The organism is Bacillus cereus, assembly GCF_002564555.1.
In the GTDB taxonomy this organism is placed as follows: Bacteria; Bacillota; Bacilli; order Bacillales; family Bacillaceae_G; genus Bacillus_A; species Bacillus_A cereus_K.
On sequence record NZ_NUVD01000004.1, the window covers coordinates 115,343 to 157,343 of the forward strand.

Genomic DNA, 42,001 nt, shown 5'->3' on the forward strand with positions numbered 1-42,001 from the left:
CTTTTTTCGAAAGTTACTTGACTAAAGTTAGTAACTATTTTATTATTACTTACATAAGATAAGTTAATAACTTTTAGGGGGTTTTAAAATGATGGATATCGGTCTTCTTATTATTCGTCTTATTATAGGAATTACATTCATGGGTCATGGTGCTCAAAAATTATTCGGTTGGTTCGGTGGTTACGGTTTAAAAGGAACAGGTGGCTGGATGGAGTCAATCGGTTTACGCCCTGGTGTATTTATGGCATTTATGGCTGGCGCAACTGAACTATTAGGTGGTTTCTTATTCGCATCCGGTATTTTCACTGCAATCGGTTCATTATTTATCGTCGGAACAATGTTAATGGCAATCTTCACTGTTCATGGGAAAAATGGTTACTGGGTAACACAAGACGGATTTGAATACAATTTAATACTAATCGCTGTTGCTATTGGTGTCGCTTTAATCGGACCTGGCGCATACGTTTTACTATAATATTTATCTTCATTTCGAGATATTCACAAAAGAAGAGATTACTTCAGTACAATTGAGGTAATCTCTTTTTTACATCGTTAAAAAAATATTATTTTCAGCAGGAGTTTCTCACTAGTATCTTGTAAACAAACAATAAGTATTCATATTTAGAAAGGAGATTACAAACATGTTATCCATTAACCCAAACGAACAAACTGAAAAAGATAATTATAAATTACTTACAGGGAGTATCATCCCTCGCCCCGTTGCATTCGTTACTTCTGTAACAAAAGACGGCGTATTAAATGGAGCACCATATAGTTATTTCAATATTGTTGCTGCTAATCCACCACTTATATCCGTTTCCGTACAACGAAAAGAAGGAAAACAAAAGGACACTTCTCGAAACGCAATTGAAAAGGGAGAATTTGTCGTACATATTTCTGATGAATCGTATATAGAGTCAATTAACGAAACAGCCGCTAATCTCCCGCCAAATGAGAGTGAAATTGAATTAGTAAAACTAACACAAATTGAAAGTGACGTCATCTCTGTTCCAGGTGTAAAAGAAGCAAACATTCGAATGGAATGCGTTTTAGAACGCGCAATTCCTCTTGGTGGAACAGAAGACTCACCCGCTTGCGATCTACTAATTGGACGCGTCGTTCGTTTCCACGTCGCAGAACATCTATACGAAAACGGCCGCATTCACGCAGAAGGACTAAAACCAGTAAGCCGCCTAGCAGGACACAACTACGCAAAACTAGGAGAACAATTTGAATTGGTGAGGCCAATTTAAAAGCGGAAGCGGCTCGTTCAGAATCGCAGGACATTGGAGCTCTCGACCTTGAAGCGCTTTTTGCTTCGAGTGAGAGAGCGAAATGACCGGAGATTCTAGCCGCTGGAGCTGGATCATACCTAAAAGCGGAAGCGACCCGTTCACTTCCATCACCTAAACATAAAATCCCCCGCTAAAAGCGGGGGATTTTTTCACTGTAATTCTTCCTTCTTTTCCTCTAAAGTAGGCGTTTTCTCTTTTTTTGGCTTCCCAAGCTTAATGACTAAGAAGTATAGAGAAAGCAATGTAATGAGAAAAACAATTAAAAATGGATACGGAGAGTAGAAGGTACGCGCTGCCTCAGTTTTCCCCGCAACAAACTTCAATGACTCAATATCTAAAAACTCGGCAAACATTTGTACACCGAGCATACTAAACCAAAAAACAAAAAAACTAATAATAATACCAAAAACTTGCTTCAATCTCGTCATTCATCTCATCCTTTCTATATCTGTAATTTTTAGTGCAATAAATATAGTACAAACAAAATATGCACAGAAAGGAACCATCTCACCATTCACAAATTAACTTAATCCAACCTAACATCGAAATTTGCAAAATAATACCCCAAATTATAAATCTTCTTAGCCATCGAGGAAAGAAGGTTAAAAACTTAACATACCATTCCAATAGCGTGTTCATAATTCCCTCCTACATAAAATTATATAGGAAAAAGGATATATAATCCAAATCCGACCAGAATGATACCACCTACTATCTCACCATATGTACCGAGCATACCTTTCGCATGTCTACCAATTAATAAACCAAACCACGCTAATAACATACTAATAATGCCGAACAATAATATCGTAATAATCGTCTGTGCTCCATAAATACCAAGACTAAGACCTACTGAAAAACTATCTATACTGACACCAAATGCAAATACAAATAAACTAATTCCTACAGGAGCCATTCTAGTCTCTTCGTTTTCTAAAATAGACGAATATACGATATAAAAGCCTAGCCCAATTAATAAAATAGCTCCTGCAAAATGTGCAACATCCCCAAATTTCTCTGATAGAAAACGTCCTAATACCATTCCGATAAAGGGCATAATAATATGAAATATCCCGATTGTCATACCAATATACAGGATTTGCCTCACCTTTAAAGCCATCATCCCCATACCTAGGCTCACCGAAAATGCATCCATACCTAAGGCAAATGCCATAATTATTAAAGGTACTAATTGTTCAAATGTCATTCATGTCCCTCCCCGGACGTGCTACTTCAAAATATGCTTATCCGAGGAGAAATATTCGGTTTGCTAACAGTACCTTATCATTCAGTAATAATATGATGTCCCGCTGCTTTTGTTAAACGATTCATAATTGCATTCCCTATTCCTTCATTTGGGAACGACTCACTAAAAATAACATCCACTTCACTTGCATCAAACGTTCTAAGTACATCATATAATTTAGTTGCAACGCTAGCCAAATCACTTCGAACACCACAAGATAGTACAACATCTGCGCTATACATATGCTGATACTCTTCTGTCGTTAATACACCTACTTTGAATCCTTCTTCCTTTTTCTTATCCACAAGATGCTGAATAAACTCACGTGAACCTTCAACAATACTCAGTGGAGCTTTGGGTGCATAATGTGTATATTTCATCCCAGGTGATTTCGGCTTTTCCTTCTCATCCTTTAAAGCCGGATCTAAAGAAACATTACCTATCACCGCTTCCAATTGTTCTTTCGTAATCCCACCTGGACGTAAAATTGTCGGAACCTTGCTCGTACAATCAATTACAGTCGATTCAACGCCTACTCCCGTTGCACCGCCATCAACAATACCTGCAATCTTCCCATTCAAATCTTCATATACGTGGGAAGCTAACGTTGGACTTGGACGCCCTGAACGATTCGCACTCGGTGCTGCAACTGGTACATTTGCCTCCTCAATAAGAGCAAGTGCTACTGGGTGATCGGGCATTCTTACCCCAACCGTTTTCAGCCCTGCTGTTACCTTCTCTGAAATACCTTCTTTTCTTGGCAAAATAATTGTTAATGGTCCTGGCCAAAAGTGCTCCATTAACTTCTCTGCCACCGGTGGAATTTCCTTTACTATCCCATCTAACTGCGTTTTTGTACCTATGTGGACAATAAGTGGATTATCACTTGGTCTCCCTTTCGCTTCAAAAATTTTCGCGATTGCTTCATCATTCATCGCGTTCGCACCTAGCCCATATACCGTTTCCGTAGGGAAGGCAATCGCTTCATTTTCCTTTAATAATCTTGCTGCTTCTTGTAACTGTGGATAATATTTTTTTCTTTCCACAACATTATCCACAACCCACATATTTGTATGCATTTTTTTCCACGTCCTTTTCTGCCTTTAAATACTTGTCTATTTTTAGTTTACTATGAGATTTATCCAAAAGACAAACAAGGTTTATCCACAAAATGTGGATAAACCCAATTAATCTGTGGATAACTTTGTGAATAGCTGACAATTTAGTATTATTGCATTTGGCTCTTTTATATTTTTACAAAAATGTTCTAACTGTTGAATCCCCTCTGGAACCTCATCTTTTTCTATAGTAGCAAACCCAAAAAACTGAAAGATCGTCATAGATTGTGGATGATTTGTTAGTAAGTATAATTGCTGAACACTTTTTTCTTTCATATACTGCAAAAACATTTCAAAAAAATATAAGAAAGTCTGTTTATCCACACCAGGTGTGAATAAACAAGAACGAATAAGCACATCTTTCTCATCTTGTTCATAACCAATTACGGCTCGTATTTCTTCCGCCTCTTCCAAAATCATAAATTGGGAGTACAACTCATTTATTTTATCATCTTTTTTATTAGCTTGTCCGAAAAATGCATGCAATCTTTCCACATCTGCTTTTGTAGCAAAATAAACCTTCTTCATAATAAATCCCTCCTCTTTTTTATATATGAGGAGAGATTTATTAATAGTACTATTTAGAGAATAAAGAGGTAAAAGCTTCGACGATAAACAATTTAACTTCAGGTTTTTCTTCTTCCTCTTCTACTTTTACATACTCATTTTGTTTTTCTTTCTTTTTCTCCACAGGCTTCTCCACTTTTTCCACAGTTTTTGTTTCTTCTTTACTTACAGGCTGTTCTTCGACTTTTGTTTCATTTTTTATCACTTTCTTTTCAGAATCCGTTACTTTTTTTACTACTTCCTTCTTTGCATCTTTCGTCTCCTTCACCTTATCCTCTTTTTTCTCTGGCGCATCTACTATCTCCTCTTCCGGTTGCTTCACTGTCTCCTCTTCAGGTGATTCAGCTTTCACAACATGTTCTTCTTTTCTTACAGCTGTACCACTCGAAAAATCTAAGAAACACATCGGTGGAAATAATACACACCACCAGTTCGCCCCTTCACCTTCACCAATTGTAATTAGTACTGCTTCATATTCTCCGGCTGGATAAATAAAATTCCCATATACCTTTGTAGGAAACTTTACATTCTTACTAAATTTCACTTGAAACGTCTCTTTACTTCCTTCTTTTTTCAATGTATTTGCAACTGTTTTTTCGATTTCTGGAATATGGCTTTGAATTACTTTTCGTGCCTCTTCAAATGAAGTTAAATCCGCTACCCATCCATCAATTTGCGCTTTTACTTCATCGCGTACTTTACGCTTTAACGCCTGATCTTTATCTGAATCACTATTAGCTAAAATTCGTAATCGAACGGCCTCTTTCGGAATAACAGAAGGCCCTTTCGCATCCGCTTTCATATATCCAAAATGCACAAGTAACTGTGCACCAATTAATAATAGAAGAAGATAAGCAATAACTTGTTTTTTCATTTCCTCCACCGTCCCCTCTAGAAACAGTGTGGACAGAGTTACTGCTTTCTAAACTATTAAATTCAAAATCTATATGAATTTTCCACAAAAAAAATAGAGTAAGGCTTAACCTTACTCCATCTCTGCAAATACCATACGATCTTTTCCATTAATATCAAGAACAATCTCAACGTTAGCATGCGGAAAAGTTTGTTGCAGCAGTGCCTTTACATCTTCACCTTGTCCTACTCCAATTTCAAACGCCACAATCGCTTTTTTCTGCAATACGCTCGGTAATTCTTCCATAAAACGACGATAGAAATCAAGTCCATCTTCGCCACCGACAAGAGCTCTTTTTGGTTCATGCTCTTTCACAACAGTAGAAAGACCACGCCAGTCCTCTTCTGGTATATATGGTGGATTAGAAACAACAATATCTAACTTTTGACCAGATTTATAAAATGGCGATAATAAATCACCATGATAGAATGTTACTTCTGCACCTAAAGCTTTTGCATTTTCTTTCGCAACGTCAATCGATTCCTGTGCAATATCTACTGTATACACATGAAGATCCTTATTTTCTAAAGCAAGCGTAATAGAAATTGCTCCACTACCTGTACCAATATCCGCTACATGCAGTTTCTCATTACCGAAATGGCGCTCAATTCTCTCTAATACACCCACTATAAGTTCTTCTGTTTCCGGTCTCGGTATTAATACTTCTTCATTCACAAAGAACGATCGTCCATAAAACATTTCATAGCCAATCATATATTGAATCGGAATACCTTCTACGTGCTTATTGATAACCTCTACAAAACTACTCTCCTGTTCCGCAGTGATTTCTTCACGCATATTCATGAGCAATCCTGTTCTATTCGTCTTTAATACATGACAAAGGACGATTTCTCCCGCATTTTCATCTCGTCCATTTTCCTGTAAAAAAGAAGAAGCCCATTTCAGGGCTTCATAGACACGCATTACTCAGCTGCCTCCATCTTTTGAGCCTGATCTTCCATCACTAAGGCATTGATGAAGTCATCTAACTTACCTTGTAAGATTTGATCTAGCTTTTGAATCGTTAAACCGATTCGATGGTCTGTAACACGGTTTTGCGGGAAATTATACGTACGAATACGCTCTGAACGATCACCTGTACCAACAGCTTGCTTACGGTTTTGATCATATTCAGCTTGCGCTTCTTGTCTAAATTTATCATAAACACGTGCACGTAATACTTTCATTGCTTTTTCTTTGTTCTTAATTTGTGACTTCTCGTCCTGACAAGATACAACTACACCAGTCGGTAAATGCGTTAAACGTACCGCTGACATTGTTGTATTAACACTTTGTCCACCAGGACCACTAGAAGCAAATGTATCAACACGAACATCTTTTTCATGAATAGTAATTTCTACTTCTTCTGCCTCTGGTAATACAGCTACAGTTGCTGTAGATGTATGAATACGTCCACCAGATTCCGTTTCAGGAACACGTTGTACACGGTGAGCACCATTCTCGAATTTCAGCTTCGCGAACGCACCTTTACCGTTAATCATAAAGATAATCTCTTTATATCCACCTAGTTCTGTATAGCTAGCCTCAATAATTTCAGTTTTCCAACCTTGTACCTCAGCATAACGGCTATACATACGGTATAAATCACCAGCGAATAAAGCTGCTTCATCACCGCCAGCAGCTCCACGAACCTCGACGATAACGTTCTTATCATCATTAGGATCTTTTGGAACAAGTAAAACTTTCAGACGCTCTGATAAAGTCTTCTCTTGACCTTCTAATTCAGAAACTTCCTCTTTTACCATGTCACGCATATCAGCATCTAACTTGTCTTCTAACATTGCTTTCGCATCTTTTAATTGCTCACGAGTATCTTTGTACTCACGGTACACCTCTACCGTTTCTTGTATATCAGATTGTTCCTTTGAATACTCACGAAGCTTATTTGTATCGCTAATAACCTCTGGGTCACTTAACAATTCATTTAACTTCTCATAACGATCTTCTACAGCTTGCAAACGATCTAACACATCATTCACCTCTACATCCTAGTATCTAATACAAATAGTATATGGTACTTACTCAAAAAAACGCAAATTATATTTAAAAGCGCAAGCGGCTCGCTCAGAATCGCAGGACACTTCAAACTCTCGACCTTGAAGCGCTTTTTGCTTCGAGCGAGAGAGTGAAATGGCCGGAGATTCTAGCCGCTGGAGCTAGATAATAAATTTAAAAGTGTAGGTGGCTCGTCCAGCTCTGACCAGCTAAGGTTCTTTCGCCCTAAAGGTGCTTTTTACCTTTCAAGCGGAAGGTTCTTAGATGCGAAGAGCTAGCCACCGGAACTAGATAATATTTAAAAGCGGAGCCGGCTCGCACCGCTCATTCTCTCTATTTTGAAAAAAACCCGCCCTACATAGCGAGTTTTACTTATCTTTGTTTGTAGGTACTGCATGACAATGACGACAACGTGGTTCATACGACTCTGAAGCCCCAACTAAAATGATCGGATCATCAAATGCCGCTGGTTCTCCATCAATTAGACGTTGCGTACGACTTGCTGGAGATCCACATTCAGAGCAAACTGCCTGCAATTTAGTTACATGTTCAGCAATCGCCATCAGCTGAGGAACTTGTCCAAATGGTAGACCACGGAAATCTTGGTCTAAACCAGCTACAATGACACGATAGCCACGATTTGCCAATATTTGCACCACTTCCACAATGTCCCCATCAAAAAATTGCACCTCATCGATTGCAATAACATCCATTTCTTCTGTTACATGGTTAAATATATCTTTTGAAGCTGAAACAGAAACCGCTTTAACCTTTGATCCATTATGTGATACAACATCTTCTTCACTATAACGATTATCAATACATGGTTTAAATACAATTGCATATTGTTTCGCAAATTGTGTACGTCGTATACGGCGGATGAGCTCTTCTGATTTTCCAGAAAACATACTCCCGCAAATCACTTCAATCCAACCATTTTGATTCATTAAGTACATTGAGCTCTCCTTTCATCTACTTTCCTAATCCAAAGTAGGGTAAAGGTTTAATATTTTCGCAAAAAAAACAGACAAGCGAATACATACACTTGCCTGTTTTATGTTCTTTATTACTTAATACCGTATTTCTTATTGAAGCGGTCAACACGTCCGTCTGCAGTAGCAAACTTCTGACGTCCAGTGTAGAATGGGTGAGAATCAGAACTGATCTCAATTTTTAGTAATGGATAAGTGTTACCATCTTCCCACTCAACAGTCTCGCTAGAGCCTTTAGTAGACCCGCTTAAGAATTTGAAGCCTGTGTTCGTGTCCATAAATACAACTTTATTGTAATTTGGATGGATTCCTGCTTTCATTCTTTTCATCTCCTTCCGCCCTGAATCATTTTCGAAACAGAGTTTTTCATCTTCAGCTGCTTGCACAACTATATTGATGAAACACATATGATGAAATTATAACAAGGCTAACTCCATTTTGCAACTACCTGTTTTTGTCTTTTTAAAAATTAAAAGCGAAAGCGGCTCGTTCAGAATCCAGGACACTTCAAGCTCTCGACCTTGAAGCGCTTTTCGCTTCGAGCGAGAGAGTGAAACGGCCGGAGATTCTAGCCGCTGGAACTGGATACCAACCTTAAAGTGGAGGCGGCTCGCTCAGCTCTGACTAGCTAAGGTCCTTCCATTTACTTCTCTCTTTAACATTACCTAAAAAACATAAAAAAACTCGCTTACTACCAAATAAGCGAGTCCCAATCTTTTCCCTTTACTTAGTTGTTACATATCTTTTCGAGTCTGCAACAATGTTTTGTAAAAATTCTTCATTTGTCTTCGTTTGACGAAGCTTGCGTAAGAAACTTTCAACAAAGTCTGGTGTATCGCGCATTGTTTTACGAATACCCCACAGCTTGTCTAAATGTTCTTTCGGAATTAATAGATCTTCTTTACGTGTACCAGAACGACGAATATCAATCGCCGGGAAGATACGACGCTCAGCTAACGAACGATCTAAGTGAAGTTCCATATTTCCAGTTCCTTTAAACTCCTCGTAAATAACATCGTCCATACGAGAACCTGTATCAACAAGCGCTGTTGCTAAAATCGTTAAACTACCACCTTCTTCAATATTACGCGCAGCTCCGAAGAAGCGCTTTGGTCTATGGAAGGCAGCCGGGTCGATACCACCCGATAATGTTCTACCACTTGGTGGAATAACAAGGTTGTAAGCTCGCGCTAAACGGGTAATACTATCCATTAAAATGATAACATCTTTTTTGTGCTCTACAAGACGCATTGCACGTTCTAACACAAGTTCAGCTACTTTAATATGATTTTCTGGCACTTCATCAAAAGTAGAACTTACAACATCTCCTTTAACAGAACGTTCAATGTCTGTTACTTCCTCTGGACGCTCATCAATTAAAAGGACAATTAATTCCGCTTCCGGATGATTTGTTGTAACACTGTGCGCGATTTCTTTTAATAGACTCGTTTTACCAGCCTTTGGAGGCGCAACAATTAAACCACGTTGTCCAAATCCAACTGGTGCGATTAAATCCATGATACGTGTCGGTAACTTTTTCGGTTCCGTTTCCAATTTCATTTGGCGATCTGGGTATAATGGTGTTAACGCAGGGAAATGTACACGCTCTTTTGCTGACTCTGGATCATCTCCGTTTACAGCTTCAACTTGTAATAATCCAAAATAGCGTTCATTTTCTTTCGGAGGTCGTACTTTACCAGAAACCTTATCTCCATTACGTAAATCGAAACGACGAATTTGCGAAGCTGAGATATAAATATCTTCTGAGCTTGGAGAATAGTTGATAGGACGTAGGAATCCAAATCCTTCTGATTGAATAATTTCTAATACGCCTTCCATGAAAAAGAAACCTTCTTTTTCTGCTCGAGCTTTTAAAATGGCGAAGATTAACTCTTTTTTCGTTAATTTGCTATAATACGAAATCTTAAATTCTTTCGCAAGCTCGTATAACTCTTTTAATTTCATGTTTTCTAATGCTGCAATTGACAAATTCATTCAGACACCACACTTTAATATTATTCTCTTTTTACATGGGTAAAGGGAAAAAATACGGAAGGCAAATAATTAATAATGAAAGGCAATAAGTTCAAGTAGGGTAATATTCACTATTGTAACCCTTTTATCTAGTTTTAATCAATACGTTGAAACACAAATACAAGAAGCGAAGACAAGAAAATTTGTCTTCGCTTTTTATATTTCTTTCTTTTTTCTACTCACCTGATTTTAAGGAAGAATAGATAAGACATTTCACTCTCTCGTTTGAAGCGCCCTGCGATTCTGAACGAGCTGCTTACGCTTTTTATTTAATCCAGCTTCAGCAGCTAGAATGGTCGGTGGCTTCACTTCTTCCTACGAGGCAAAAAGCGCCTCTACGTCAGAAGCTCCATCCCCCTCCCATTCTGAACGAGCTGCTTACGCTTTTTACTTAATAACCAAGTTTGGTTTTTTATTTAAGCTATGGCGTCCGTCTACAAAGCGTAATGTACCTGATTTCGCACGCATAACAAGGGAGTGTGTTGTTCCTACACTACCTTTAAATTGAACACCGCGTAATAATTCTCCATCTGTTACGCCTGTTGCTGCAAAGATTGCATCGTCGCCTTTTACTAAGTCTTCCATACGAAGTATGCGATTTATATCTTCAATGCCCATTCTTTTACAACGTTCTAATTCAGCTTCATCTTGTGGCAATAGTTTCCCCTGAATTTCTCCACCTAGACATTTTAATGCAACAGCTGCCAATACACCTTCAGGAGCTCCACCAGAACCGAATAAAATATCTACACCTGTACGATCAAATGCTGTATTGATTGCTCCAGCTACGTCTCCATCGTTAATCAATTTAATACGAGCACCCGCTTTACGAATTTCTTCGATAATCGCTTGATGACGTGGACGATTTAAAACTGTCGCTACAACATCTTCAATATCTTTATTCTTCGCTTTCGCAACTGCACGTAAGTTATCGATAATAGGTGCGTCAATATCAACTGTCCCAACTGCCTCTGGGCCAACCGCAATTTTATCCATGTACATGTCAGGAGCATGTAACAAATTACCGTGATCTGCAATTGCGATAACAGCAAGTGCATTCCACCCGCCAGCTGCTACGATGTTTGTCCCTTCTAAAGGATCAACCGCAACGTCTACGCGCGGACCATATCCTGTACCTAATTTCTCTCCGATATACAGCATTGGCGCTTCGTCCATTTCACCTTCACCAATTACAACTGTACCTTTCATCGGAACTGTATCAAATACATCACGCATAGCTGATGTTGCTGCACCGTCTGCTTCATCTTTTTTTCCGCGTCCCATCCAACGCGCTGATGATAATGCTGCAGCCTCTGTTACACGTACTAACTCCATAGATAAACTTCTTTCCACAATAATCCCTCTCCTTTAAGTCTGTAATATTTCTGCCGTATTTTTGTGAACGGTGTTTTTCTATATAGTGTACTTCCGCTAATGATGATTCTTCGCTCCCCATTAACGGAAGTATCACCACTTTAAGCGTTCTTCAATTCTTCAATCTCTTGCTTTGTCATTTGTTCTCGCCAAATGTTTGCACCAAGCCCTTTAAGCTTGTCTACTATATTTTCGTACCCTCGATCAATATGCTCAAGTCCCGTTACTTCTGTAATACCATCTGCCATTAAACCAGCAATAACAAGGGCTGCCCCAGCTCGTAAGTCACTCGCTTTTACCTTCGCACCTTGCAATAAAACAGGTCCAGTCACAATTGCCGAACGGCCTTCTACTTTAATTTGTGCATTCATACGACGTAATTCATCAATATGTTTGAAACGTGCCCCATAAATTGTATCTGTTACAACTCCCGTTCCGTGCGCCTTTGTTAAAAGCGTCGTAAACGGTTGCTGTAAATCTGTTGGGAAACCTGGATATACAAGCGTTTTTATGTCAACTACTTTCAACCTTCTATTACCATTCACTGTAATCTGGTCATCGTTCGTTTCAACTTGGACACCAGCTTCTCTTAGCTTCGCGGTAACTGATTCTAAATGCTGAGGAATAACATTATCAACTGTTACTTCTCCTCCTGATGCTGCACCTAAAATCATATACGTACCGGCTTCAATACGATCTGGAATGATAGTATGGTGACAACCGTGTAAAGAATCCACACCATCGATTCGGATTACATCTGTACCAGCACCTTTAATGCGCGCACCCATACTTGTTAACAGTGTAGCTACATCAATAATCTCTGGTTCTTTCGCAGCATTTTCAATAACAGTTCTACCTTTCGCTCGTACAGCCGCTAGCATAATATTAATCGTCGCCCCTACACTAACAACATCTAAATAAATACGTGCCCCGCGTAGTTCATCTGCTCTTAAATAAATAGCACCCTGTTCATTCGTAACATGTGCACCTAACGCTTCAAAACCTTTAATATGCTGATCAATCGGTCTCGGTCCTAAATGACATCCACCTGGAAGCCCAATAACAGCTTTTTTAAAACGGCCAAGCATCGCACCCATTAAATAATAAGAAGCGCGCAATTTTTTCACTTTCCCATTTGGTAAAGGCATTGCAACCATGTTGGAAGGATCGACTACCATCTCTTCCTCCTGTCCATAAGTTACTCTTCCTCCAATTTCCTCTAGTAAGTCTCCTAACATTTTCACATCCGAAATATTAGGGACACCACCAATAGTTACTGGAGTATCTGCTAAAATTGTCGCTGGAATTAGTGCAACAGCGCTGTTCTTTGCACCACTCACGCGAATTGTTCCATTTAAAGCTCTTCCGCCTTCAATTAGCAATTTTTCCATATTGAGCTCCCTTCTGTGAATGTATTTATCTTCTACTTCCCTATAAGAAGAATTAGAAGATTCCCCTTAAGAATCTCAATCACTCTTTCCACCCTAAAGCTCAATAAGTAGAAAACCATCACCTACAGTTCTCCTGTAGTATAAAGTGAAATTTTAATCAGTGAGGTTTTGTTCATCTCCACTGATTATTAGCCCGCACCAATCCGGCGTTTACGGACAGTGGATTTCCCACCAAAATTCTTTTCCCCAGCCGAATTTTGAGGTGGGAGTCTTACTGCCCGCAAATAGCGAGATAAATAGACGGTGGTGAACTATCCATCGAATCAAATTCAGATACTTATCATATCTCTTAATAGGAGCATGCACATTATTTTCTATATTTAAAGATGAAGAAATTTACTTTATGAAATCTTTAGACTTGTTCACGCTTTCATTATACAACGAAAGGAAACCGTCTAAAAGACTAGACGGTTTCCAAAACGGAATTTTATTATTACGCTTTACCGTTAGAACCGAATTCGCGAATTTTACCAGCAACAGTTGCTTTGATAGCGTCGCGGCCAGGTCCAATAAATTTACGAGGATCGTAAACTTCTTGGTCTTTGTTTAATACTTCACGAACAGCTTTTGTAAACTCGATTTGGTTCTCAGTGTTTACGTTAATTTTTGAAGTACCTAAAGAGATAGCTTTTACGATATCAGCAGTTGGGATACCAGTACCACCATGTAATACTAAAGGTACACCAGTGAAGTCACGAACTTGTTCCATTTCAGCGAATCCTAAGTTAGGCTCACCTTTGTAAGGACCGTGTACAGAACCTAAAGCTGGAGCTAGGCAGTCGATGCCAGTTGCTTCAACAAGGTGCTTACACTCTGCTGGATCAGCGTAAATTACGCCTTCAGCGATTACGTCGTCTTCTTGTCCGCCAACTGTTCCAAGCTCAGCTTCAACAGATACGTTACGAGCGTGTGCATATTCTACTACTTTTTTAGTAGTTTCAACGTTTTCTTCGAATGGGTGGTGAGAAGCGTCGATCATTACAGATGTGAAACCTGCATCAATTGCTTCTTTACATTTTTCGAAGCTTGAACCATGGTCAAGATGAATCGCTACAGGAACAGTGATGTTCATTTCTTCGATTAAAGCTTTAACCATAGCTACAACTGTTTTGAAACCAGTCATATGACGAGCTGCACCCTCAGATACACCTAGGATTACAGGAGATTTTTCTTCTTCCGCAGCAGCTAAGATAGCTTGAGTCCACTCTAAGTTGTTCATGTTGAATTGACCAACTGCGTATTTTCCTTCTAGTGCTTTGTTTAGCATTTCTTTCATAGAAACTAAAGGCATGGTGAATCCTCCTAAAAAACGTTTTTTGTATCCGATAAGTTCTTATCGCTGGTAGTATGACCAGAATAAGGTAAAATATGTATATCTACATACCGGACTTTTTTCTACACTCAATAGGATAACAACTTGTACTCAAAAACTCAACCGTATTCACCTGCCCAATAGTCCATGTAAACGCTTTTTTCCATATTTTTTATAAAAAATTCATTTTTTATGCTTCTACAGTGAGCTGATTTCTCACTGCTTGACGAATTTCATCAATATCAAACGGTTTAGCAAAGTGCATTAAAGCGCCTAAATCTTTTGCCTCTTGAATCATATCTAATTCTCCATAAGCAGTCATTAAAATCACTTTAATACTCTCATCAATTTCTTTTACATGCTTTAAAATCTCTATACCATCCATACCTGGAATTTTCATATCTAACACTACTAAATCTGGATTATCTTTTTTCACGATATCTAAAGCTTGAAATCCATTCGCTGCTTGGAACGTCTGATAACCTTCTTTTTGGAACACTTCATGTAATAGCACACGAATGCCATATTGATCATCAACGATTAAAATTTTCCCTTCCATAACTCCCAACCTTTCTGTGTAAATACAAGATTTAAAGCTTCTTATATCTTATCGATTTATTTTCGCTATTCTTTGCCAAATCCCTTCCTATTCTTTCTTATTTTACCGTTTCCTATTTTGTTATGCTACCCTACGATTTCACCTTTCTAAAAAAATAAACTATAATGAAAGCCGGCAAACATGTACGAAGGGAGTCAAATTATGTTAAAAATTTTTTCAACTCAATTAAGTGGTTATTTCTCTAAAATTTCCCAAAAAGAAGAAATGAACTTAGAAGACAGCGCTCGTTTACTTGCTCAGGCATTAGTAGGCGACGGCTTCATTTACTTACATGGTACAAATGAAATGGACGGTATTGTTTCAGAAGCATTATTTGGTGCTGAACCAATGAAACAAGCAAAACGTTTAATAGAAAACGGAGAAGAGGCAGCAGTAACCTTTGCGGACCGTGTACTTCTCATTAGTCGTTTTTCAACAGATGAAGAAATTATAAAAATCGCAAAAAAACTTCAAGAAGAAGGTCAATCTATCGTTGGAATCTCTGCTATTCAACAAGGCGCTGAATCACTGGAACAATATACAGATGTACATATTGATACAAAGCTATTAAAAGGTCTTATCCCAGACGATGAAGGTAACCGCTACGGATTCCCAAGTTTAATGGTAGCTTTATTTGCATATCACGGAATCAAGTTTACAATCGACGAAATGTTAAACGAATATTAAAAAAAGCGCCCTATTTCAGGCGCTTTTTTTCATTACTTGCTCTCTTTATTCGTAATAGAAGCACTTACGAAATCATGGAACAATGGTTGTGGACGGTTTGGACGAGATACAAGTTCTGGGTGGAACTGTGCTGCCACGAACCAAGGATGGTCTTTTAATTCAATGATTTCAACTAGGCGACCGTCTGGGCTTGTACCAGAGAATACAAATCCTGCTTTTTCCATATCCGGACGGAATTGATTGTTGAACTCATAACGATGACGATGACGCTCATATACAACCGGCTCACTGTAAGCTCTGTAAGCATTTGTTTCTTCAGCAAGCTTACATGGGTATAGACCAAGACGAAGTGTACCACCTAAGTCTTCTACATCTTTTTGTTCTGGTAATAAGTCGATGATTGCATAAGGTGTGTCAGGATTAATTTCAGAAGAGTTAGCCCCTTCTAATCCTAATACGTTACGTGCGAATTCAATTGATGCAAGTTGCATACCTAAGCAAATTCCTAAGAATGGAACTTTGTTTTCACGAGCATATTGAATTGCAACGATTTTACCTTCTACACCACGATCGCCGAAGCCACCTGGTACAAGAATACCATCTGTGTCACCAACTAATTCTTTTACGTTCTCTGCTGTTACGTGCTCAGCATTTACCCATTTCACTTCTACATCTGTGTCGAATGAGTAACCAGCATGGCGAAGTGCTTCTACAACAGAAATGTATGCATCTTGAAGCTCTACGTATTTACCAACAAGAGCGATTTTTGTTTTCTTAGAAAGGTTGCGTACTTTATCAACTAACGCAGTCCACTCTGTCATATCTGCAGCTGGATTGTCTAATTTTAAGTGATCGCAAACGATTTGGTCCATGTTTTGTTCTTGAAGAGATAATGGAACCGCATATAAAGTATCTGCATCGCGAGCTTCGATAACTGCTTTTGTATCGATGTCACAGAATAATGCAAGCTTGTCTTTCATATCTTGAGAAACAGGCAGTTCTGTACGAACAACGATAATGTTTGGCTGAATACCTAAGCTACGAAGTTCTTTAACACTATGTTGTGTTGGTTTTGTTTTCATTTCACCCGCTGCTTTTAAGTACGGGATTAACGTACAGTGAATGTACATTACATTGTCACGACCGATGTCGCTCTTAATTTGACGGATTGCTTCTAAGAATGGTAGAGACTCGATATCACCAACAGTTCCACCGATTTCTGTAATAACAACATCCGCATTTGTTTCGCGACCAGAACGGTATACGCGCTCTTTAATTTCGTTAGTAATGTGAGGAATAACTTGAACTGTTCCTCCTAAATATTCACCACGACGCTCTTTTTGAAGAACTGAAGAGTAAATTTTACCTGTTGTTACGTTGCTGTATTTGTTTAAGTTGATGTCGATGAAACGCTCATAGTGACCAAGGTCTAAGTCAGTTTCTGCGCCATCATCTGTTACGAATACCTCACCGTGTTGATATGGGCTCATAGTCCCTGGGTCTACGTTAATGTACGGATCAAACTTTTGAATCGTTACGTTTAAACCACGATTTTTTAATAATCTTCCAAGAGATGCTGCTGTAATACCTTTTCCTAAAGACGATACTACACCGCCTGTTACAAAAATATACTTAGTCATGAAAAAGCTCCCTTCTACTTTGCTGTTATATAATCACCGTTGCAAAGCGCAACGTATGTAGATAACACTGTATCCATCTTATTGTTAGACTCTTTTTATTTTCTAAACAAAAAACAAAAAAGAAAATTGCTCCCCTCATCACATAAAGTAACAAGTAGGGAGCAATTTTCTTTTATATTTACACTTTAAAAGTATTATCGTCCTTTTTTAAAGAGCCCAAAAATGATTCTACATGGACGATAATAAAAAGTCAAGAACTACAGTTCTTCCTCTTCTTCTTCTTCAGTTTCATCATACTCAAGTTCTTCTTCAGCGAAGTCGTCTTCTTCTTCCTCTAAATCATCAAGATCGTCGTCATCGCCGTCTTCTTCTTCAAGAACCTTGTCCAGATCTTCTACATCGTCTTCTTCATCTGCACTCTCTTCTACATCGCCGAAGTCATCATCTTCTTCAATGTAGTCGTCAAAACCGTCTTCTTCAACTTTACGTTTTTTCTTCGGTTTTGGTTGCGGCAAGATTTCTTCATCAATTTGCTCATATGGGTACCAGCTGCGTAGCCCCCAACGATTTTCTCCTAAATTAATGAAACGGCCATCGATGTTTAAATCTGTATAAAATTGTGCGAGTTTCGCATTAACTTGCTCTTGAGATAGTCCCAGCACTTGAGCAATTTCTTTAACCAACTCGTTGAATGTCGTTGCTTGTTTTTTATCCCCTAAAACGCTATGTACAACTTCAATCATTGAACATTCTTTTAGCTCTTCTGGTGAATATTGCTTAAAATTCACTTATGCGGCACTTCCTTTCTTCAAATATAACCTTATATATAACGGTCTGCTTAAAAAAATCCATACTATTCATTATAAACAAAAGTCGCACAAATATGCTACAAAAAAAACGGGAAACTTTATATGCTAATAAAATTATACTTTGTCCATTCCTTATTTCGGGAGCATGTGGGCCCCTTGCAACACATACCTAATTTGCATTTCTGTATATTCTTCGAGCGTATACAGTTTTTGCAGGGCCCAGCGTCTAAATCCCCACATTTGTCCTTGTATAAAAATATTGTGTGCCAGAAGTTGTATTTCCTTTTTACTTAATGTAAATGTCCCATTTTCGGTACACTGCTCCAAAATATTTTCAAACATCCCAACCATTTGAAACTCTTTTTCTAATACGTATGGAAGCGATTCTTTCGGTAAAAAACGTACCTCTTGATACATGATTAATACTTCTTCCTGCAATTCGTCCATGACTTTAAAGTAATTCGTTATCGCTATTTTTAAACTTTCTATACTTCCCTTCTCCGTACACACTACTTCCTCTAACCGTTCCTTTACATGTTCATAAATACTATCACAAACTAAATACAAAACATCATCTTTCGTGCGAATATACTCATACAGTGTTCCGATACTAAATCCAGCTGCTTTTGCAATCTCTCTCGTTGTTGTACGCGGAAATCCTTTTTGCTTAAACAATTGAACCGCACCTTTAATCATTTGTTCCCGTCTTAACGCAACTAATTTTTCATCTTTCACGGATGCCTGTACATTATGTTTAACCATTCCCTTCACCTCTCTCTATTATTTTTTGGAAGGAAAAAGCGTAGGAAAATACCTACGCTTTTGCTCCTATTTCGTTACCATACGAGAAATTACAAGCCTTTGAATTTCTTGTGTTCCTTCATAAATCTGTGTAATCTTTGCATCTCGCATATAACGCTCTACTGGATAATCTTTCGTATAACCGTAACCACCAAATACTTGCACCGCTTCAGTCGTCACCTTCATCGCTGTATCACCTGCAAATACTTTTGACATCGCTGATTCTTTTCCGTATGGAAGCCCTTCTGATTCAAGCCAAGCCGCTTGATACGTTAAGAGACGCGCCGCCTCTACATCTGTTGCCATATCCGCAAGTTTAAAGCCAATCCCTTGCTGCGCCGCAATCGGCTTTCCAAATTGATGGCGCTCTCTTGCATATTCTACAGAAGCATCTAAAGCCCCTTGTGCAATACCAACTGCTTGTGCCGCAATACCGTTACGACCGCCATCTAATGTTTGCATTGCAATCTTAAACCCTTGCCCTTCTTCCCCTAGTAGATTTTCTACAGGAATACGGCAATCTTCAAACATAATTTCAGTCGTTGGCGAAGAGCGAATCCCTAGTTTACTTTCCTTCTTCCCAACCGAAAATCCCGGTGTATCACTTTCTACAATAAATGCGCTCGTACCGCGCTGCTTCGATTCAGGGTCTGTTAACGCAAAAACAACATAAATGTCAGCAATACCGCCATTTGTAATGAAAATTTTCGATCCATTTAATATGTAATGGTCTCCATCTCTTTTGGCGATTGTCTTCATTCCACCAGCATCTGATCCAGAACTCGGTTCCGTTAAACCGTATGCACCAATTTTCTTCCCTTCAGCCATCGGTCGCAAAAACTTTTGCTTTTGCTCCTCCGTTCCGAATTTAAAAATAGGCCACCCAGCAAGTGAAGTATGCGCGGACAACGTTACACCCGTAGAAGCACAAACGCGAGATAACTCTTCAATAGCAATTACGTACGCTAAGTAATCGCTTCCAATTCCACCATACTCTTCAGGCCACGGGATACCTGTCAAACCAAGCTCTGCCATGTGATCAAATAAAGCACGATCGAATCTCTCTTCCTCATCACGCTCAGCTGCTGTGGGTGCTACTTCGTTCTTAGCAAAATCTCGAACCATTTTTCTTATCATTTCATGTTCTTCTGATAGTTTAAAATGCATCTCCGTCTCCCCCTCATCTTTTTATAAAGAACGGCTAATAACAAGTTTTTGTATCTCACTTGTTCCTTCATAAATTTGCGTAATCTTTGCATCACGGAAAAATCTTTCTACTGGATAATCTTTTGTATAACCGTAACCACCAAATACCTGCACTGCCTCAATCGCAACTTCAACAGCTGTCTTAGAAGCAAATAACTTCGCAATAGACGCTTCTTTACCACATGGTAACCCTTGCGCTCTAAGCGATGCCGCTCTATATACAAGCAAGCGTGCTGCCTCCACACTTGTTGCCATATCTGCAAGTTTGAACCCGATCCCTTGTTGCGCCGCAATCGGCTTTCCGAATTGTTCTCGTTCTTTTGCATAATCAATCGCACATGCAAGCGCCGCCTCAGCGATTCCTAACGCCTGCGCACCAATTCCAATTCGTCCAACATCTAAATTCGCCATCGCTACCTTAAATCCTTGTCCCTCTTCACCGAGTAAATTCTCAGCTGGCACTTTCATATCTTCGAACGTAAGTTGAACTGTACGAGAGCCGAGAAGTCCCATCTTATGTTCATCTTTTCCGATAATTAAGCCCGGCGTATCTTTCTCTACTATAAATGCAGAAATACCACTCTTTCCTGCCTCTGGATTTGTAGAAGCGAATACAATGTACGTGCTTGCTTCCCCGCCATTTGTAATAAATACTTTCGATCCATTAATAATATAGTGATCATCTTTCTTAATAGCTCTTGATTTCAAACTCCCTGCATCTGACCCTGCATTTGGTTCTGTTAAAGCAAATGCGCCTAAATATTCACCTGTCGCAAGTTTAGAAACATATTTCTGCTTCTGTTCTTCTGTTCCAAAATATAAAATCGGATTCATTCCAACTGACGTATGTACAGCTAAAATTACACCAACTGTTGCACTCACCTTTGAGATTTCCTCAATTGCTAAAATGTAAGAAATAAAATCCATTTCCGCGCCGCCGTACTTTGCAGGCGCTGGGATACCCATTAGTCCGAGCTCACCCATTTTTTGCAAAATCTCTTTCGGGAACACCCCTTGTTCCATACTAGGAACAAAGGGAGCTATTTCTTTCTGCGCAAAATCCCGAACCATTTTCCTCATCATCTGCTGCTCTTCATTAAAACGAAAATTCATGTACTCCGCCTCCATTTGCTATATATCCTTTTAACAATTTGGTAAGATCACTATTTTGTAACAAAGGGGAATTTATTCATAAACGTAGAAACCACGGCCTGTTTTACGTCCTAACCATCCTGCATTTACGTATTTACGTAGTAATGGGCATGGGCGATATTTACTATCTCCTAAGCCTTCATGCAACACTTCCATGATGTATAAACATGTATCTAAACCGATAAAATCAGCTAACGTAAGCGGCCCCATTGGATGATTCATACCAAGTTTCATTACTTCATCAATCGCTTCTTTCGTCGCTACACCTTCATATAACGTATAAATCGCTTCGTTAATCATTGGTAATAAAATACGGTTCGATACAAACCCTGGGAAATCATTTACTTCAACTGGCACTTTTCCGATTTTTTTCGTAATATCTTCAATCGTTTCATAAACCGCATCATCTGTAGCTAAACCACGAATAATTTCAACAAGCTTCATAACTGGAACTGGATTCATAAAGTGCATACCGATTACTTTTTCTGGGCGTTTCGTTACCGCTGCAATTTCAGTAATTGGAAGAGATGACGTATTTGTCGCTAAAATAGCATGATCCGGCGCGATTTCATCTAGATTCGCAAAGATTTTCTTTTTAATATCCATTTTCTCAACAGCCGCTTCAATAACAAGATCCGCTTCTTTCACACAATCTAAATCAAGCGTTACTGTAAGACGATTTAACGTTGCCTCTTTCTCTTCTTCCTTCATGCGTCCTTTTTCTACTTGACGCGCTAAGTTTTTCGTAATGATAGCCAGCCCTCTATCTAATTGCTCTTGTTTTAAATCTTGAATCTTCACATCATATCCTGCCATTGCACATACTTGCGCAATTCCAGATCCCATTTGTCCCGCACCAATTACAACAATCTTTTGTACACCCATTTTTTCTTCCCCCTTAATTGTTAGTAAACTATAAACCTTCTAATCTTAATTAGTGAACTTCAATCATCACTGCGTCACCTTGACCGCCACCGCTACAAATCGAAGCAATTCCAATTCCACCGCCGCGTTGCTTAAGTGCATGAATAAGTGTAACGATAATACGCGCTCCGCTTGCTCCAATCGGATGTCCCATCGCCACTGCGCCGCCATTTACATTCAATTTCTCTGGGTCAATCCCTGCAATCTCTGTACTTGCAATTGCTACCGCTGCAAATGCTTCATTAATCTCAAATAAGTCAATGTCTTCAATTGTCTTGCCTGTTTTTTTCAACAATGCGTTAATTGCATAACCCGGTGTTCTTGGGAAATCCTTTGATTCAACCGCAATCGCCGTATGCGCTAAAATTGTCGCTAATGGCTTTCTTCCTTCTTGCTTCGCTCTGTCCTCGCTCATTAATACAAGCGCAGCACCGCCATCATTTAGTCCAGGAGCATTACCAGCTGTCACCGCTGACGTCTTATCAAATACAGGCTTTAATTTTGCTAACTTTTCAACCGTTGTATCCTCGCGTGGCGCCTCATCCCTTGCAACGACGATAGGATCACCTTTTCTTTGCTGAATTGTTACTGGTACAATCTCCTCTTCAAAGCGACCTTCTTTATGCGCTGAAACCGCACGCTGATGGCTACGATATGCCCATTCATCTTGCGCTTCGCGAGAGATTCCGTCTTCCTTCGCAACTTCCCCGCCATAAACACCCATGTGTATACCTGAAAATGCGCATGTTAAACCGTCTGCCACGTTTAAATCGATTACTTCGTTGTTACCCATTCTGTATCCCCATCTTGCGCCTCGTAAAATGTAAGGACTGTTACTCATCGATTCCATTCCACCCGCTACAATCAATGATTGATCACCAGTACGAATAATTTGATCCGCTAACGTAACCGAACGAAGCCCTGATGCACAAACTTTATTCACTGTTTCCGTCTGCACTTCCCAAGGAATGCCGGCCGCTCTTGCTGCTTGGCGCGATGGGATTTGTCCCTGCCCACCTTGGATAACCGTTCCAAATATAACTTCTTCAACATCACTCGCCGCAACATTTGCTCTTTCAAGCGCCGCTTTAATTGCGATTCCTCCAAGTTCTGTTGCTTTCACGTCTTTTAAAGATCCTCCAAATTTCCCAACCGGTGTTCTTGCAGCACTTAAAATAACTGTTTTACTCATGTCTATTTCCCCCATTTCTTTTATTAGCACTGAGCGCTCGCTCGGTGTTCTTACATTGAGAAGAGGTGCACTGACTGCACCTCTTTCTAAAGTTGTATGCATTCCTACAAACTACATTGCTTCTTTCTTCTGTCCAATAACAGAGCGTTCTAAAATCTCTGTTACATCAAGAGTTTGAACTTTCTCTTCTACTTCTTTCGCTTTCGTCCCATCACTAATCATCGTTAAGCAATATGGACAACCTGTACCGATAATGGATGGCTGTACAGCTAATGCTTGCTCTGTACGAGCAACATTAATACGAGAACCTGCAGTCTCTTCCATCCACATTAAACCGCCACCTGCGCCACAGCACATTCCGGTTTCACGGTTACGTGCCATTTCTACAAGGTTCACGCCAGGAATTGCTTTCAAAATATCGCGTGGTGCTTCGTATACTTCGTTGTATCTTCCTAAGTAACAGGAATCATGGTACGTAACTGTTTCCTCAATAGCGTGAACAGGTTTTAAGCGCCCTTCTTTCACCCACTGAGCTAACAATTCTGTATGATGATAGACTTCTGCTTGCAAGCCAAAGTCTGGATACTCATTTTTAAATGTGTTATAAGCGTGAGGATCAATCGTAACGATTTTCTTCACTCCTGCTTTTTCAAATTCTTCGATATTCTTTGTCGCCATCTCTTGGAATACGAATTCATTTCCAAGGCGGCGCGGTGTATCTCCAGAGTTCTTTTCTTTATTACCAAGAATTGCGAATGAGATGCCTGCTTCGTTCATTAACTTCGCAAACGATATTGCAATCTTCTGACTACGATTATCGTACGATCCCATCGAACCAACCCAGAATAAATATTCGAACTCCTCGCCAGCTTTTAATTTTTCCTTTACAGTCGGAACCGTTACTTCATCATCACCTTGGCGCCACGTTTCACGCTCTTTACGGTTCAGACCCCACGGATTCCCTTGACGCTCGATGTTTGTCATCGCACGCTGCGCTTCTGCATCCATCTTTCCTTCTGTTAAAACGAGATAGCGGCGTAAATCAATAATTTTATCAACATGCTCGTTCATAACTGGACACTGGTCTTCACAGTTACGGCACGTTGTACAAGCCCAAATCTCTTCTTCTGTAATAACATCTCCGATTAAACTCGGATCGTAAGCTAGCGCTGTAGCCGCTGATTCTTGCTGTCCTTTTCCAGCTGCCATCATTGCTAATTGATTTCCTTGTGTATTATTGAAAGCAACTACTGGAACCCACGGTGCTTTTGATGTTACCGCTGCTCCTTTATCAGTTAAATGATCACGAAGTTTTAAAATAAGATCCATCGGTGATAACATTTTTCCTGTTCCTGTTGCTGGACACATATTTGTACAGCGACCACACTCTACGCAAGCGTATAAATCAATAAGTTGATTTTGTCTAAAGTCTTCAATTTTACCAACACCAAATGTTTCTTGCGTTTCATCTTCAAAATCAATCTTTTCAAGCTTCCCTGGGTTTGAAAGACGACCGAAGAATACATTTGCTGGTCCCGCAATTAAATGCGCATGTTTTGATTGTGGAACATACACTAAAAATGTTAACAAAATTAGTAAATGCACCCACCAAGAGAAATAGAATATAGAAATGGCTACGGTTTCATTTATTCCTGAGAAAACGTAAGCGATTGCAGAAGCGATCGGTTCGCTCCATGAAAGCTCCTCGCCATGCCATATAATTCCCATTCCATTACCAAGTAGCACAGAAATCATTAAGCCCCCGATAAAGATAAGAACAAGACCTGATTTGAAATTACGTTTTAAACGAACAAGTTTTTCAACATAGCGTCTATGAAAAGCCCAAAATACTGCAATTAAAATAACAAGTGTGACAATTTCCTGGAAGAATGTAAATGCAGGGTATAGTGGTCCAAGTGGAAGATGTGATCCTGGTGCGAGCCCTTTCCAAACGAAGTCAATTGCTCCAAATTGGACAAGAATAAATCCGTAAAAGAACATAACGTGAATAATACCGCTCTTTTTATCTTTCAGCAGCTTTTTCTGACCGAAAACATTGACCTTAAGAAGATCCCAACGTTCTTTGAAGCGACGGTCAAATTCGATCTTTTTTCCTAATTGTATGTAGGCCATTCTCGTTCGTATAAGATATACAAACAAATATCCCGCATAAGCAATAACAGCAATGGCAGCCAGCCAATTAATGATCAGTAAGCTATTCATTTTTATGCTACCCCTCTCTTTGTAAGCCCTCTTTCTTTTTTAGAATCTTCAAAAACATATAATTTTCTGAATTTTATCCCCTACCTTCATTATATAATGAGTGAGCATTCAGTCAACAGTTTTTTGTTATACAACAACATATTTTTTAATAAAGCTGTTTATTTCGGTGAAACTATAAAGTGAAATTTTAATCCGGTAGGCTGTTCATCCACACTGATTATGAGCCCACGTCAGTCGGGCTTTTACAAACCCCGACTCCCACCCAACTTCTTTGCTCCAGCCGCATTTCGAGATGGGAGGATTACTGTCCGGAAAATAGCGGGATAACATTTATATCAGCAATCTTACTACCCGGATCATTTGTAACAAACTGAAGGTGAAAAGAATGCGAAGGAGGAGATTCACTCATGTTCTTCTTATCTCTCTTGTTAATATGCATTACTATTTGGATCACAATTGATTTTTCGTATGGAAGACTCCTTCATTTAAAACGTGTGCGCTCTCGCACTTTCCCTTTACGTCAAAGTGATTTTCACCTTTATACATACGGAAAAGATTTATATGATGCTTTATTTACTGATATAAAACAAGCGAAGCACCATGTGCACGTTTTATTCTTCATTGTCAAAAACGATAAGATCAGTCATGAATTTTTAAAGTTACTTATTGATAAGGCACAGGAGGGCATTGAAGTTCGACTTTTACTGGATCGATTTGGTAGTCACCATTTATCAAACGAAGCCATTCGCTCCCTACAAAAGCATGGTGTCTCTTTTTCATTTTGTCATAAAGTTAAGTTCCCTTTCCTGTTCTTTTCTGCAAACCAAAGGAACCATAGAAAAATTACAGTGATTGATGGAGAGATTGGTTATATTGGTGGATTTAATATTGGAGAAGAGTACTTAGGGCACAATCAAAAATTAGGATTATGGCGCGATTATCATTTACGTCTTACAGGAGAAGGTGTGCAAGATTTACAAAAACAATTTTTACATGATTGGTTTGATGAAACAAACAAAAACTTATTAGATACTTCTCTTTATTTTCCTAAACAACAAACCGGTGCTATATTACATCAATTTATTCCAACCGATGGTGCCTATCTACAAAATACATTTTTACATTTAATTGAAAATGCAAAGAAAGAACTCTTTATCGGTACCCCTTATTTCATTCCGAGTAAGAAAATTATGAATGCCTTATTGAAAGCACGAGAAAGAGGGGTTCAAATAACGATTCTCGTTCCAGAAAAGGCTGATCACACCCTTGTTCGAGAAGCGAAATTCCCATATTGCCGAAAGTTAATACGAGCGGGTTGTAACATATACGCATTTCAGCAAGGGTTTTTTCACGCCAAAATTATCATTGCAGACAACCATACTTGTGATATAGGAACTGCTAATTTTGATAAGAGAAGTTTATATATTAACCATGAAATCAACTGCCTTTTATATGATAAACATTTCATACAAACAGTAAAAAACAAACTTCATGAAGATCTAGAATGCTCGTCATTACTTTCCTTTGAAGATGTCCATCCACTTTCTCTTGTCGATAGAGGAAAGGAATGGCTAGGAACGATACTCGCTTTCTTTTTATAAGAAAAGGAATGATTTAAAGAGGTGAATCATATATGATTATGCGATTTGGATATGTCTCACATGCAATGGCGCTATGGGACTGTTCTCCTGCCAAAACGTTGACATTTACGAACTTTAAAAAACTTAATAAACAAGAGCGCGAAGATAAACTGTACCATGTTACACGCCAAAATCTAGAGCACACTATACGTATCCTTCATTACAATATTGCACATGAAATTCCATTATATCGTTTATCTTCTTCCCTTGTTCCACTTGCAACACATCCTGAAGTTGAATTTGATTATATTGAAGCATTTGCACCAATGTGGCGTAAAATAGGCGTATTAATTCAAGAGCACAATTTACGAATAAGTTTCCATCCCAATCAATTTACATTATTCACAAGCGACAAGCCGCATATTACAACTAACGCTATTACAGACCTGAACTATCATTACAACGTATTAGATGCGATAGGAATTGCTGATTCTTCTTATATCAACATTCATGTAGGTGGAGCATATGGAAATAAAGAAACCGCAATTGAGCGTTTCCATGAAAACATAAAGAAACTTCCTGCACATATAAAAAAACAAATGACTCTTGAAAACGATGATAAAACATATACAACTTCTGAAACTTTATCTATTTGCCAAAAAGAAAATATCCCTTTCGTATTTGATTATCACCATCATATGGCTAATCTTTGCAAGGAACCGCTGGAAGAGCTACTACCTGCGATTTTTGAAACTTGGTCACACACAAACGTCCCACCGAAAGTTCACATTTCCTCTCCTAAATCCGAAAAAGAATTTAGGGCTCACGCTGAATATATTGATTTAGAGTTTATCAAGCCGTTCTTACACATTGCAAAAGAAACCAATCATAATTTCGATATTATGATTGAAAGCAAACAGAAGGATATGGCACTTTTTCAATTAATACATGAAATCTCTTCTATACGAGGCATAAAAAGAAAAAATGGTGCAACGTTACAGTGGTAAATTGTAACATTGCACTATTTTTTTCAAAAAAAGTAATTTTTATAGTGAAAAACATTCTATTTTATATGCTATTATTTAAATTAGCATTTTCACCCTGCGATTCAACTTTATTGAAACGGAGTCATAATATGATTAATAAAAAAAAATATGCACAATTTGTCATAATGTATATAATAATATTTTTTCTTTGGATATCCCTTATTCCCAAGGACTTGAATATAAAAGAAATTGGAATTCTCTTCTTATTTTGTTTTGCTACACTCTTTTCTTGCTATTGCTTATATAAAGCAATTAAGAAGATGAAACGCGGTGACAAACTATTTTGGGTTTTAGTACTATGCACTTGCCTATGTGGATTGGCTATGGAGATAACTTTATTTCTTCATGCACTTTCTATATATGATCAAGTTATATTCTCATACAAGGCATTACCTTTTTTCATCATACAATATATTCTGCTCTTTTCTGGCTTTGCTATAAAATTTATAAAACATTACTCTATTAGAGGTCTTGCTCAATTTTCATTTGATAGCATCTTTATTGTTATTATGAATATTTATTTTGCCTTGACCTTTATTTTTGATCTTTCAAGTTTTCGTATGTTAACAACAGATACGTGGATTTTAATTGGATACTTTATTGCGCAATCTTTAGTAATTTACGCTGTTATTAGTCTATATCGAAGAGAACAATATTCTTCTAGTAGAGTCTCATTAATTATTGGCTTTACTATCATACTTGTGTACGGATATATACATCTGTTTCAAATAAACTCGGGAATAGAAACTTCTTCTGAAGTCTCTTATTTAATACATACTGCTTCCATTTTATTAATTGGTTTATCGTCTATCCTATACATTTTAGATAAACCAATTCAACATGAAACGAAAATGAAATATTATCGATTCGATTATGTACGCTTTATATTACCTTATTTTAGTATAATCATTACTTTTTCCTTTATTGTCATTCAGCCTTGGGATGATAAATTCATGTTAATCGGTCTAGTATTATCACTCATCTTATTATTCCTACGACAGCTTTACATGTGGAAAGATAATCAAGCATTAATTGATACATACGAGCAGTTGACTACACAACTAGAAGGTGCGGTTGAAGAAGGTGCATCTGCGTTATCAAAAAGTGAACAACGTTATAAATCATTATTTGAAGATCATCCTGATGCGGTTTTCTCTTTAAATATGAATGGTATTTTTCAACATTCTAATCAGGCATGTGAAAGTTTATTTACTGCTTACTATTGTGAAGTAGCTAGTTATTCTCTTCTACATTTCATTGATTCAAAAGACCATGAACTACTAAAGAAGGCTTTACAAATTACAAAAGAAGGTAGACCACAAACCTTAGAAGTTCGTACAAAAGAAAAAGAAGGCTACTATTATTACCTTCACATTACGCTTATCCCTATATTTACAAATAAAGAAGTTGTTGGGATGTTCGGGATAGCACGTGACATTACAACTTTATATGAAAAACAAAAACAAGTAGAACATTTAGCTTTTCACGATGCACTTACTGGCTTACCAAATCGCCGCAAGTTTGAAAAAGATTTACAAGCTATTTTAAATACAGCTCAAACTAGTGCAAATGATATCGCTGTCATGTTTCTTGATTTAGATCGATTCAAAAAAATTAATGATCGCCTCGGTCATGATGTTGGAGATTTGTTGTTAATTGAAGTGGCAAAAAGATTACGCGGATGTTTGCGTTCTAAAGATATCGTTGCTCGTCAAGGTGGCGATGAATTTACACTTCTATTACCGGATATGTACTCTGAAAAAAGTGCGTCTTTCATCGCTGAACAAATCTTAACTATTTTAAACAAGCCGTTCTTCATTAAAGACGAAGAACTATCTATTACACCAAGTATCGGTATTGCAATGTATCCTGATTATGGAACTGATGTAACTGAATTAATGAAAAATGCCGATATGGCTATGTATTGTGCGAAAGCAAATGGAAAAAACAGATTTGTTTTCTTCTCAAAAGAAATGAGTATTGCTCAACATGAGAGCAACTTCCTAGAAGGCGAACTTTCAAAAGCATTGCAACAAAATGAATTTTTCCTTGAATATCAACCGCAAGTACATACAAAAACAAAACAAATTATCGGTTTTGAAGCATTAATTCGTTGGAAACATCCAAAACTTGGCATCGTATCTCCTGCTCAATTTATCCCTCTAGCAGAGGAAACAGGTTTTATTATTGAACTTGGTAATTGGATTTTACGTACAGCCTGCTTGGAAGCAAAAAAATGGCATAACCAAGGATTTTCTCACTTAAAAGTTGGTGTGAATTTATCTGTTGTTCAATTTAACCATGCGAATTTAATCCCAACTATTTCAAAAGTGTTAGAAGAAACACAGTTAAAGCCAGAAGCATTAGATATCGAAATTACGGAGAGTATCGCAATTAATCAAAATCAATCTGTAATTGCAAAACTAGAACAGCTTCAAAATCTCGGTCTTCAAATTTCAATTGACGATTTTGGAACAGGCTATAGTTCCTTAGCCTATTTAACAAAATATCCAATCAACACATTAAAAATTGCCCGAGAATTCATTTGTGGTATTACAAATAGTCCTTTAGAAGAAGCTATTATTTCTTCCATTATTACACTATCAAAAGAACTAAATTTAGAAGTTATTGCTGAAGGTGTAGAAACAGAGGAACAATGGGAATTTTTACATGAACAAAATTGTGATCACATTCAAGGATTCTTTATTAGCAAACCTGTTTCTAGTAAAGACGTTTGGATGTTACTTCACAAAAAAAACTCTGTCAATACGAATTTTAAATAAAACATTTTAAAAATGTCTCCTTTTCTAGAAACATAAAAAAAGGAGGCATTTTTTATGTTTTATAATCAATAAAACCGTAAATTTTATAAAGCTATGTATGACCGAAACCATCATAAGAAACCTCTCCTTTTCCTTTTTTATCAATTTTGAAAAGATTTTTTTCAACAACGGGACAAAAACATATATTGTTTAATACACGTTTTTGCAGAAATATAATAATTCACAAAAGTGCAAGAAATATCTAGTAAAAAGAATGATATAGTAAATATAGAAAAAAAAGGAGAATTTATATATGAAAATAGTAAAAATAGCAACTACTGGAATCATTGCATTAGGTTCACTAACTTTTCCTTCTAGTTCATTAGCAGAGATAGGAAATGAGGCTACAAAGAAAGTAGAAATGAGTCAAAGGGTAAAAAGTGAAACTCTTAAATCAGAGATCGTAACACAAAAAGACTTATTACAACTACAGGATTATTTAAAACAACAAGAAAAGTTATATACAGACGAGGATAAATTAAAAGAACAGCAAAATAAAGTAGTAGAGAATACAGTTGAATCTAAGGAACTGTCAGATAAACTTGCAGATTTACATAGTAAGCAAGAAAAACTGGAAAAAGAAACTCAAACATTTAAAGAGAGCATTGAGTATCCAAAAGAGTCTGATAAAGTAGTAGATTCAGAGAAACAAGATGCAAATAAGGTAGAAACAGATAAAGAAAAAGAGTATGTGCAAAAACGGGAAGAAAACAAAAAAGAAATGAAGGTTGTAGAGGAAAAACTACAGGAATTAAAGGTAAAGCAAGAAGCGGATTTAAAAGCACAGCAAGATGCTGAATTAAAAGCACAGCAAGATGCCGAATTAAAGGCAAAACAAGAACAAGAGAAGAAAGACGCGGATTTAAAAGCGAAACAAGATGCGGAATTAAAGGAAAAGCAAGAAACAGAGTTAAAAGCGAAACAGGAAATGGAACAAAAAGAAGTCAAAGTAGTAGAGGAAGTTAAACCAACTCAAGTAGAAGAACCACAACCTGCAATGGTACAAGAAAAACAAATCCTAATTGATAGAACTTTCTATACTTACAATGAACCTTCTTTATCATCAGGCATTTCGTCAGAACTCTCAGCACAAACTGTAACAGTATTAGAGGAACGACCTGATGGTTGGGTAAAAATTAAAACATCCTTAGGGGATAAGTGGACTTTATTAAAAGAGAAGAAACTTCCAATGACTCAGTATTTCTTCACATATAATGAACCTTCTTTATCATCAGGGATTGCAAGTGAATACTTACCACAAACACTAACAGTAATTGAAGAAAGAAACGATGGTTGGGTAAGAGTTGGAACACACTTAGGACCTAAATGGGTTTTCACTCAAGAAAAGAAACTTCCAATGAGCAAAAACTTCTTTACGTATAATGGACCTTCTTTATCATCAGGGATTGCGAGTTATTACCTACCACAAACTTTAACAGTATATGAAGAACGAGCAGATGGTTGGGTAAAAGTAGGAACACACCTAGGTCATAAGTGGGTTTTACCAAACGAGAAGAAAATCTATATGAATAAGAACTTCTACATATATAACGATGCTTCTTTATCATCAGGGATTGCAGGAGAGTGTGGCGCACAACCTATAGGAGTGATTGAAGAAAGACCAGACGGATGGGTGAAAATCGGTACGTGGCTAGGTCATAAATGGGTTCATCTAAATGAGAAACAAGTACCTATTTCTAAAGACTTCAAAACTTATGATAGACCATCAACAAACGGAAATTACTTAATGACATATGGTGCGCAAACTGTAACAGTATATGAAGAACAAGGCTCATGGATTCGTATTGGAACATATGCAGGACTACAGTGGGTTAACACAAAAGAAGAGGAAGAAGCAAAGTGGATTCATATCCCTACGGTATTTTTTGCATATGATAACCCTAATTTCTCTTCCAACGTTGCAATGAAATTCGCACCACAAAGTGTACGAGTAATTAGTGAACGAGTAGATGGTTGGGTACAAATAAGAACAGGGGCAGGCGATAAATGGATTAACAAAAATACACTTACAAACAATTCTGTTATGTTAGACGTACCTGCTTACTACCAATACCCTTCATTATACAATGGGTGTGAAGTTGTTTCTTTACAAATGTTAGTTGAGTATCATACAGGACGCTCATTCAATATGGTAAACTTTGCTATGCAAATGCCAATGGATAATACACCAATGGTAAAACAAGGTGGAAAGTATAAAACTTGGGGTGACCCTGATGTTGGATTCGTAGGTGATGTTACAGGTAAGAAACCAGGATTCTCTATCAATCCAGCACCTTTAAAACGTCTTTTAGACCAATATGCACAAGGGACGAATTTAACGGGAAGTAGTTTCTCTATCTTAGAAAACTATGTTCGAAATGGTAAACCAGTAGTAGCATGGGTAACAGAAGGATTAACATATCCAAATTCACCTGTTACATGGAAAACACCTAGCGGTAAAACAATTTATGCTAAATTTAATACACATGCAGTTACGATTACAGGCGTAGATGCGAATAATGTTTACTATAATGACCCTGTAACTGGTCAAAAGAATGCAAAAGCATCTAAATCTCATTTTGAAAACATCTATAATCAAATGGGTAAGAAAGCTCTTAGCATCAACTAATAAAGAAAAAGGCGACTTTTCGTTCAAATTTGAACAGAAATTCGCCTTTTTTAGTTGCACATATGTCCTGCGAGATGAAAAACGTAAGTTTTTCAGTGTCCTCTAAGTAAGACGGTTGCTTTTTTAATATTCAAAAGGCATATCTGAAGCTAATTGTACCTCTTGATCATTATGAGAAATTACTTGGTTTTTCTCTAAAACTGTATCTGTTAATGAAATACCCCATGCCATCGCTAACGTTAATAGACTACCAATAAGTAGTTTTTTCATATTCCATCACCCACATTTTTTCTTTTAATATATCATGAAAATTTATCCATATCGTATGCAATTATGCATATTTAGTTTTCAGGTTGTTTTATTTCTTCATTTTTTTTATAAACTTTTCTTTATAAGAATGCATTTCTAATATATCGAAAAAGAAGCAAGCTTTTTCATAAGCCTCTTCAATCTCTCCCCCATCATACCCTAGCTTTTCTAGACATTCACCTTTTTGATAGTACAGCTGTCCAATCAATGCCATACTATGAATTCGACACGATATTTCAATCGCTTTATTTATTTGATAAAGGGCTTCTTCATATTGATTATCTAAGTATAATGTTTTTGCATGATTATGCCTTACCTTCACATCAAACTCTTTATTTTCAGGCAATGCCTCTAATTGATTTAATATATCTTCAAATAACTCAATGGCCTTCTTAAAATGACTATTTTCAGCATAAATATTTGCAATTGCATTTTCTATATAAAGATTTTGGTATACGTCTATTCCCGCTATCTGTTGATTTAACAACTTTTTTAATTCTAAAATACAATATTTGTAATCAATTTTCTTCAATATGTAAGTTGCTACATGATATTGCCATTGAAGAAACTGCTGAAACTCAGGATGATATTCTTCCTTTTTCAGCTCATTCCATACTTTATTATAAATTTCTTTATATTTCTTTTGCTTACAAAGCATAATAATTTGATCTTTTAACTGCTTTTTCCTCTCAAGATCGGAATAAATGAGTACCTCATAAAAATGAATAATGGGAACTTGTAATTTTGCTGCGATACCTTGCAATATATCCATACTTGGGTATACCGCGCCCGATTCAATTCTGCTCACTTCCGATTGATGACATATATTATCGGATAACTGTTTCTGTGTTAACCCTCTCATCACCCTAATTTTCTTAATTTCACTTCCTAATTTTTCTGCGTGCATACTTACTCACCATCCCATTATAACAATCTAGTTTGTTAAGTTGTCATACCACTACAATAATGTGAATTCGACAATTTTTGATATGAAATAATGCATAATATATATAAAATTCGGCAAATTCCCCATACAGTTCACCTCACATACAATAATAGATGAGAAGTGTTATAGATGAATTATAGAAAACTTGCCCGTACTTTCGTTACATTCGGTCTGCTTTGTCCTTTATCAACAAAAGCTATTCATGCTCATAATTAGTCAAAAGTGAAGTAAAAGTTGAAATTGCTCAGCATGGTTTAACAATCGAAAAATTAACACAACCTCAAAATAATACGAAAGAAAATATTGCGAAAAAGTATTTAAAAGGTGAGGTAAACGGAGCTAAAACGTAACAAGAACAAGTAACAACTGAAAAAACGTAGACTTCCAACCTACCAATAAAGAAACAAAAGAACATCAAACCGAAGTTCGTCTTGTACAAATTTATAAAAACTATAAAGTATATGATCAAGATCTCATTGTAAAAGTAGATAAAAATGGAGTAATCACTACTAAAAATGATAAATTTACCCAAAATACAGACCAACAACCTAGTCTTACTATAACAAATTTTTTGTCGAAAAATGAAGTGAAATCTGTATTACACGCTACTCATCAAATTCCAAGTGATGCAGCTAAGACGAAATTCTCTGGCGAAACCGTTGTTTATCTCGCTATTTGTAGACAGTAAAACCCCACTGATTAAATAAAAAAAGAAGTTTACCACTCATAGGTAAACTTCTTTTCATATCCAGCCCTTTTCTTCTGCAATTGTAATTGCCTCAATTCTATTTTTCGCATCGAGCTTCGTTAATACTTCAGAAATATAATTACGTACTGTGCCGGGTGAAAGATAAAGTGTCTTCGCAATTTCATTTGCCGTCTTTCCTTCTTTCGCAAGTAACAATACTTCTTTTTCACGATCTGATAACGGATTTTGTTCCTGCCATAAGCCGAACATTAAATCTTGAGAGACTTCTCGTTTTCCTTTCATTACATTACGAATTGCTGCCGCTAAATCTTCGCTCGGGCTATCCTTTAATAAATAACCTTGCACACCAGCTTTCATCGCTCTTTCAAAATAACCTGGTCGTGCAAACGTTGTTAATATCATTACTTTACATGATGATTTTTCTTTCTTTAAAGTTTCGGCAACATCTAAACCACTTTGAATCGGCATTTCAATATCCATAATACTTATATCAGGCTTTAGCGATTTTATTAATTTTAGCGCCTCTTCCCCATTCGCTGCTTGCCCAATTACTTCAATATCATCTTCTAGATCAAGCAGGGCCCCTAATGCACCTCGAAGCATCCGTTGATCTTCTGCAATAATAATTCGAATCATACCCTCACCTCATCTTTTCCTGTTCTAATGACAACTGGTACTTTTACTGTTAACAGCGTCCCTGGATTTATCGTATCTAGTTCAACAAATCCATCAATAAGAACAATTCGCTCTTTCATACCGCGGATACCATTTCCATCATGGTTTTGATCTGTTAAACCGATACCGTTATCTTCTACTCTCAGAATCAGCTCACCTTGCGATTCTAATACAGAAACTGTGCACCGCGTTGCCTGACTATGTTTTACAACATTCGTCACTGCCTCACGTAAACACATTCCTACAATATTTTGTTCAATTGGTGATAACGAACTCGAACTTGCTTCCTGCTTCACCTCTAACTCAATATTAGCAGCTTGTAAAATCGCCTTTATTTGCTCCAACTCTTCTTCTACTGTAATCATACGCATATCAGAAATTAACTCTCTTAACTGCTTTAAAGCTGTACGAGATGTTTGTGTAATTTCCTTCGCTTCCATACTTGCACGTTCTGGATTTTTCACAATTAACTTCTCCACGAGCTGGCTTTTTAAAGTAATGAGTGATAACGTATGTCCTAATGTGTCGTGAAGATCCCTTGCAATTCGCTGCCGTTCTTCGCGTTTTACTAAGTCTTTAATTTGCTCGTTCGCTTCATTTAATTGATTCTTTAACATCTTTTTTTGATTAAAATTACGCATTCCAAATGGTGTAAGAAGCATTAAAATAAACATTGGAATGATGTTCACTAAACTTGGAATTGTTAGTTGGTTAATATTTATAAATATAAAAGCTCCTAGCATTACAACTAATAAACATAACAACACACGAAACGCTTTCTTATTTGGCGCAAATCCCATTGCACTGGCCGTAAAATATCCAAACAATATCATGAAAGGATTATAAAATAAGGCAAATAAAAAAGTGAGTATCATTTGAATACACGCCCACAAAATGAAGGTCTTCTGAACAAAATAAAGTTGACGGTATGTGACAGTGAAAACTATCAACATACCGATTCCTATTACCAGCTTCCATCCTGATACTTGTGTTAAATTATAAATTGGAAATAGCAAATACACGAGCCACATATACGGGAAGAACCCCATCTGTTTCGGGAAAATCTCAATCCTTTTCTTCTCTATCATTTATACCGCTTCCTGTCTTTTTCTTATATATATTGATACTACAACAAATATAAGGAAATAACCTCCTAGTACCGCGATATTTTCCCAACCAATTGACTTCCCAGCTACAATATCCCACGCACCGCTTCCGAAATGATATGTTGGTGTCCATTCACCGATAGATCTTAATATTTTAGGGAATATTTCAATTGGCATCCATAAACCGCCAAGAATCGCTAAGCACATATTTAAAATATTCGCTAAACCAGCAGCTGCATCTGCCTTCTTAATTGAACCTATTACTGTTCCGAGCGCTAAAAATGGTGTCACACCTAATAATAACCATAACCCAGCACCAATCCATTGTCCTACTGTTAACTCGACGTTGTTAATTAATATTCCTGCCATAAAAATAACTAAGATTGAAAAAGCATTTACTACTGTTTGAGCGATAATTTTAGCTGTTAAATAAGCTCCCTCTGGAAGTGGTGTGATTTTTAACAGGTGGGTCCACCCTTGCCCTTTTTCCTGAGAAAGTCTCACGCCGAAACTAAAAAGTGCAGTCCCTACAATACTAAAAGTCGCCATTGAAATTAAATAATGTGCTTTCCAAGCATCTCCGTTCTCTGGCACTTGAACTACATTTGTAAAGATGTAATAAAACATAACTGGCATTAATAATGAGAAAAAGATAAATAATTTATTACGAAACGTACGTAAAATTTCTATTTTGCACTGCATCCATAAAGCTTTCATGCGATTCCCTCCTTCTGATTTGCAACAAACTGCTCAAACGCTTCATCAAGACTTCCACGTTCAACTGAAATGTCCATAACAGGTAAATCTTTCTTAAAAATTGCTCGCAATGTAGCATCTGTATCATCCGTCGTTAAAATAATACGCGGTTCATGAGACTGAACTCCCGTCACATTTGGCAATCCTTTTAATAAAGCTGTCGGTATTTTCTCCGTTGCAACAAACGAAACTGTTTTTCGCGAAATCGTCGCTTTCATTTCATCTGGCGTACCATCTGCAATGATTTTTCCATTCGCAAATAATAAAATACGATCAGCTAAAGCATCCGCTTCTTCTAAATAGTGCGTCGTTAAAATAATCGTTTTCCCTTCACTTGCTAGCTTTCTAATCGTTTCCCAAAACATTTTTCGAGACGTAATATCCATCCCTACAGTTGGCTCATCTAAAAATAACAAATCTGGATTTCCTGCAAGTGCGAGCGCAAAATTTAATCTTCTTTTTTGCCCACCTGATAATTTTTCACATCTTTGCTTCCGCTCTGATTCTAAATTTGATAACTGTAGTAATGTTTCTTTCGCTACCCGGTTCGTATAGTAACTACGGAATAATTCAATTGCCTCTTCCACTGTAATGCTATCAATGACACTTACTTCTTGTAGCATCGCACCGAAGTTATTACGAACATCTCTATGCTTGGGGCTTTTTCCAAATACAGATACCGTTCCTTCTGTTGGATCTTTTAATCCAAGCATCATGGACATCATTGTTGTTTTTCCTGCACCATTCGGCCCAAGTAATGCTACTATTTCTCCTTTATTCACGTGAAATGAAACGTTATTTACTGCGTTTTTATGTTTAAATGTTTTAGAAACACCATTTACTTCAATAATCTTTTCCATCTCTCCACCCCCGCTGTTTCTTATATTTACATTGTATTCCTTGGAAAAGTTAGGAAACAGTATGATGCGTCATAACATCGATATGACAATTGTCATGTATTCTTTGTGAGAGGAATCAACCCGCATACCGCAAGCGAGTAGCAGGACGAAAATAAACATGATACAATCGGGTAAGAGATATATTCGAGGAAGGACAGTGGTTTTCATGATTATTCGTAATGAACAAGATTTAGAAGGCTTACGAAAAATCGGCCGCATCGTTGCGCTTGCACGTGAAGAAATGAAAAAACAAGCGAAGCCAGGTATGACAACGAAAGAGCTTGATTTAATCGGTAAAAAAGTATTAGATGAGCATGGTGCTATTTCTGCACCTGAAAAAGAATATGATTTTCCAGGTGTAACTTGCATTAGTGTAAACGAAGAAGTTGCTCACGGTATTCCCGGAGATCGTGTATTAAAAGAAGGCGACTTAGTAAATGTCGACGTATCTGCTGCACTTGATGGTTATTATGCAGATACAGGTATTTCATTTGTACTTGGAGACGACGAAGCAAAAGAAAAGCTTTGCCAAGCAGCGGTTGATGCATTTTGGGCAGCGATGAAAAAAGTAAAAGCTGGTTCAAAACAAAATCAAATTGGTCGTGCTGTTTCAAACTTTGCACATAAAAGTGGATACAACGTTATTCAAAACTTAACTGGCCACGGTATCGGTCTTAGCTTACATGAAGCACCAAACCACATTTTAAGCTATTATGACCCAATGGATAGTGCGCTTCTAAAGGATGGCCTTGTTATCGCTGTAGAGCCATTCATTTCTATGAAAGCTGATCACATTATCGAGCGCGGTGACGATGGTTGGACATTCGTTACACCTGACAAAAGCCTTGTTGCACAATGTGAACATACAGTTGTCGTAACACGCGGTGAACCGATAATCTTAACAGAAGTATAAAAAAAAGAACCGCTTCGTAGTACGAAGCGGTTCTTTTTGATTTTAGTAAAAGAAAACAACATAAAATAATAGAATTTAGAAAAATAGCCCGCATCAAGAGCGACAGCTTCCGCTTTGAATCCGAATTTATCAATTTGAGCTTGGAGGCGTGCTAAATACGGCTCGGAGTCTGCCATATTTCCAGCCGTTACATAGGTATCTGTAATAATATTGTACTTCGCATCAGTCGTACGATGATCTAAGAAATGAAAGTCATTCGGCTTTCCATCTCTCATTAAAAATCCACTCCCTGAATCCGTTGTGCTTATCCAAATTTTTTTAGTAGGGGTATCACTTTCCTTTTCCTCTTTTTTATCAGTGTTGACACATAAAAAGAGGTTCAGACACAAAAACAAGCTGTGGAGAAGACTTTCTCCACAGCCTGAAAAAGAACGATACATACAGTATCGTTCTTTTAACGGGGTGAGGCTGTCCAAAAGTACGGAAAACCTTTGAACAGCCTCGTATTTTCATATGGATGCCTTACATATATCACTGATAATAATTATGAAATGCGGAAACATAATTACCATCACATGATTCAAACATGGGAAAAGAAACCCTGCAGTGGATCCTTTCCCTTACATAATCTAAAGTTTGGGTACACTAGATTCATGCAATGTAGGAGCTTTCAGAGCAGAAAGCGAACCTTCGTTTAAAATGATAGCATACATATCTCCGCTAAAAATATGCAAATATGCATATAGCATTTTTCATTTCTCAACATACATTTATTGGAAATTAATACATATAAAGGTGAAATTAAGTCATTATCCGTCTTCTTTTGTCGGTCAGAGAGAATAGAAGAGCGGGAGAGTAAAAAATGAGAAAATCATTGAAACAAAAAATAGTAAGCTCCTTGCTTGCTGTATCACTCGCCGTTAGCTTAGCTCCAATCGGACAGGTAAAAGCTGATTCCACGTCAGAAATTACACAGACTCCACCTATTACAAAACAAGTTGATGCAAACCGCGCCATCGAGCATATCCGTTTCTTATCCGAAACAATCGGTCCTCGTCCTGGTGAGACAAAATCAGAAGAATGGGCTTCTCGCAATGTTGGTATGAAGCTTAAATCAATGGGATATGAAGTAGAGTATCAACCCTTTCAAGTGCCGGATCAATACGTTAGGTTTATCGAATCTCTATTAGGGACAAAGCAATTGGCAAGCCGGTGCTGCTCCAAATGCACTAATTTCTACAGAGGCTGTTACAGCTCCGCTTATCTTTGTTCAAGGTGGTACAAAATTGGACGATATTCCAAATGAGGTAAACGGAAAAATTATTTTTATTCAAAAGAGGTGCAACAGTAGCAGATTATAATAAACAAGTTGAAAATGCTGTTAGTAACGGGGCAAAAGGGGTTCTTTTATACAGCTTAATTGAAGGTCGTGGAAACTACGGACAAACCTTCAATCCACCGTAAAAACAGGACAAAAAGCCGCTGATTGAGTCCACCTTGAAATTGTTCTCTTTTTTCTATAAAAAAAACCCTTCAGGCTGCATTCTTCCCTTCACTTTATCGTGAAGTGTTTTTGAATACTTACCTAAAGGGAGCAATATCAATAGTAATTTTTTTATTTGTCAGCTACTCAGATTACAGTGCAATCAATAATCTAAAGCTTTTTTATTATTTAATTCGCTGACGAGCGAGTAGGATTCCACCTAAAAGGAACAATACCATACCTCCAAGAATTGAACTCATTTCTGCTGATGTTCCTCCTGTGTTAGGAAGTAATGTTGGCTTATCATTTTCTGTAGTAGGTGGAACTTTTGAATCGCTATTTTTGTCTGTATTTGTGTTTGGACCTGTGCTTGGATCTTTTGGATCTGTGCTTGGATCTTTTGGATCTGTGCTTGGATCTTTTGGATCTACATTTGGCTCGTCCTTGATTTTTGTATTTGTGATGTCATAACCTTTTATTTCGGATTTATATCCCGTTACTGGTTGTTCTTTCACTTCATACTTGTACGCTACTCCATTTTCATCGTATGCTTGGAGCTTTTCAAACGTATACTTCCA

At 37.5% G+C, this 42,001-nt stretch carries 37 protein-coding genes and 3 pseudogenes; 10 read left to right on the forward strand and 30 right to left on the reverse strand.

Annotated elements, in window-relative coordinates; all coding sequences use genetic code 11:
- Positions 1 to 88: 88 nt before the first annotated feature.
- Both COI75_RS01335 and COI75_RS01340 read left to right on the forward strand, forming a co-directional pair.
- Complete coding sequence (locus tag COI75_RS01335; protein ID WP_000968693.1) at positions 89 to 475, forward strand: DoxX family protein; 387 nt, start codon at positions 89 to 91, stop codon at positions 473 to 475.
- A 166-nt stretch (positions 476 to 641) separates the two neighbouring features.
- Positions 642 to 1,253: a flavin reductase family protein gene (locus COI75_RS01340; protein WP_000949052.1), complete on the forward strand. Its 612-nt coding sequence runs from the start codon at positions 642 to 644 to the stop codon at positions 1,251 to 1,253.
- Between the two features lie 191 nt (positions 1,254 to 1,444).
- On the opposite strand, the gene COI75_RS01345 is transcribed toward COI75_RS01340, so the two are convergent.
- The 14 genes from COI75_RS01345 to spo0F all read right to left on the reverse strand — a co-directional run bounded on the left by COI75_RS01345 (position 1,445) and on the right by spo0F (position 14,877).
- A complete protein-coding gene (locus COI75_RS01345) occupies positions 1,445 to 1,723 on the reverse strand; it encodes a DUF3935 domain-containing protein (RefSeq protein ID WP_000197484.1) in 279 nt (92 codons plus the stop codon).
- Positions 1,724 to 1,953: 230 nt separating this feature from the next.
- Positions 1,954 to 2,502 carry a manganese efflux pump MntP gene (locus COI75_RS01350; RefSeq protein WP_000142495.1) on the reverse strand — a complete coding sequence of 183 codons (549 nt, stop codon included), beginning with the start codon at positions 2,500 to 2,502 and terminating at the stop codon, positions 1,954 to 1,956.
- Between the two features lie 77 nt (positions 2,503 to 2,579).
- Positions 2,580 to 3,620: an L-threonylcarbamoyladenylate synthase gene (locus COI75_RS01355; RefSeq protein ID WP_000557364.1), complete on the reverse strand. Its 1,041-nt coding sequence runs from the start codon at positions 3,618 to 3,620 to the stop codon at positions 2,580 to 2,582.
- 108 nt (positions 3,621 to 3,728) lie between these two features.
- Positions 3,729 to 4,187: a hypothetical protein gene (locus COI75_RS01360; RefSeq protein WP_000758429.1), complete on the reverse strand. Its 459-nt coding sequence runs from the start codon at positions 4,185 to 4,187 to the stop codon at positions 3,729 to 3,731.
- 49 nt (positions 4,188 to 4,236) lie between these two features.
- On the reverse strand, positions 4,237 to 5,100 hold the full coding sequence (gene spoIIR, locus COI75_RS01365; RefSeq protein WP_000745074.1) for a stage II sporulation protein R: 864 nt from the start codon (positions 5,098 to 5,100) through the stop codon (positions 4,237 to 4,239).
- A gap of 111 nt (positions 5,101 to 5,211) precedes the next feature.
- Positions 5,212 to 6,063, reverse strand: coding sequence for a peptide chain release factor N(5)-glutamine methyltransferase (gene prmC / locus COI75_RS01370; protein ID WP_001267037.1), 852 nt, complete (start codon positions 6,061 to 6,063; stop codon positions 5,212 to 5,214).
- The gene (gene prfA, locus COI75_RS01375; RefSeq protein WP_002095106.1) at positions 6,063 to 7,130 is read right to left on the reverse strand and encodes a peptide chain release factor 1; all 1,068 of its coding nucleotides are present in this window, start codon (positions 7,128 to 7,130) and stop codon (positions 6,063 to 6,065) included. The genes prmC and prfA overlap by 1 nt, the downstream gene beginning before the upstream one ends.
- 393 nt (positions 7,131 to 7,523) lie before the next feature.
- Complete coding sequence (locus COI75_RS01385) at positions 7,524 to 8,111, reverse strand: thymidine kinase (protein WP_000281089.1); 588 nt, start codon at positions 8,109 to 8,111, stop codon at positions 7,524 to 7,526.
- Between the two features lie 110 nt (positions 8,112 to 8,221).
- Positions 8,222 to 8,467: a type B 50S ribosomal protein L31 gene (locus COI75_RS01390; RefSeq protein WP_000643447.1), complete on the reverse strand. Its 246-nt coding sequence runs from the start codon at positions 8,465 to 8,467 to the stop codon at positions 8,222 to 8,224.
- A 403-nt stretch (positions 8,468 to 8,870) separates the two neighbouring features.
- The gene (gene rho, locus COI75_RS01395; protein ID WP_001053899.1) at positions 8,871 to 10,142 is read right to left on the reverse strand and encodes a transcription termination factor Rho; all 1,272 of its coding nucleotides are present in this window, start codon (positions 10,140 to 10,142) and stop codon (positions 8,871 to 8,873) included.
- 426 nt (positions 10,143 to 10,568) lie between these two features.
- A complete protein-coding gene (glpX, locus tag COI75_RS01405) occupies positions 10,569 to 11,534 on the reverse strand; it encodes a class II fructose-bisphosphatase (protein ID WP_000442345.1) in 966 nt (321 codons plus the stop codon).
- A gap of 122 nt (positions 11,535 to 11,656) precedes the next feature.
- Positions 11,657 to 12,946, reverse strand: coding sequence for a UDP-N-acetylglucosamine 1-carboxyvinyltransferase (murA, locus tag COI75_RS01410; RefSeq protein ID WP_000413262.1), 1,290 nt, complete (start codon positions 12,944 to 12,946; stop codon positions 11,657 to 11,659).
- 493 nt (positions 12,947 to 13,439) lie between these two features.
- Positions 13,440 to 14,297, reverse strand: a complete 858-nt coding sequence (locus COI75_RS01415; protein WP_001131851.1) for a class II fructose-bisphosphate aldolase — start codon at positions 14,295 to 14,297, stop codon at positions 13,440 to 13,442.
- A 211-nt stretch (positions 14,298 to 14,508) separates the two neighbouring features.
- The gene (gene spo0F, locus COI75_RS01420; RefSeq protein WP_000398596.1) at positions 14,509 to 14,877 is read right to left on the reverse strand and encodes a sporulation initiation phosphotransferase Spo0F; all 369 of its coding nucleotides are present in this window, start codon (positions 14,875 to 14,877) and stop codon (positions 14,509 to 14,511) included.
- 201 nt (positions 14,878 to 15,078) lie between these two features.
- Here spo0F and COI75_RS01425 point away from each other — a divergent pair, with 201 nt between their 5' ends.
- The gene (locus tag COI75_RS01425) at positions 15,079 to 15,603 is read left to right on the forward strand and encodes a DUF2529 domain-containing protein (RefSeq protein WP_000912390.1); all 525 of its coding nucleotides are present in this window, start codon (positions 15,079 to 15,081) and stop codon (positions 15,601 to 15,603) included.
- Between the two features lie 32 nt (positions 15,604 to 15,635).
- Here the strand turns inward: COI75_RS01425 and pyrG are convergent, their stop codons facing one another.
- The 8 genes from pyrG to COI75_RS01465 all read right to left on the reverse strand — a co-directional run bounded on the left by pyrG (position 15,636) and on the right by COI75_RS01465 (position 25,550).
- Positions 15,636 to 17,243 carry a CTP synthase gene (gene pyrG, locus COI75_RS01430; protein ID WP_000170440.1) on the reverse strand — a complete coding sequence of 536 codons (1,608 nt, stop codon included), beginning with the start codon at positions 17,241 to 17,243 and terminating at the stop codon, positions 15,636 to 15,638.
- A 257-nt stretch (positions 17,244 to 17,500) separates the two neighbouring features.
- Positions 17,501 to 18,031: a DNA-directed RNA polymerase subunit delta gene (gene rpoE / locus COI75_RS01435; RefSeq protein WP_001009767.1), complete on the reverse strand. Its 531-nt coding sequence runs from the start codon at positions 18,029 to 18,031 to the stop codon at positions 17,501 to 17,503.
- 153 nt (positions 18,032 to 18,184) lie between these two features.
- Positions 18,185 to 18,814, reverse strand: a complete 630-nt coding sequence (locus COI75_RS01440; protein ID WP_000238608.1) for a TetR/AcrR family transcriptional regulator — start codon at positions 18,812 to 18,814, stop codon at positions 18,185 to 18,187.
- Between the two features lie 66 nt (positions 18,815 to 18,880).
- Positions 18,881 to 20,020, reverse strand: a complete 1,140-nt coding sequence (acdA, locus tag COI75_RS01445; RefSeq protein ID WP_000545526.1) for an acyl-CoA dehydrogenase AcdA — start codon at positions 20,018 to 20,020, stop codon at positions 18,881 to 18,883.
- A 21-nt stretch (positions 20,021 to 20,041) separates the two neighbouring features.
- Entirely contained in the window at positions 20,042 to 21,172 is a 1,131-nt protein-coding gene (locus COI75_RS01450) for an acyl-CoA dehydrogenase (protein ID WP_001011183.1), read from the reverse strand.
- Between the two features lie 72 nt (positions 21,173 to 21,244).
- Positions 21,245 to 22,096, reverse strand: a complete 852-nt coding sequence (locus COI75_RS01455; protein ID WP_000538852.1) for a 3-hydroxybutyryl-CoA dehydrogenase — start codon at positions 22,094 to 22,096, stop codon at positions 21,245 to 21,247.
- A gap of 49 nt (positions 22,097 to 22,145) precedes the next feature.
- Entirely contained in the window at positions 22,146 to 23,429 is a 1,284-nt protein-coding gene (locus COI75_RS01460) for an acetyl-CoA C-acetyltransferase (protein ID WP_002095102.1), read from the reverse strand.
- 9 nt (positions 23,430 to 23,438) lie between these two features.
- Positions 23,439 to 25,550: a heterodisulfide reductase-related iron-sulfur binding cluster gene (locus COI75_RS01465; RefSeq protein ID WP_001086764.1), complete on the reverse strand. Its 2,112-nt coding sequence runs from the start codon at positions 25,548 to 25,550 to the stop codon at positions 23,439 to 23,441.
- 407 nt (positions 25,551 to 25,957) lie between these two features.
- Between COI75_RS01465 and cls the strand changes: the two genes are divergently transcribed.
- The 4 genes from cls (at position 25,958) to COI75_RS01485 (ending at position 33,627) form a co-directional block, all read left to right on the forward strand.
- Entirely contained in the window at positions 25,958 to 27,151 is a 1,194-nt protein-coding gene (gene cls / locus COI75_RS01470) for a cardiolipin synthase (protein ID WP_000465809.1), read from the forward strand.
- A gap of 32 nt (positions 27,152 to 27,183) precedes the next feature.
- Positions 27,184 to 28,137, forward strand: coding sequence for a UV DNA damage repair endonuclease UvsE (gene uvsE / locus COI75_RS01475; RefSeq protein WP_000605884.1), 954 nt, complete (start codon positions 27,184 to 27,186; stop codon positions 28,135 to 28,137).
- Positions 28,138 to 28,265: 128 nt separating this feature from the next.
- A complete protein-coding gene (locus tag COI75_RS01480) occupies positions 28,266 to 30,959 on the forward strand; it encodes a DUF4084 domain-containing protein (protein WP_098448177.1) in 2,694 nt (897 codons plus the stop codon).
- Between the two features lie 292 nt (positions 30,960 to 31,251).
- Entirely contained in the window at positions 31,252 to 33,627 is a 2,376-nt protein-coding gene (locus COI75_RS01485) for a C39 family peptidase (protein WP_097807590.1), read from the forward strand.
- 123 nt (positions 33,628 to 33,750) lie between these two features.
- Here the strand turns inward: COI75_RS01485 and COI75_RS01490 are convergent, their stop codons facing one another.
- Together COI75_RS01490 and COI75_RS01495 are read right to left on the reverse strand one after the other, a co-directional pair.
- Positions 33,751 to 33,897: a quorum-sensing peptide PapR gene (locus tag COI75_RS01490; protein ID WP_000734742.1), complete on the reverse strand. Its 147-nt coding sequence runs from the start codon at positions 33,895 to 33,897 to the stop codon at positions 33,751 to 33,753.
- A gap of 88 nt (positions 33,898 to 33,985) precedes the next feature.
- Positions 33,986 to 34,843 (reverse strand): helix-turn-helix domain-containing protein, encoded by an 858-nt coding sequence (locus tag COI75_RS01495; RefSeq protein WP_000542916.1) that lies wholly within the window; start codon positions 34,841 to 34,843, stop codon positions 33,986 to 33,988.
- Between the two features lie 168 nt (positions 34,844 to 35,011).
- Between COI75_RS01495 and COI75_RS01500 the strand changes: the two are divergent.
- Positions 35,012 to 35,549, forward strand: a pseudogene (locus COI75_RS01500) (M4 family metallopeptidase); the annotation flags it as partial.
- A 75-nt stretch (positions 35,550 to 35,624) separates the two neighbouring features.
- Here COI75_RS01500 and COI75_RS01505 read toward each other — a convergent pair.
- The 4 genes from COI75_RS01505 to COI75_RS01520 are packed head-to-tail and all read right to left on the reverse strand — an operon-like array spanning position 35,625 to position 38,988.
- Positions 35,625 to 36,227 carry a response regulator transcription factor gene (locus COI75_RS01505; RefSeq protein ID WP_098380490.1) on the reverse strand — a complete coding sequence of 201 codons (603 nt, stop codon included), beginning with the start codon at positions 36,225 to 36,227 and terminating at the stop codon, positions 35,625 to 35,627.
- Positions 36,224 to 37,354, reverse strand: coding sequence for a sensor histidine kinase (locus COI75_RS01510; RefSeq protein ID WP_000570628.1), 1,131 nt, complete (start codon positions 37,352 to 37,354; stop codon positions 36,224 to 36,226). The genes COI75_RS01505 and COI75_RS01510 overlap by 4 nt, the downstream gene beginning before the upstream one ends.
- Positions 37,355 to 38,089, reverse strand: a complete 735-nt coding sequence (locus COI75_RS01515; protein WP_000646288.1) for an ABC transporter permease — start codon at positions 38,087 to 38,089, stop codon at positions 37,355 to 37,357.
- A complete protein-coding gene (locus COI75_RS01520; protein WP_000411123.1) occupies positions 38,086 to 38,988 on the reverse strand; it encodes an ABC transporter ATP-binding protein in 903 nt (300 codons plus the stop codon). The genes COI75_RS01515 and COI75_RS01520 overlap by 4 nt, the downstream gene beginning before the upstream one ends.
- A gap of 157 nt (positions 38,989 to 39,145) precedes the next feature.
- Between COI75_RS01520 and map the strand changes: the two genes are divergently transcribed.
- Entirely contained in the window at positions 39,146 to 39,940 is a 795-nt protein-coding gene (gene map / locus COI75_RS01525; RefSeq protein ID WP_002096997.1) for a type I methionyl aminopeptidase, read from the forward strand.
- A 77-nt stretch (positions 39,941 to 40,017) separates the two neighbouring features.
- On the opposite strand, the pseudogene COI75_RS01530 reads toward map, so the two are convergent.
- Positions 40,018 to 40,290, reverse strand: a pseudogene (locus tag COI75_RS01530) (IS5/IS1182 family transposase); the annotation flags it as partial.
- Positions 40,291 to 40,802: 512 nt separating this feature from the next.
- On the opposite strand from COI75_RS01530, the pseudogene COI75_RS01540 reads away from it, so the two are divergent.
- Positions 40,803 to 41,398: pseudogene (locus COI75_RS01540) on the forward strand (PA domain-containing protein); the annotation flags it as partial.
- Positions 41,399 to 41,608: 210 nt separating this feature from the next.
- Here the strand turns inward: COI75_RS01540 and COI75_RS01545 are convergent.
- Positions 41,609 to 42,001, reverse strand: a 393-nt coding sequence (locus tag COI75_RS01545; RefSeq protein ID WP_097807589.1) for a Cna B-type domain-containing protein, incomplete at its 5' end; no start/stop codon positions are given.

Coding starts and splice junctions, on each gene's coding strand:
- COI75_RS01335 (WP_000968693.1), top strand. CDS start 89: ATGATGGATATCGGTCTTCTTATTATTCGTCTTATTATAGGAATTACA.
- COI75_RS01340 (WP_000949052.1), top strand. CDS start 642: ATGTTATCCATTAACCCAAACGAACAAACTGAAAAAGATAATTATAAA.
- COI75_RS01345 (WP_000197484.1), bottom strand. CDS start 1,723: ATGACGAGATTGAAGCAAGTTTTTGGTATTATTATTAGTTTTTTTGTT.
- COI75_RS01350 (WP_000142495.1), bottom strand. CDS start 2,502: ATGACATTTGAACAATTAGTACCTTTAATAATTATGGCATTTGCCTTA.
- COI75_RS01355 (WP_000557364.1), bottom strand. CDS start 3,620: ATGCATACAAATATGTGGGTTGTGGATAATGTTGTGGAAAGAAAAAAA.
- COI75_RS01360 (WP_000758429.1), bottom strand. CDS start 4,187: ATGAAGAAGGTTTATTTTGCTACAAAAGCAGATGTGGAAAGATTGCAT.
- spoIIR (WP_000745074.1), bottom strand. CDS start 5,100: ATGAAAAAACAAGTTATTGCTTATCTTCTTCTATTATTAATTGGTGCA.
- prmC (WP_001267037.1), bottom strand. CDS start 6,063: ATGCGTGTCTATGAAGCCCTGAAATGGGCTTCTTCTTTTTTACAGGAA.
- COI75_RS01385 (WP_000281089.1), bottom strand. CDS start 8,111: ATGTACTTAATGAATCAAAATGGTTGGATTGAAGTGATTTGCGGGAGT.
- COI75_RS01390 (WP_000643447.1), bottom strand. CDS start 8,467: ATGAAAGCAGGAATCCATCCAAATTACAATAAAGTTGTATTTATGGAC.
- rho (WP_001053899.1), bottom strand. CDS start 10,142: ATGAATTTGTCAATTGCAGCATTAGAAAACATGAAATTAAAAGAGTTA.
- murA (WP_000413262.1), bottom strand. CDS start 12,946: ATGGAAAAATTGCTAATTGAAGGCGGAAGAGCTTTAAATGGAACAATT.
- COI75_RS01415 (WP_001131851.1), bottom strand. CDS start 14,297: ATGCCTTTAGTTTCTATGAAAGAAATGCTAAACAAAGCACTAGAAGGA.
- spo0F (WP_000398596.1), bottom strand. CDS start 14,877: ATGGAAGGGAAAATTTTAATCGTTGATGATCAATATGGCATTCGTGTG.
- COI75_RS01425 (WP_000912390.1), top strand. CDS start 15,079: ATGTTAAAAATTTTTTCAACTCAATTAAGTGGTTATTTCTCTAAAATT.
- pyrG (WP_000170440.1), bottom strand. CDS start 17,243: ATGACTAAGTATATTTTTGTAACAGGCGGTGTAGTATCGTCTTTAGGA.
- COI75_RS01440 (WP_000238608.1), bottom strand. CDS start 18,814: ATGGTTAAACATAATGTACAGGCATCCGTGAAAGATGAAAAATTAGTT.
- acdA (WP_000545526.1), bottom strand. CDS start 20,020: ATGCATTTTAAACTATCAGAAGAACATGAAATGATAAGAAAAATGGTT.
- COI75_RS01450 (WP_001011183.1), bottom strand. CDS start 21,172: ATGAATTTTCGTTTTAATGAAGAGCAGCAGATGATGAGGAAAATGGTT.
- COI75_RS01455 (WP_000538852.1), bottom strand. CDS start 22,096: ATGGGTGTACAAAAGATTGTTGTAATTGGTGCGGGACAAATGGGATCT.
- COI75_RS01460 (WP_002095102.1), bottom strand. CDS start 23,429: ATGCATACAACTTTAGAAAGAGGTGCAGTCAGTGCACCTCTTCTCAAT.
- COI75_RS01465 (WP_001086764.1), bottom strand. CDS start 25,550: ATGAATAGCTTACTGATCATTAATTGGCTGGCTGCCATTGCTGTTATT.
- cls (WP_000465809.1), top strand. CDS start 25,958: ATGTTCTTCTTATCTCTCTTGTTAATATGCATTACTATTTGGATCACA.
- uvsE (WP_000605884.1), top strand. CDS start 27,184: ATGATTATGCGATTTGGATATGTCTCACATGCAATGGCGCTATGGGAC.
- COI75_RS01480 (WP_098448177.1), top strand. CDS start 28,266: ATGATTAATAAAAAAAAATATGCACAATTTGTCATAATGTATATAATA.
- COI75_RS01485 (WP_097807590.1), top strand. CDS start 31,252: ATGAAAATAGTAAAAATAGCAACTACTGGAATCATTGCATTAGGTTCA.
- COI75_RS01490 (WP_000734742.1), bottom strand. CDS start 33,897: ATGAAAAAACTACTTATTGGTAGTCTATTAACGTTAGCGATGGCATGG.
- COI75_RS01495 (WP_000542916.1), bottom strand. CDS start 34,843: ATGCACGCAGAAAAATTAGGAAGTGAAATTAAGAAAATTAGGGTGATG.
- COI75_RS01505 (WP_098380490.1), bottom strand. CDS start 36,227: ATGATTCGAATTATTATTGCAGAAGATCAACGGATGCTTCGAGGTGCA.
- COI75_RS01510 (WP_000570628.1), bottom strand. CDS start 37,354: ATGATAGAGAAGAAAAGGATTGAGATTTTCCCGAAACAGATGGGGTTC.
- COI75_RS01515 (WP_000646288.1), bottom strand. CDS start 38,089: ATGAAAGCTTTATGGATGCAGTGCAAAATAGAAATTTTACGTACGTTT.
- COI75_RS01520 (WP_000411123.1), bottom strand. CDS start 38,988: ATGGAAAAGATTATTGAAGTAAATGGTGTTTCTAAAACATTTAAACAT.
- map (WP_002096997.1), top strand. CDS start 39,146: ATGATACAATCGGGTAAGAGATATATTCGAGGAAGGACAGTGGTTTTC.